At 72.4% G+C, this 57532-nt stretch carries 50 protein-coding genes, 1 tRNA gene and 1 other RNA gene (2 of these 52 cut by a window edge); 15 read left to right on the top strand and 37 right to left on the bottom strand.

Annotated features, from left to right (window positions below; translation table 11 throughout):
* Positions 1-1118, bottom strand: partial view of an immune inhibitor A domain-containing protein gene (locus EES41_RS14505; RefSeq protein WP_123082459.1) — the 5' end (the start) only. 1240 nt of this gene lie to the left of the window's left edge; the window shows 1118 of its 2358 coding nt (coding positions 1-1118); its start codon is at positions 1116-1118; its stop codon lies off the left edge, out of view.
* A 441-nt stretch (positions 1119-1559) separates the two neighbouring features.
* Between EES41_RS14505 and EES41_RS14510 the strand changes: the two genes are divergently transcribed.
* The gene (locus EES41_RS14510; protein ID WP_123078626.1) at positions 1560-1859 is read left to right on the top strand and encodes a hypothetical protein; all 300 of its coding nucleotides are present in this window, start codon (positions 1560-1562) and stop codon (positions 1857-1859) included.
* Between the two features lie 82 nt (positions 1860-1941).
* On the opposite strand, the gene EES41_RS14515 is transcribed toward EES41_RS14510, so the two are convergent.
* A complete protein-coding gene (locus tag EES41_RS14515) occupies positions 1942-2697 on the bottom strand; it encodes an RDD family protein (protein WP_123078628.1) in 756 nt (251 codons plus the stop codon).
* 227 nt (positions 2698-2924) lie between these two features.
* Positions 2925-4565, bottom strand: a complete 1641-nt coding sequence (locus tag EES41_RS14520; protein WP_164495835.1) for an RDD family protein — start codon at positions 4563-4565, stop codon at positions 2925-2927.
* Between the two features lie 275 nt (positions 4566-4840).
* Between EES41_RS14520 and EES41_RS14525 the strand changes: the two genes are divergently transcribed.
* Complete coding sequence (locus EES41_RS14525; protein WP_073778368.1) at positions 4841-5320, top strand: SsgA family sporulation/cell division regulator; 480 nt, start codon at positions 4841-4843, stop codon at positions 5318-5320.
* 29 nt (positions 5321-5349) lie between these two features.
* Here EES41_RS14525 and EES41_RS14530 read toward each other — a convergent pair whose 3' ends face one another.
* A complete protein-coding gene (locus EES41_RS14530) occupies positions 5350-6822 on the bottom strand; it encodes an FAD-binding oxidoreductase (protein WP_254211443.1) in 1473 nt (490 codons plus the stop codon).
* Between the two features lie 96 nt (positions 6823-6918).
* On the opposite strand from EES41_RS14530, the gene EES41_RS14535 reads away from it, so the two are divergent.
* A complete protein-coding gene (locus EES41_RS14535) occupies positions 6919-8475 on the top strand; it encodes a tetratricopeptide repeat protein (RefSeq protein ID WP_254211444.1) in 1557 nt (518 codons plus the stop codon).
* 98 nt (positions 8476-8573) lie between these two features.
* On the opposite strand, the gene hppD is transcribed toward EES41_RS14535, so the two are convergent.
* Entirely contained in the window at positions 8574-9728 is a 1155-nt protein-coding gene (gene hppD / locus EES41_RS14540; protein ID WP_037794236.1) for a 4-hydroxyphenylpyruvate dioxygenase, read from the bottom strand.
* A 135-nt stretch (positions 9729-9863) separates the two neighbouring features.
* On the opposite strand from hppD, the gene EES41_RS14545 reads away from it, so the two are divergent.
* The 4 genes from EES41_RS14545 to EES41_RS14560 all read left to right on the top strand — a co-directional run bounded on the left by EES41_RS14545 (position 9864) and on the right by EES41_RS14560 (position 12687).
* Positions 9864-10334, top strand: a complete 471-nt coding sequence (locus EES41_RS14545) for an Lrp/AsnC family transcriptional regulator (RefSeq protein ID WP_008742622.1) — start codon at positions 9864-9866, stop codon at positions 10332-10334.
* Positions 10335-10440: 106 nt separating this feature from the next.
* On the top strand, positions 10441-11046 hold the full coding sequence (locus EES41_RS14550; protein ID WP_123078632.1) for a transcriptional regulator: 606 nt from the start codon (positions 10441-10443) through the stop codon (positions 11044-11046).
* 67 nt (positions 11047-11113) lie between these two features.
* Entirely contained in the window at positions 11114-11368 is a 255-nt protein-coding gene (locus tag EES41_RS14555) for a hypothetical protein (RefSeq protein ID WP_123078634.1), read from the top strand.
* Positions 11365-12687, top strand: coding sequence for an MFS transporter (locus EES41_RS14560; RefSeq protein WP_123078636.1), 1323 nt, complete (start codon positions 11365-11367; stop codon positions 12685-12687). The genes EES41_RS14555 and EES41_RS14560 overlap by 4 nt, the downstream gene beginning before the upstream one ends.
* Here the strand turns inward: EES41_RS14560 and EES41_RS14565 are convergent.
* The 4 genes from EES41_RS14565 to EES41_RS14585 form a co-directional block, all read right to left on the bottom strand.
* Positions 12617-13414 (bottom strand): S16 family serine protease, encoded by a 798-nt coding sequence (locus EES41_RS14565; RefSeq protein ID WP_123078638.1) that lies wholly within the window; start codon positions 13412-13414, stop codon positions 12617-12619. The two genes, EES41_RS14560 and EES41_RS14565, sit on opposite strands and share 71 nt — an antisense overlap.
* 137 nt (positions 13415-13551) lie before the next feature.
* The gene (locus EES41_RS14570) at positions 13552-14193 is read right to left on the bottom strand and encodes an IclR family transcriptional regulator (protein ID WP_008742627.1); all 642 of its coding nucleotides are present in this window, start codon (positions 14191-14193) and stop codon (positions 13552-13554) included.
* A gap of 335 nt (positions 14194-14528) precedes the next feature.
* Positions 14529-16313 (bottom strand): DEAD/DEAH box helicase, encoded by a 1785-nt coding sequence (locus EES41_RS14575; RefSeq protein WP_073778378.1) that lies wholly within the window; start codon positions 16311-16313, stop codon positions 14529-14531.
* Between the two features lie 643 nt (positions 16314-16956).
* Entirely contained in the window at positions 16957-18429 is a 1473-nt protein-coding gene (locus EES41_RS14585) for an MFS transporter (RefSeq protein WP_123078640.1), read from the bottom strand.
* A 168-nt stretch (positions 18430-18597) separates the two neighbouring features.
* On the opposite strand from EES41_RS14585, the gene EES41_RS14590 reads away from it, so the two are divergent.
* Positions 18598-18669: transfer RNA gene (locus tag EES41_RS14590), tRNA-Cys, on the top strand.
* 50 nt (positions 18670-18719) lie between these two features.
* Here the strand turns inward: EES41_RS14590 and EES41_RS42965 are convergent.
* The 12 genes from EES41_RS42965 to EES41_RS14650 form a co-directional block, all read right to left on the bottom strand.
* Positions 18720-19292, bottom strand: coding sequence for a S8 family serine peptidase (locus tag EES41_RS42965; RefSeq protein WP_123078642.1), 573 nt, complete (start codon positions 19290-19292; stop codon positions 18720-18722).
* Positions 19202-20010 (bottom strand): IS5 family transposase gene (locus EES41_RS14600; RefSeq protein WP_254211240.1). Its coding sequence is split into 2 segments (ribosomal slippage): positions 19202-19690 and positions 19693-20010, totalling 807 coding nucleotides; the frame shifts between segments, so codons are not numbered across the junction. Before EES41_RS14600 ends, EES41_RS42965 begins: the two co-directional genes overlap by 91 nt.
* Positions 20011-20041: 31 nt before the next feature.
* Positions 20042-20677 (bottom strand): S8 family serine peptidase, encoded by a 636-nt coding sequence (locus tag EES41_RS14605; protein WP_254211445.1) that lies wholly within the window; start codon positions 20675-20677, stop codon positions 20042-20044.
* 116 nt (positions 20678-20793) lie between these two features.
* Positions 20794-21960 carry a type VII secretion-associated serine protease mycosin gene (gene mycP, locus EES41_RS14610; RefSeq protein ID WP_164495836.1) on the bottom strand — a complete coding sequence of 389 codons (1167 nt, stop codon included), beginning with the start codon at positions 21958-21960 and terminating at the stop codon, positions 20794-20796.
* Between the two features lie 22 nt (positions 21961-21982).
* Positions 21983-23461: a hypothetical protein gene (locus EES41_RS14615; RefSeq protein WP_123078646.1), complete on the bottom strand. Its 1479-nt coding sequence runs from the start codon at positions 23459-23461 to the stop codon at positions 21983-21985.
* Positions 23461-23922, bottom strand: coding sequence for a hypothetical protein (locus EES41_RS14620; protein WP_123078648.1), 462 nt, complete (start codon positions 23920-23922; stop codon positions 23461-23463). The genes EES41_RS14615 and EES41_RS14620 overlap by 1 nt, the downstream gene beginning before the upstream one ends.
* A 190-nt stretch (positions 23923-24112) precedes the next feature.
* Positions 24113-26416, bottom strand: coding sequence for a xanthine dehydrogenase family protein molybdopterin-binding subunit (locus tag EES41_RS14625; RefSeq protein ID WP_123082462.1), 2304 nt, complete (start codon positions 26414-26416; stop codon positions 24113-24115).
* 65 nt (positions 26417-26481) lie between these two features.
* Entirely contained in the window at positions 26482-28683 is a 2202-nt protein-coding gene (locus EES41_RS42975; protein ID WP_254211446.1) for a (2Fe-2S)-binding protein, read from the bottom strand.
* Positions 28680-29621 carry a xanthine dehydrogenase family protein subunit M gene (locus EES41_RS14635; protein ID WP_174261810.1) on the bottom strand — a complete coding sequence of 314 codons (942 nt, stop codon included), beginning with the start codon at positions 29619-29621 and terminating at the stop codon, positions 28680-28682. The genes EES41_RS42975 and EES41_RS14635 overlap by 4 nt, the downstream gene beginning before the upstream one ends.
* Before the next feature lie 266 nt (positions 29622-29887).
* The gene (locus EES41_RS14640; protein WP_123082463.1) at positions 29888-31531 is read right to left on the bottom strand and encodes a beta-N-acetylhexosaminidase; all 1644 of its coding nucleotides are present in this window, start codon (positions 31529-31531) and stop codon (positions 29888-29890) included.
* A 182-nt stretch (positions 31532-31713) separates the two neighbouring features.
* Positions 31714-31998 (bottom strand): DUF3039 domain-containing protein, encoded by a 285-nt coding sequence (locus EES41_RS14645; RefSeq protein ID WP_037797664.1) that lies wholly within the window; start codon positions 31996-31998, stop codon positions 31714-31716.
* A gap of 29 nt (positions 31999-32027) precedes the next feature.
* Positions 32028-32588, bottom strand: a complete 561-nt coding sequence (locus tag EES41_RS14650) for a YqgE/AlgH family protein (protein ID WP_123078652.1) — start codon at positions 32586-32588, stop codon at positions 32028-32030.
* A gap of 288 nt (positions 32589-32876) precedes the next feature.
* Between EES41_RS14650 and murA the strand changes: the two genes are divergently transcribed.
* Entirely contained in the window at positions 32877-34223 is a 1347-nt protein-coding gene (gene murA / locus EES41_RS14655) for a UDP-N-acetylglucosamine 1-carboxyvinyltransferase (RefSeq protein WP_123078654.1), read from the top strand.
* A 106-nt stretch (positions 34224-34329) separates the two neighbouring features.
* Here the strand turns inward: murA and EES41_RS14660 are convergent, their stop codons facing one another.
* The 8 genes from EES41_RS14660 to EES41_RS14695 form a co-directional block, all read right to left on the bottom strand.
* A complete protein-coding gene (locus EES41_RS14660) occupies positions 34330-34611 on the bottom strand; it encodes an HU family DNA-binding protein (RefSeq protein ID WP_008743457.1) in 282 nt (93 codons plus the stop codon).
* A gap of 396 nt (positions 34612-35007) precedes the next feature.
* The gene (locus tag EES41_RS14665) at positions 35008-36411 is read right to left on the bottom strand and encodes an NAD-dependent malic enzyme (protein WP_008743456.1); all 1404 of its coding nucleotides are present in this window, start codon (positions 36409-36411) and stop codon (positions 35008-35010) included.
* 459 nt (positions 36412-36870) lie between these two features.
* On the bottom strand, positions 36871-39189 hold the full coding sequence (locus EES41_RS14670) for a UvrD-helicase domain-containing protein (protein WP_123078656.1): 2319 nt from the start codon (positions 39187-39189) through the stop codon (positions 36871-36873).
* A gap of 142 nt (positions 39190-39331) precedes the next feature.
* A complete protein-coding gene (locus EES41_RS14675) occupies positions 39332-39892 on the bottom strand; it encodes an ABATE domain-containing protein (protein ID WP_123078658.1) in 561 nt (186 codons plus the stop codon).
* 109 nt (positions 39893-40001) lie between these two features.
* The gene (locus EES41_RS14680; protein ID WP_123078660.1) at positions 40002-40550 is read right to left on the bottom strand and encodes a GNAT family N-acetyltransferase; all 549 of its coding nucleotides are present in this window, start codon (positions 40548-40550) and stop codon (positions 40002-40004) included.
* A 123-nt stretch (positions 40551-40673) separates the two neighbouring features.
* The gene (locus EES41_RS14685) at positions 40674-41870 is read right to left on the bottom strand and encodes a uroporphyrinogen-III synthase (RefSeq protein WP_123078662.1); all 1197 of its coding nucleotides are present in this window, start codon (positions 41868-41870) and stop codon (positions 40674-40676) included.
* Positions 41871-41976: 106 nt separating this feature from the next.
* Positions 41977-43347 carry a nitrate/nitrite transporter gene (locus EES41_RS14690; RefSeq protein ID WP_123078664.1) on the bottom strand — a complete coding sequence of 457 codons (1371 nt, stop codon included), beginning with the start codon at positions 43345-43347 and terminating at the stop codon, positions 41977-41979.
* A 97-nt stretch (positions 43348-43444) separates the two neighbouring features.
* Positions 43445-44407: a LysR family transcriptional regulator gene (locus EES41_RS14695; RefSeq protein ID WP_123078666.1), complete on the bottom strand. Its 963-nt coding sequence runs from the start codon at positions 44405-44407 to the stop codon at positions 43445-43447.
* An 87-nt stretch (positions 44408-44494) separates the two neighbouring features.
* Between EES41_RS14695 and EES41_RS14700 the strand changes: the two genes are divergently transcribed.
* From EES41_RS14700 to EES41_RS14710, 3 genes are read left to right on the top strand one after another with little or no spacing between them, the layout of a single operon-like run.
* Complete coding sequence (locus tag EES41_RS14700) at positions 44495-45787, top strand: MFS transporter (protein WP_254211447.1); 1293 nt, start codon at positions 44495-44497, stop codon at positions 45785-45787.
* A gap of 28 nt (positions 45788-45815) precedes the next feature.
* A complete protein-coding gene (locus EES41_RS14705; protein ID WP_123078668.1) occupies positions 45816-46091 on the top strand; it encodes a type II toxin-antitoxin system Phd/YefM family antitoxin in 276 nt (91 codons plus the stop codon).
* Positions 46088-46345, top strand: coding sequence for a Txe/YoeB family addiction module toxin (locus tag EES41_RS14710; RefSeq protein ID WP_008743447.1), 258 nt, complete (start codon positions 46088-46090; stop codon positions 46343-46345). The genes EES41_RS14705 and EES41_RS14710 overlap by 4 nt, the downstream gene beginning before the upstream one ends.
* Before the next feature lie 65 nt (positions 46346-46410).
* Here the strand turns inward: EES41_RS14710 and ssrA are convergent.
* The 5 genes from ssrA to ftsE form a co-directional block, all read right to left on the bottom strand.
* Positions 46411-46799, bottom strand: a transfer-messenger RNA (tmRNA) gene (gene ssrA, locus EES41_RS14715).
* Between the two features lie 82 nt (positions 46800-46881).
* Complete coding sequence (gene smpB, locus EES41_RS14720; protein WP_008743446.1) at positions 46882-47367, bottom strand: SsrA-binding protein SmpB; 486 nt, start codon at positions 47365-47367, stop codon at positions 46882-46884.
* Between the two features lie 18 nt (positions 47368-47385).
* A complete protein-coding gene (locus tag EES41_RS14725; RefSeq protein WP_123078670.1) occupies positions 47386-48591 on the bottom strand; it encodes a S41 family peptidase in 1206 nt (401 codons plus the stop codon).
* Positions 48592-48658: 67 nt separating this feature from the next.
* Entirely contained in the window at positions 48659-49624 is a 966-nt protein-coding gene (ftsX, locus tag EES41_RS14730; RefSeq protein ID WP_123078672.1) for a permease-like cell division protein FtsX, read from the bottom strand.
* A gap of 16 nt (positions 49625-49640) precedes the next feature.
* Positions 49641-50330, bottom strand: a complete 690-nt coding sequence (gene ftsE, locus EES41_RS14735) for a cell division ATP-binding protein FtsE (RefSeq protein WP_008743441.1) — start codon at positions 50328-50330, stop codon at positions 49641-49643.
* 229 nt (positions 50331-50559) lie between these two features.
* Here ftsE and EES41_RS14740 point away from each other — a divergent pair, with 229 nt between their 5' ends.
* Positions 50560-50751 (top strand): hypothetical protein, encoded by a 192-nt coding sequence (locus tag EES41_RS14740; protein ID WP_123078674.1) that lies wholly within the window; start codon positions 50560-50562, stop codon positions 50749-50751.
* A 99-nt stretch (positions 50752-50850) separates the two neighbouring features.
* Here the strand turns inward: EES41_RS14740 and prfB are convergent, their stop codons facing one another.
* Positions 50851-51960 carry a peptide chain release factor 2 gene (gene prfB / locus EES41_RS14745; protein WP_123078676.1) on the bottom strand — a complete coding sequence of 370 codons (1110 nt, stop codon included), beginning with the start codon at positions 51958-51960 and terminating at the stop codon, positions 50851-50853.
* A gap of 322 nt (positions 51961-52282) precedes the next feature.
* Here prfB and EES41_RS14750 point away from each other — a divergent pair, with 322 nt between their 5' ends.
* On the top strand, positions 52283-53284 hold the full coding sequence (locus EES41_RS14750) for an isopenicillin N synthase family oxygenase (RefSeq protein ID WP_123078678.1): 1002 nt from the start codon (positions 52283-52285) through the stop codon (positions 53282-53284).
* 40 nt (positions 53285-53324) lie between these two features.
* Here EES41_RS14750 and EES41_RS14755 read toward each other — a convergent pair whose 3' ends face one another.
* Positions 53325-54578: a serine/threonine-protein kinase gene (locus EES41_RS14755; protein WP_123078680.1), complete on the bottom strand. Its 1254-nt coding sequence runs from the start codon at positions 54576-54578 to the stop codon at positions 53325-53327.
* Positions 54579-54744: 166 nt separating this feature from the next.
* The gene (locus tag EES41_RS14760; RefSeq protein WP_123078682.1) at positions 54745-56493 is read right to left on the bottom strand and encodes a serine/threonine-protein kinase; all 1749 of its coding nucleotides are present in this window, start codon (positions 56491-56493) and stop codon (positions 54745-54747) included.
* A 421-nt stretch (positions 56494-56914) separates the two neighbouring features.
* On the opposite strand from EES41_RS14760, the gene EES41_RS14765 reads away from it, so the two are divergent.
* Positions 56915-57532, top strand: the start of a protein-coding gene (locus EES41_RS14765; RefSeq protein ID WP_123078684.1) for an FtsK/SpoIIIE domain-containing protein. It continues 2592 nt past the right edge of the window; only the first 618 of its 3210 coding nucleotides appear in the window; the start codon lies at positions 56915-56917; its stop codon lies beyond the right edge, outside the window.

A 57532-nucleotide genomic window follows, 5' to 3' on the forward strand; every position in this document is an offset into this window, starting at 1 on the left:
CAGAAGCCGACGCTGTTGTCGCCGCCGCCGGAGGTGTCGTAGAGGTCCGGCAGACCGAGGTCGTGGCCGTACTCGTGCGCGAAGACGCCGAGGCCGCCGTTCTCCGGCTGCATCGTGTAGTCGCCGACCCAGATGCCGGTGTCACCGATCTGCGTGCCGCCGGCCTTGTTGTTCTCCGGGCCGGTCTTGCCCGCCTGGGTGCCGTACGCGTACCAGCGGTGCGCCCACAGCGCGCTGGTGCCCTGCACGCCGCCGCCGGCCGACTCGTCCTCGCCCGCGTGGACGATCTGGAAGTGGTCGATGTAGCCGTCGGGCTCGTTGAAGTTGCCGTCGCCGTCGTAGTCGTAGCGGTCCCACTGGTCGTACTGGGCCAGCTGCGCCTTGATCTGGGCGTCGGTCTTGCCCGCCTTCTTCTGGCCTTCGGCCCAGGCGGTCACGCCGTCCTTGACGGTGTCCCAGACGTTGGAGCAGTTGGTCTGGCCGCAGTAGTTCGAGCCGTAACGACCCTCGTTGTACGGGATCTTGACCCAGTCGGCGACGTCGCCTTCGACCGAGTAACGACCCGAGGAGGTCTTCTCGTAGTAGGTCTTCAGCGAGTTCTTGCCCTTGCCGGTACCGAAGTACAGGTCCTGGAAGTAGTCGCGGCTGAAGTCCTTGCGCCAGGCGGTGCTGTTGTTCTGGGTGCGGTCCGGCTGCGCGATGGTGTTGTGCAGCGGACCGGGGGTGCCGCCGTACTTCGGGACCGGCGGCTTGGGGCCGTCCGGACCGTCCGGGTCGAACATGGTCGAGTTGTCGACCTGGTCGCCGAACTCGACGAGGATCGTGAAGATCTTGTCGGTCTTCTCGCGGCCGAGCTCGACGTACTTCTTGTCGTCGAGCTTGACGACCTTCGAGGCACCGCGCTGCTCGACGCCCTTCTTGCCGGCCAGCACCTGCTGCAGGGCAGCTTCGCGCTGCTGGTCCTGCACCTTGCTGAACGGGCCTTCGAGGTCGTGCTTGACCTGCTCCTTGGCGGGAGCGGTCGGGTCCTCGCGGTGGGCGGCGGGCGCGGTCGACTGGGAGTCGGCCTGCGCTGCGGTCGTGAAGACGGCGAAGCCGGACGCGGCGGTGGCGGCCATGGTCACGGCCACGGCCGCCGCGCGCAGCGAACGCCTTCTGGCGGAGTTGCTGGTCACTTGATGTCGTTCCCCTCCCGCGGCCGCGACGTAGGTCGGAACATCTCCATGGGGGCGGGGGGTTCCGCGCGGCGCGCGTCTCAAGTGACGACATTTGACCGGAGAGTCTAAAGAAAAGACAGACCTTGACTTGTTCCTTACAACTGCACTATGCGGTCGAGCAGTTCCGCTATTCGGACGTTCCGCAGCCATACGGGACGAAGGCCGCTTCACCACCCCCGTGTGGCACGGGGATGTGACCCCGTGCGCCCCCCGTGCTCCGGCACCGTTGGTGAGGTCACGCTTACCGCCCGTTCCGCTCGGGCATCTCCCGTCGTAGAGTCTCTTGACGCGCGACCCAGTTGAGCCGACTCCCCCTCCCCGCCTTCGAGGACGGATATCGCCATGCCGCGTCCGACTGCCGCACAGCTCGCCTACGGTTCCGCCACCGTCCTGGTCTCGACGATCGCCATGCTGCTGCTCTCGCAGACGAGCACCGGGGCCGGGGTCGCGGTCATCTGTGCCGCCGCGCTCGCCCTCGGCCTGCTCGTCGCGCTCACCGTGCCCGCGCCGAGCCGCCGCGGCCGGCACGCGGCCACCCGGGCCAAGGCTCCCGGCTCCGCGGCCGGGCCCGCGGACACGACTGCGGCCGCCCGGGTGTCCGCTCCCCGGACGGCCGCTGCCGAACACCCCGTGCACCACTGAGCGGGACCGGCGCCGCGGCATGCCGGACGGGCGGCCTCCCCTGGGGGAGACCGCCCGCGAGCGCCGGTGGGAGGACGGGACGTCAGGTCGACTTGACCACCACGGTCTTGGCGACCTTGTCGTGCAGCGCCTGCTTGTAGGGTTTGTCGACGAGCATCGAGACGATCAGCGCGAGCGGCCACAGGCAGAAGCAGCACACCAGCGTCGGCACCCACAGCACGGCGGCGCGGCTGAGCGCGGCACTGGAGCCGGGCACGCTGCCGTCGTTGAGCATCGCGACGCGCAGGCCCAGCCAGCGCTTGCCGGGGGTCCGGCCGTCCCGCTTCGTGAAAAACCAGTCGTAGCCGACGTACGCGATGATCCCGATCAGCGTCCAGAGCAGACCGCTGCCGCCGTACGAATTGGTGATGACCTCGGTGACGTCCTCGCCCTTGTCGGTGTCGACCATGTACCGCTTGTTGTTGAAGGGCAGCTGGATCAGGAACAGCGGGATCGTGACGATGAGCACGTCGACGATGCGGGCGCCGAGGCGCCGGCCGAAGTCCGCGAGCGGGGGCATGCCGGCGAGCGGGTCGGGCATGCCGCCGCCGCTGCCGCTGCCGTACGGGTCTCCGCCGCCGTAGGGGGGCGGCGGGGGCGGGAACCCGCCGGGCCCTCCGGCGCCGGGTCCTCCGGGGGTTCCGGGTCCTCCGGGGGTTCCAGGGTTTCCCGGGGGCGGGGGCGGGGGTGGCGGCGATCCGTACGGCGAACCGCCCGACGGAGGCGTCGGTTCCTGGGGCTTCTTGAGGAACGGGTCGTCCTCGGGCGGCTGGCCCGGCGGCGGCTGGTCGGTGCTCATGGCCCGAGTCGAACCCGCCGCGGCGGGCCCCGCAACGGGACCGCGTCCGTCCGGGCGACGGGTCCGGGCCCTGTCGTCAAGGTGGCGCCGGTCAGGCCCGCGGCGTCCGGCGCCGTGCATCGCAAGGCGGAGGGACGCCCGTGTACCGGACGTACTCGGGCGCCCGGACAACGCGGCGAGGCGCGGTGCCGGGCGTCGCGGGCCCGGCGCCACTTTGACGACAGGGCCTAGCGCGCCACGTACGTGCCTGCGGCGCGGTCGTGCCAGGCGCGGCGCCGCGGGCGGTCCCCGAGGCACCAGAGGCCGCCCAGGAGCCCGAAGAGGGCGTACGCCAGCCAGCGGCGCAGGGCCGCGCCGAACCCCGGCGGGCGGAGGGTGGCGGTGGCCAGCACGCGGACGCCGAACAGCTTCTTCCCCGGGGTGCGGCCCCAGCGGGCGGTGGGCAGCGCCTCGTAGAAGACCCCGAAGAGGAGGACCGCGGCCAGCACGATGCCGAGGTAGCCGACGATGGTGGCGTCGAGCAGCCACACGGTGGTGGTCCGGCCGGTGCCCCGGGCGGCGTCCACCTTGGCCTCGATGTGCGCGGTGGCGGCGGGGACGAGGGGCCGGGCGGCGGCCGCCGCGACGGCGGCGAACACGAGGGAGTCCACCGCGCGGGCGAGGCCCCGGCGGACCAGGCCCGCGGGACGGACGGCCCGCTCCGCCATGCGCTCGAACACGGCCCGGGCGTCGGACCGCTGCCCGGCCGCGGCCCCACCGGACTCCGCCCTGCGCGCGCCCTCCGAAGCCGCCGCCGTCTGCCTGCGGCCGGCGTCGTCCCCCCGCTCCCCACCACCGGCACCGGCACCGGCCTGGGCCTGCCCCTGGGCGGGCGCGGCGGCCTGGCCGGGGATCGGGGCACCCGCCTGGGCCGGGGCGGCGCCCTGGCCCAGGGACGGGGCATCCGCGCGGGCCGGAGCGGCGCCCTGGCCCGGGAGGGGGCCGTCGACCCGGGCGGCGGCGCGAGGCTGGGCCCGGGCGGGGTCCGTGCCCGGGAACGGGGCGTCCTCCGCTGCCGGGGCCGGCGCGGAGCTCTGGCCCGGGAGCGGGGAGGAGACGTGGACATGGGCCTGCGCTTGCGCCTGGGCGTAGGCCTGGGGGTCGGGCTGGACCCGGGTGGGAGCCGGCGCCGGGCGGGACTTCGGGGTCGCCTCCGGCCAGGAAGAGGTGAGCCCGGACCCGGCACGCCCCCCGTCACCCGCGTCGGGCCACGCGGGCGCGGGGACGGCTGCCCGGGCCGCGGCGGGCGCCGGAGCGGCCTCGGACGATCGAACGGAAGCGGGAGCGGGCGCCGCGGCGGCCTCGGACGACCAGGCGTGCCCGGGAGCGGGAGCGGGCACCGCGGCGGACTCGGGCGACCGGTCCGACGCGGGGCCGGGGGCCGGGGCCGGCGCGGAACCGGGTGTCGGGGACCCGGCCGGGGACGGGGACGGGGCCGCCGTGCGGGCCAGTGAGACCCCTGCGCCCCGTACGGCCCCCGGCGGCTCCTCCCGGCTGCCCCAGGACACCCGGGCGTCCCTGGGGCCCCCGAAGCCGTGCTGGTGCGCGGGATCGGCCTGCCACATCACCGGCTCGGCGGCGGGATCCGGCTCCGGCGACGGCACGGGCAACGGCACGGGCGACCGCCCGGGCGACGGCTCCGGCAGCGCCTCGGTCGCCGAGGTCTCGTCCAGGAACACCGGACCCGTCTCGTCCACGGGCGGCGCGGGGCGGCTCGTACCCGGCACCCAGGACAGTCCGTTCCAGTACCGGACGAACCCGGGGATGGACGGATCGGGGTAGTAGCCCTCGCGGGCCGCGTGCTCGCCGTCTCCAGGGGAGGCCGTCAATGTCCCCAACTCCGTTCGTGGCTTGAGGCTTGTGCAAGGCAGGACCATAGCCAAGAACCTCGGCCCGCCAGGTCCGGTAACGGGAGAATCCAAGCCTTCGAGCGAACACTTCTTCTCCCGATGGCTTTCGGTCAGCCGACAGGATTCGGCCAACCTGCGATTCCTGCCGGAAGTCGCGTCATACCCGGGCCGTCCGGCGCTCTCTGCGGGTGTGGGGCCCGAGCCAGGCCCCCGCACCGCCCCGCACACACCGCAGAGCACGAAGTGAGGCCGCCATGCACCACCCCGTCATCGAGCGCGAGCTGGAACTCAAGCTGGTCCTGTCCCCCGAACGCAGCGTCCCCGTCCCCGCCCGGCTGCTCTACCTCACCGACGACCCGTACGCCGTCCACATCGTCTTCCACACCGGCTCCAGCGTGCCGGTCCACTGGACCTTCGCCCGCGAGCTGCTCGTCGAGGGGGTGTTCCGGCCGAGCGGCCACGGCGACGTCCGGATCTGGCCCACGAAGATCGACAACAAGGCCGTGCTGTGCATGGCGCTGAGCTCCCCCGACGGGGACGCCCTGCTGGAGGCCCCGGCCGGCTCGGTGTCGGCCTGGCTGGAGCGCACCCTGCGCGCGGTGCCGCCGGGCACGGAGGCGGACCGGCTCGGCCTGGAAGCCGCGCTGGCCGAGCTGCTCACCCCGACCCCGGCGGACGACCTGTGGCTGCGCGACCCGTGGCCCTCGGACGAGTCCGCGGACGGGGACGCGTGATGGGCACCCGCACCCCGCCCGCGGCGGCCTCAGAAGAGCTTGCCGGGGTTGAGCAGGCCCAGCGGGTCGAAGGCCTGCTTGACGGCGCGCTGCATCTCCATCCCCACCGGCCCCAGTTCCCGCGCCAGCCACTCCTTCTTCAGGACGCCGACCCCGTGTTCGCCGGTGATGGTGCCGCCCAGCGCCAGCCCGAGGGCCATGATCTCGTCGAAGGACTCCCGGGCGCGCCGCGCCTCGTCCGCGTCGGCGGGGTCGAAGCAGACCACGGGGTGGGTGTTGCCGTCGCCGGCGTGCGCGCAGACGCCGATGAGCAGGTCGTGGGTACGCGCGATGGCGGCCGTTCCGTCCAGCATTTCGGCCAGCCGCGACCTCGGTACGCACACGTCGTCGATCATCGTGGCGGGCCGCAGCTCCTCCAGCGCGGTCAGCGACATCCGCCGGGCCTGGAGCAGCAGTTCCGACTCCGCCTCGTCGTCGGCGGGTACGACGGCGGTGGCCCCGGCGGCGGTGCACAGCTCCCCCACGGCGGCGAGGCGGGCGGGCGCGTCCGGGGTGTCGAAGGCGGCCAGCAGCAGTGCCTCGGTGGTCTCGGGGAGCCCCATCTTGCCGAGGGCGTTGACGGCGCGGACGGTCGTACGGTCCATCAGCTCCAGCAGCGAGGGGGTGTACCCGGCCTCCATGACGGCGCAGACGGCCTCGCAGGCGGCCGCCGCGGAGGGGAACTCGGCGGCCAGCGCGAGCTGCCGGGGCGGCGCGGGGCGCAGCGCGAGGACGGCCCGGACGACGACGCCGAGGCTGCCCTCGGAGCCGACGAACAGCCGGGTGAGGTCATATCCGGCCACGCCCTTGGCGGTGCGGCGGCCGGTGCGCAGCAGCCGCCCGTCGGCCAGGACGACGTCGAGGCCGAGGACGTACTCGGCGGTGACCCCGTACTTGACGCAGCACAGGCCGCCGGAGGCGGTGCCGATGTTGCCGCCGATGGTGCACTGTTCCCAGCTGGAGGGGTCGGGCGGGTAGTAGAGGCTCTGTTCGGCGACGGCGCGGGAGAGCACGGCGTTGACCACGCCGGGCTCGACGACGGCGATCCGGTCGATGCTGTTGATCTCCAGGATCCGGTCCATTTTGACGAGGGAGAGCACGATGCAGCCGTCGGAGGCGTTTGCGGCGCCGGAGAGGCCGGTACGGGCGCCCTGGGGGACCACGGGGACCCGTAGGGCGGTGGCGGTGCGCAGGACGTGCTGGACCTGTTCGACGGTGCGGGGCAGGACGACGGCGGCCGGGGTGCCGGCGGCGCAGAAGCTGGCCATGTCGGTGGCGTAGGCGGCGGTGACCTGAGGGTCGGTCAGCAGTGCCTCGGCCGGGAGCCCTTCGAGCAGGCGCGCGCGGAGCCGGTCGTGGGACGGGGCGTCGGTGGCGTCAGGGGCGTCGATGGCGCCGGTGGCATCGCGGATGCCGTGGACGTCGTGGATGTCGGGGAGCGGCGTTGAGGGGTCGTCAGCCATGGGGTCAGCGTGGCAGCCGGGGCCATCGGTGTGAACACGCCCGCGACCCTCTTCGGACACCCCGGCGAGCTAGTCATATTGACGCACAGTGACCCCATGCACCGTTTCGACCGTATCGACGAGGAATCGCAGTCGGCTCCGCCGGTGACCTTCACCGGCCGCAAGACGCTCGTGGCGGCCGCCGTCGCGGTGGTCCTGATCGCGGGAGCACTGGTGATCCGGCCGGTCCGCGCGGGCGACGACGCGCGCCCTCCGGCGCCCAGCGAACGGGCCGCGGCTGCGGTCGGGATGGGCGCGCCGGCGGCCGCGGTGGATCTGACGGCACTGGTCGCGGACCGGGAGAAGTGGGTCGCGGCGCATCCGGACGACGGGGCGTCGTGGGCCGTGCTGGGGTCCGCGTACTTGGAACAGGCGCGCCGGACGGCCGATTCCCGGTGGTTCCCGAAGGCGGAGAAGGCCCTGAAACGGTCGTTGGACGCCCTGCCCGCGGAGAAGGGCAATTTCGACGCGATGACGGGCATGGGCACGCTGGCCAACGCCCGGGGGGACTTCGGGACCGCGAAGAAGTGGGGCGAGCTGGTACGGGCGCAGGCGCCGCGGCGCTGGACGGCGTACCCGGTGCTGGTGGACGCGTACTCGGGGCTCGGCGACTACAAGGCCGCGCAGAAGGCGCTGGAGCGGCTGGAGCAGCTGCACTCGGGGCTGGCGGCGCGGATCAGGGCCTCGCAGGTCTACCGGGACCGGGGCTGGCGCGAGGACGCGGTGCTGGCGATGGAGCACGCGGGCGGCGCGGCGAAGAGTCCGACGGAGAAGGCGTACGTCCTGTTCCGGCTCGGGGAGCTGTCCTGGGAGCGCGGCGAGACCGCCGAGGCGCTGGGTCTGTACGAGGGCGCGCTGCGGACGGATCCGGGCCGGCCGGAGGCGCTGGGCGGCCGGGCGCGGGCGCTGGCGGCGCTGGGGCGCGGCGGGGAGGCCGTACGGGACTACCGGATGGCGCTGGGACGGGCGCCGGTGCCGCGGCTGGAGCTGGAGCTGGGCGAGCTGCTGGAGTCGCTGGGGCGGGCGGACGAGGCGCGCGCGCCGTACGACGTGCTCAGGACGCTGGCGGCGCGGGGCGCGGCGGACGGGGTCAACGAGGAGGTGGTGCTCGGGCTGTTCGAGGCGGACCACGCGGACCCGGCGGCCGCGGTGCGGCGGCTGTCGACGGAGTGGGCGCGGCACAAGAACGTGCAGGTCGCGGATGCGCTGGGGTGGGCGCTGCACCGCAACGGCGATAACGCGTCGGCGCTGGAGTACGCGAAGAAGGCGACGGACGCGGGGATGCGGAACGCGGAGTTCTCGTACCACCGGGCGATCATCGAGCGGGGCCTGGGCGACGAGGCGGGGGCGCGGCGGCACCTCCAGGAGGCGATGCGGACGAATCCGGTGTTCTCGCCGGTGCGGGCGCCGTTGGCGAAGGAGGCCCTGGCGGCGGTCGGCCGGCCGGCGCCGGGCGGCCCGGAGAACATGCAGCCGCGCACTCCGTGGGTCGAACCGGAACTCCCGAAGCCGAACCCGAAACCGAAGCCGGGCGAGAAGGCGGAGACGGGAGAAAAGGCGGAGACGGGCGAGAAGGCGGAGCCGTCCCCGTCCCCGTCCCCGTCGGCGGACTGACCGGCCCGTAGCCCTGCGCGGACCGGAGGGCAGGAGGGCCGGGGCCGCCGGGGCCGGTCCCCGGCGGCGGCGCGCCGACGGGGACCGGGAGCCGGAACCTAGAGGTTGCCCCGCTTCTCCTGCTCGCGCTCGATGGCCTCGAACAGGGCCTTGAAGTTGCCCTTGCCGAAGCCCATCGAGCCGTGCCGCTCGATCATCTCGAAGAAGACCGTCGGCTTGTCCTGCACCGGCTTCGTGAAGATCTGCAGCAGGTAGCCGTCCTCGTCGCGGTCGGCGAGGATCTTCAGCTCGCGCAGCGTCTCGACCGGCACGCGCGTGTCGCCGACCCACTCGCCGAGCGTGTCGTAGTACGAGTCCGGGGTGTCCAGGAACTTCACGCCCGCCGCCCGCATCGCCCGTACCGTGGCCACGATGTCGTTGGTCGCGAGCGCGATGTGCTGGACGCCGGCGCCGCCGTAGAACTCCAGGTACTCGTCGATCTGCGACTTCTTCTTCGCGATCGCCGGCTCGTTGATCGGGAACTTCACCTTCAGGGTGCCGTCCGCGACCACCTTCGACATCAGCGCCGAGTACTCGGTCGCGATGTCGTCGCCCACGAACTCCTTCATGTTCGTGAAGCCCATGACCTTGTTGTAGAACGCGACCCACTCGTTCATCCGGCCCAGCTCGACGTTGCCCACGCAGTGGTCGATGGCCTGGAACGTCCGCTTGGCCGGCGGCTCGACGATCGGGGCGGCGGCGACGTAGCCCGGCAGGTACGGCCCGGTGTAGTCGACGCGCTCGACGAGCGTGTGGCGGGTCTGGCCGTAGGTCGCGATGGCGGCCAGTACGACGGTGCCGTGCTCGTCCTTCACCTCGTGCGGCTCTTCCAGCCCGCGCGCGCCCTGCTCGACGGCGTAGGCGTACGCCGCCCGCGCGTCCGGGACCTCGATGGCGAGGTCGATGACGCCGTCACCGTGATCGGCGACGTGCTCGGCGAGGAAGCGGCCGTGGTCCGTCGTCGGCTTGATCACCGAGGTGAGGACGAAGCGCGCGGCGCCGTTGGTCAGGACGTAGCTGGCCGTCTCGCGGACGCCGTTCTCCGGTCCGGAGTAGGCGACGAGCTTCATGCCGAAGGCGGTGGAGTAGTAGTGCGCGGCCTGCTTGGCGTTGCCCACGGCGAAGACGACCGCGTCCATGCCCTTCACCGGGAAGGGGTCTGCCTCACGCGCGGTGTGCGGGGTGGTCTCGATGTTCACCAAAGACTCAGTCATGAGCGCAGAGTCCCGCCGATCCACAAGCTGCGCAATAGTTTCCTCTTTGCCTGTACAAAATGCCCAGTCAGCCCGGAGGATTACTGAAGCATCTGTGCAGTATGACCACCCGTCGCACCCCCCTCGGAGGAATCAATGGGCATCGACGAACTCGACGGGCGGCTCATCGTCCTGCTGGCCCGCGAGCCCCGGATCGGGGTCCTGGAGGCGTCGCGCCGGCTCGGCGTGGCCCGCGGCACCGTCCAGGCGCGCCTGGACCGGCTCCAGGCCACGGGGGTGATCCGCGGCTTCGGCCCGCAGGTGGACCCGACGGCGCTCGGGTACCCGGTCACCGCGTTCGCCACGCTGGAGATCAAGCAGGGGCAGGGCGCGGACGTACGGGCGCACCTGGACGGCGTACCGGAGGTGCTGGAGCTGCACACCACCACGGGGCACGGGGACATGCTGTGCCGGCTGGTGGCGCGCTCCAACGCCGATCTCCAGCGGGTGATCGACAAGGTGGTCGGCTTCGAGGGCATCGTGCGGGCGTCCACGGCGATCGTGATGGAGAACCCGGTACCGCTGCGGATCATCCCGCTGGTGGAACAGGCGGCGGAGGACGACTGACCCGCGGGGTGCGCGAGGCTCCACACGCTTCCCAAAGAAGACGTTCCAAAGAAGACGTTGCAAAGAAACTCTTGCACAGGAGTCTTTGCAACTCTAGGGTTGAGGCATGCCCGAAGAGCCGGAAGCCCCGGAAACCCCGGTCGAAGCGGAACTCCAGGTCCGCACGCTCGACGCCCACTCCCTGCGCGGCCTCGCCCACCCGCTGCGCATCCGCATGCTGGCCGCCCTGCGCCATGACGGCCCCGCCACGGCCTCGCGGCTTGCCGAGCAGTTCGGGGAGTCCAGCGGGGCGACCAGCTACCACCTGCGCCAGCTCGCCGCGCACGGGTTCGTCGAGGACGCGCCCGGGCATGGCAAGGGCCGCGAGCGGTGGTGGAAGGCCGCCCACGACGGCACGCAGTTCGACGAGTCCCTGATATACGCCACCGACCCGGAGACGCGCGGCGCCGCCGAGGCCTTCCTGCACGAGATCATGACGATCCACGGGCAGGAGATGAACACCTGGCTCGGCAACGCCCACACCTGGCCCCAGGAATGGCGCGCCGCCTCGGACCTCAGCGACTTCACCCTGCGCCTGACCCCCACCCAGACCCACGAACTCGTCCACAAGATGCACGAGTTGGTCAACAGCTACCGCGACCTGCCCGCGGGCGAGGGCGCGGAGACGGTCCGCATCCACACGCACTCCTTCCCGCGCCACAGCGGGGACTGACCGCCGCCCCCACTCGCCCCGTTCCCGCGTTTCCCCTTCACCGCTCGCCAGAAGGAGTCGTCCTGCCATGAACGCCTTCGCCCACGCCGAGATCCACGCCTCGACCCACGCCGCCCGCAACGCCGAGCTGACCGCCGAGGCGGCCGCCTGGCGCCTCGCCCGGGGCGCCGCCACCCCGACCACCCCCGCGCCGCCCGCACTGCCCGTACGGGCCGCGCTGCCCGTGCTGGCCGCCCTGCGCAACCGGCTCGGCGAGGCACTCGTCAGCGCCGGGATACGGCTGATGCGGCCCGCCCACAGCGGCGTCCACCGCCCCGCATGAGCGGCCGCCGGCCCTTCGCGGCCGTGCTGGCCGCCAACACCGTCTCCATAGCGGGTAGTTCGCTCACCCTGATCGGCGTCCCGTGGTTCGTGCTCCAGACCACGGGCAGCGCCGGCCGGGCCGGGATCGTCGCCTTCTGCGCCACCCTGCCCGTCGTCGTCGCCGCGCTCGTCGGCGGCCCCGTCATCGACCGGATCGGCCGCCGCCGGGTCTCCGCCGTCTCCGACCTCGTCTGCGCCGTGTCGGTCGGCGCGATCCCGCTGCTGCACTACGCGGGCCTGCTGGAGTTCTGGATGCTGTGCGCGCTGATGGCCGTCGGTGGCCTCGTGCACACCCCGGGACTGACCGCCCGCTACGTCCTGCTGCCCAGCCTCGCCGAACACGCCGGCACCACCGTCACCCGGGCGGCGAGCCTCTACGACGCGGTCTCGCGCGGGGCCCGGATGCTCGGGGCCGCGGTGGCCGGCGTACTGATCGCGGCGTTCGGGGCCGAGACCGTCCTGCTGCTCGACGCGGCCACCTTCGCGGTGTCGGCGCTGCTGGTCACCGCGTTCCTGCGCGGCATACCGGCCGCCGAGCCGCAACGCGCCTCCGGGAAGGTCACGTTGGCGGGCTACCGGGCCGAACTGGCCGAGGGCTGGGCCTTCCTGACCCGCTCGCGGCTGCTGATGGGCATCACCCTGATGGTGATGATGACCAACGGCCTCGACCAGGGCTGGTCCTCGGTGCTGCTGCCCGTGCACGGCCGCGAGGCCCTCGGCGGGGCCACCGCGCTCGGCCTGCTGGTCTCCCTGTTCGGCGGCTTCGCGCTGCTCGGCGCGCTGCTGTACGGGGCGTGGGGCGAGCGGTTCCCCCGTAGAGCGGTGTTCGCGGCGGCCTTCCTCGCCTCCGGGTCCACCCGCTACGTGGTCGCCGCCCTCACCGACACCACCCTGCCGCTCGCCGTGACCATGGCCCTGGCGGGCCTGGGCGCGGGCATGCTCAACCCGATCCTGACCACGCTGATGTACGAGAAGGTGCCGGAGGAGCTGCGCAGCCGCGTCTCGGGGGTGACCACGGCGGGGTGCGAGCTGACGATGCCGCTCGGCGGTCTCGCCGCCGGGCTGCTGGTCGACGGGTTCGGGACGGCCCGGGCGCTGCTGCTGTTCGGCGGCGCCTACCTGCTGACCACGCTCGCCCCGGTGGTGTTCCCGGCCTGGCGCGACCTGACCCCGTCGACAGGCAGCCCGCCGGAGCCTGCCGCGACGTTCAGCAGGAGGGAACCTTCTCCCCCCGGTTCAGCGCCCGCAGCGCGTCCACGGCATCCGTCAGCGAAGTGACGGGGACCAGTTGGAGGCCCTCGGGGAGCTCGGAGAGGGCGTCCGAGCACTCGGCCTTCGGTACGAGGAACACGCGGGCCCCGTCGCGCCGCGCGGCCTGCGTCTTCAGGGCCACGCCGCCGACCGCGCCGACCTCGCCGTCGGCGTTGATGGTCCCCGTACCGGCGATGCTGCGGCCGCCGGTGAGCTCGCCGCCGCTGCCGTCGCCGTCGAGCTTGTCGACGATGCCGAGGGAGAAGAGGAGCCCGGCGCTCGGACCGCCGACGTCGGCGAGGTTGAGGTCGACCTTCACGTCCTTGGGGTCCTTGTGGAGGTACCCGAGGGCGGCCTGGGCGGCATCCGACTGGGACGCCGCCATTTCCTCCAGGTTGTGCTCCTCGATCTCCTTGTCGCTTCCGCCCGAGGGGTAGACGGCCTCCCGGGGCATGACCGCCCGGGTGGTGTCGAACCAGTGGTCGAGGAGTTCGGGCAGCGTCACCGTGGTGGACGGGCCGGTCGCCTGGATGGTGGTCATCCGCAGCTCGCCCTTGGTCGCCCGGGTGGGGGCGCCGGTGACGGTGATGACGGGCTTGCCGTCGCGGGAGCCCAGGACGTCGGCCGTGAGCCCTGGCTGGGCGATCACGAACGGCAGCGGCGCGAAGGCGACCGCGACGAACAGCCCGACGGCCGGCAGGGCGCAGAGGGCCAGGGCGGCGGGACGCGGCAGACGTGTGAGGCGAGAGAGCACCCGGCCAATCTATCGGGCCGGGGTTCGCGCCTTCCGCGCGCACGGCCGAACCGGGTGGTGGACCGCCCACCACCCGCGTCCGCGGCTTCGACACGACGCCGGCGCAGGCCGCCGGCGCATGTCGTCAGCGCATGTCGTCAGCGCAGGGCGTCGGCCACCTCGCGGGCGGCGTCGACGACCCGGGGGCCGACCCGCTCCGGCACGGCGTCGGCCAGCATGACCACGCCGACGCTGCCCTCCAGCCCGGTGATGCCCACCAGGGGGGCCGCGGCGCCGCTGGCGCCCGCTTCCAGCTCCCCGTGGGTCAGCGTGTACCCGGGTTCGATCAGGGTGCCCTGACGGGCCGCCAGGATGGCCCGGCCGGCCGCCCCGCGGTCGAGCGGGTGGCGGAACCCTGCCCGGTAGGCCACGTGGTAGTCGGTCCAGGTCGGCTCGACCACGGCTACGGCGAGGGCCTCGGTGCCGTCGACGAGGGTCAGGTGGGCGGTGGCCCCTATGTCCTCGGCGAGCGACCGCAGCGCGGGCAGGGCCGCCTCGCGCACCAGCGGGTGGACCTGGCGGCCCAGTCGCAGCACGCCGAGGCCGACGCGCGCCCGGCCGCCGAGGTCGCGGCGGACCAGGGCGTGCTGTTCCAGCGTGGCGAGGAGGCGGTAGACCACCGTGCGGTTCACACCGAGGCGGTTGGAGAGCTCTGTGACGGTCAGACCGTGGTCGGTGTCGGCGAGCAGCTTGAGGACTCTCAGCCCTCTGTCGAGAGTCTGGGAGGTTTCCGCGGTCACGACGCCTCTCCCTCTTTTCGGTGGGCGGCGGTGACTCTCACGGGGTGGAGCGTCGCCGGTCCGTCGGCAACGCACGGAGAGGCCGCCGGTAGCGGCCATGGCACCGGCTGCGCTCCCGCGGCGGCGCTGCCACGGAGCGTTCGATGCGGGGACATTAGCGAGCGGGTCCGCTCAGCGGAAGAGCTCGTCCAGAATCCGGGCGCGTACTGGCGGTTTATGCCGTTTTTCCTTCGGAAGCGGCGTCAATTCGTGACCTCCGATTCCGCGGACATGACGGCGGGGTCCGTGCGAACCTCCGCACGGACCCCGCCGTCATACCTGTATAAAACGGAGCGTCACCGCATTCGCGTGGCCCACTCCTGCACCTTCTTGATGCGCTCCCGAAGCTGCCCGGCCGTCGCCTCCGCGCTCGGTGGCCCGCCGCACACGCGGCGCAGCTCGGTGTGGATGACGCCGTGCGGCTTGCCGCTCTGGTGGACGTACGCGCCCACCATGGTGTTCAGCGACTTCCGCAGCTCCAGCAGCTCCTTGTGCGAAACCACCGGCCGCCGGTCGGCCGGCAGCTCCAGCAGGTCCGCCTGCTCGTCCGGCTTGCGGCGGCTGTGCGCGATCTGCCGCGACTGCCGCTTCTGGAGCAGCATCTGCACCTGGTCCGGCTCCAGCAGCCCGGGAATGCCGAGGTAGTCCTGCTCCTCCTCGCTGCCGGGGTGCGCCTGCATGCCGAACTCGGCGCCGTCGTAGAGCACCCGGTCGAAGACGGCGTCGGACTCCAGCGCCTCGAAGGACATCTGCTCGTCCTCGCCGGTGTCCTCGTCCTCCTGCTTGTTCGCCTCGTCCATTTCCTTCTCGGACTCGGCGTACGGGTCTTCCTCGCCCTGCTTCTTCGGCTTGTCGAGGACGTGGTCGCGCTCGACTTCCATCTCATTGGCGAAACCGAGGAGATACGGAATGGTCGGAAGAAACACCGATGCCGTCTCGCCGCGCCTGCGGGAACGCACAAATCGCCCGACAGCCTGCGCAAAGAACAAAGGCGTGGAAATGGTGGTGGCATAAACGCCCACCGCGAGCCGCGGGACGTCGACGCCCTCGGACACCATGCGGACCGCGACCATCCAGCGGTCGTCGTTCGCGCTGAAGGTGTCGATGTTCTTCGAGGCCCCGGTGTCGTCGGAGAGCACCAGGGTCGGCTTCGTCCCGGTGATCTCCCTGATCAGCTTCGCGTACGCGCGCGCCGAGTCCTGGTCGGAGGCGATGACGAGCCCGCCCGCGTCCGGGATGCCCTTGCGGACCTCGGTCAGCCGCTGGTCGGCGGCGCGCAGCACGTTCGGCATCCAGTCGCCGCGCGCGTCGAGCGCCGTGCGCCAGGCCTGCGAGATGGCGTCCTTGGTCATGGGCTCGCCGAGCCGGGCGGCGATCTCGTCGCCCGCCTTGGTGCGCCAGCGCATGTTGCCGCTGTAGGACAGGAAGATCACGGGCCGGACGACGCCGTCGCCGAGGGCGTTCCCGTACCCGTAGGTGTAGTCGGCGGAGGACCGCCGGATCCCGTCGTTCCCCTCCTCGTACGCGACGAAGGGGATGGGGTTGGTGTCGGACCGGAAGGGCGTACCGGTCAGCGCGAGGCGGCGGGTGGCCGGGTCGAAGGCCTCCAGGCAGGCCTCGCCCCAGGACTTCGAGTCACCGGCGTGGTGGATCTCGTCGAGGATGACCAGGGTCTTGCGCTGCTCGCAGCGGTTGCGGTGCAGCATCGGCCGCACGCCCACGCCGGCGTAGGTGACGGCGACCCCGTGGTACTCCTTGCTCAGCGGACCGGCGGAGTACTCCGGGTCCAGCCGGATGCCTATCCGGGCGGCGGCTTCCGCCCACTGCTTCTTGAGGTGCTCGGTCGGCGCGACGACCGTCACCTGCTGGACGACGTGGTGGTGCAGCAGCCAGGACGCGAGGGTGAGCGCGAAGGTGGTCTTCCCGGCTCCGGGCGTCGCGACGGCGAGGAAATCGCGCGGCTGGGTCTCCAGGTACCGGTCCAGCGCACCCTGCTGCCAGGCACGGAGCTTGCTGGCGGTACCCCAGGGCGCGCGGCCGGGGAAGGCGGGTGAGAGGTGGTGGGAGGCGGTAGTAGTCACGGTCTCCGGTTCGGGCTCTCGGCGGCGGTCGTACGTAGGACAACCGGGCCACCTTACCGGTGCGGGCCGGCCCCTCGCGGAGGGACAGGCCCGTGACCTCGGCGGGTGCGGCGAGGGTCACATCCGCCGCAACCGCGCGGCGATCCGCGCGACGTCCCCCTCGGCTCCGGACGCCACGTCGATGACCAGCTCGTACGCCGCCGCCTGATCAACTCCCCCGAGATCCACGCCGTTCACGGCGAGCCAGGCGGTGCGCTTGTCGCCCTCGACGAGGGGAAGGTCCGTGGCGCTCCCGTGCGCCGACGTCCCGAACTCCCCCGGGCCCGCCGGCTACAGCCCGGGGGCCGACCCGGCCCAAGCAACGCACTGGACGACTCCAGCCCCGCTCCCAGCCCTACCCGGCGCAATCCCGGCCCCGCCCACTACAACCCGGGAGCCGACCCCGCCCGGCGGCAACCTCAGCCCCGCCGGCGTTTGAGGCGCGGGGGTCCGGGGGCTGGCCCCCGGCAACGGCGCCGCACCGGGCGACCCAGCACCCGGCCCATCCCCTCCCGGCCCGGCTGGCGCTCAAGGCGCGGGACCAAGGCCGGCGAGGCCAAGGGCGGAACCCAGAGCCAGACGGCAGCCCCGCGGCGACTCCCCCTCAGCCCTCCGACTCCCCGTGCAGCCGCGTCGCCACCCACGCCCCCACCAACGCCACGCAGGCCATCGGCAGGAACACCACCACGAACGCCCCGGGGTGCGAAGCCCCGCCCCCGCCGTCGAAGGCGTGCGCCGCACCCACCGCCCCGCCCCCCAACGCCGCGAACGCCGCTCCGCCCCCCGCCAGCAGCACCACATTGGCCAGCGCGTCCGAAATCTGCAGCGCGGCGGAATTGGCCCCCGCCTCCTCCGGCGCGGACAACTGCATCAGCAGCACGCTCGTGGACCCGATCACCAGGCCCATCCCCAGGCACCCGACCCCCCAGGCCAGCGCCAGCGTCCACACCGGCACCGATTCGATCAGTACCGCCGGCGCCCCCGCGATCGCCGCCGCGACCATGAGCATGCCCAGCACCATCAGCCGCCCGCGGTACGGCTCCATCCGCCCCTTGGACTGGATCCACGACCCCAGCGCCCACGTCACCCCGCCCAGCGCCAGCGAGAACCCCGCCAGCGTCGGGCTCAGCCCCCGCTGGGTGACCAGCATCAGCGGTACGAAACTCTCCGCCGCGATGAACGACCCCGCCGCGACCCCCCTCAGCAGCACCACCGACGGCAGCCCGCGCCGCGCCCGGTACGTCCCGCGCGGCAGCAGCCCCAGCGCGGCGGGCACCAGCAGCGCCGCGCCCACGACACCCGGCAGCAGGGACAGCCACCGCAGGTCCTGCGCCGCGTACTGGAGCAGCCCCGCGCCGACCGAGATCGCGAGCGCCAGCCGGATCCGCCGCCGGTCGAACGCCTCGGCCGGGGCGTCCGGATCGACCGGCCCGGACGCGCTCCGCCGTATCGCCGGCAACGCCACCACCACCGGCACCACCACGAGCGCGGGAATCCCGAGGAACACCCACCGCCAGCCGAGGTGCTCGGTGACCGTCCCGGAGGCCAGCGGCCCCACGATCGAGGGGACGACCCAGCCCGCGGCGAAGGCCGCCATGATCGCGGGGCGCAGCCGCTCCTCGTAGGCCCGGCTCACGACGACGTACAGGGCGACGATGACGAGCCCGCCGCCGAACCCCTGCACGGCCCGGCCGAGCACGAACACCCACATGACGCCGGCGGTCCCGGAACACACCAGTCCGGCGGCGAAGGCCCCGATCCCGACGGTCAACGGCCGCAGCGGCCCCTGCCTGTCGGCCCACTGGCCCGACAGGACCATGCCGAACAGGCTCGTCGTGAAGTAGGCGGAGAAGGCGAAGGCGTAGAGCCCGATCCCCTCCAGCTCCCGCGCGGCGACGGGCATGGCGGTACCCACGGCCGTGGCCTCGAAGGCGATCAGGAAGACGACGGAGATGATCCCGATGCTGAGCGTCCGGTACGCGGCTCCCAGCACCCCGCCCCCGGACGGGGCGTCGGCCGGAGCCGGAACGGGCTCCGCTGCGGTTCTCTGGGGCACGCGCGGCTCAAGGGCACTCATCGCCCCAGCGTAAGGTGCGTACCCCGCGCGTGACCCTGTCATTTAGGCGGATCCGGACTCGGCCCTCAGCCCTAGGTCTGTGAACGCCGCATGGCAGTCGCATTGCGGGGCCCGCGCCCCTCTTCCCCACCCGCACGGCCCCTCGTACGGTCTTACACATCACCACACAGCCGTGTGCCCGAGTGGTTGAGGGACTCGCCTGCAAAGCGAGTTACGCCGGTTCGATTCCGGTCACGGCTTCGCGGCGGGCCGCTCAGGGGAGGCGCTACCCCTGGGCGGCCTTCGCCTTGTCACGCACCCCGCCGCCGCCGAACGACCGTACCAACGGCCCCGCCCACCACCACACAGACCCCAAGCCCCAAGGCAACCCAAAAGAGCCGGCCGCCCACACCCTCCTCGGCCTCCTCGGCCTGAGGCACGGCAACGGGCTTCCCGGACTCCGGAGCCTTTACGTCGGCCGCTGCCGACGCCTCGACGGCCGTCAGATCCGGAAGCGGAAACTCATTCGCCGGCCCGGGATCCCCAGGGTTCGGCACCGCGACCCGAGGCCGCACGACGCCGTAGCCGATGTAATCGTTCCGCTTCGCGCCGTCCTTGGGCTTGCCAGCCGTGTTCAACAGCACCCGCAGCACCTGATTGTTGGTCCAGTCAGGATGAGCCGACCACAGCAGGGCCGCCGAGGCGGAGGCAAGCGCACTAGCAGAACTGGTGCCATGGGTATTGCAAAGCGTCGATCCACCGATACAAGAGGTCATAAGAGCTCGTAACACGATCATGATTCGGGCTTGTTGAGGCGTCGCCAGCAGATAAGGCTGCAGGCAAGGGAGACGAACGCGTCGTGGAGCTCGGTGCGGCGTTCCCATCGGACGGCGATTCGTTTGAACTGGTGGAGCAGGGCGAAGGTCTGCTCCACGACGTAGCGGAGCTTGCCCATGCCCTTGATGTTCGGGGATCCCTTGCGGGAGATGACCGGCAGAATCCGGCGTTTGAGCAGCTCATCGCGGTTGGGGTTGGAGTCGTAGCCCTTGTCCCCGAGCAAAGCCTCGGGACGTCGGCGGGGCCGGCCTGGCCGGCCCGCCACCGGTGGGATGCCGTCGACCAGGGCGAGGGTCTGGGTGACGTCGTTGACGTTCGCCGCGGTCGTGATGACTTTGAGCGGGGTACCGCGTCCGTCGCAGATCAGATGGTGTTTGCTGCCTGTCTTCCGCCGGTCGACCGGCGACGGGCCGGTGTCGGCGCCCCCTTTTTCGCCCGGATGTGGGAGCCGTCCACGCAGGCCCTGGACCAGTCGAGGCGGCCGGCCGCGTTCAGTTCGGCGAGCAGGATTCGGTGCAGCTGGTCGAAGACCCCTGCCTGCTGCCAACGCTCCAGTCTCCGCCAGCAGGTCTGTCCGGACCCGAACCCCAGCTCAGGGGGCAGGAGTTGCCACGCGATGTCGTTGCAGAGGACGTACAGGATGCCTTGCAGGCACAGCCGGTCAGCTACCGGTCGCGGCCCTGGTGACTTCGTCGGCCAGGGTGGCAGCAGCGGCTCGATCAGTGCCCACAAGTCGTCGTCCACGATCCACGGCCGAGTACTCACACCACCACGAACGGCCGAATCGTCACACCGGTCACGGCTGACCAGAACATTCCATCAAGATCCTGTTACGAGCTCTAATGTCGACACCTGGTGCTATATCCACATGCGAGCCATGCTGAGATTCGTCCGTCGCACCACCGCTGGGGTTGACGGCTGAAACGCCGACGACGCCGGGCGACCCAGAGGGGTATATAACCTCGTTGGCTCCTGCGCCGTCATTGCCGACCGAGTAGAAGATCAGATTCCCCTTACTCAATGCATAGCTAACCGCCTCGTCCAGCTCAGCACTCCCGCCTGGGCCGCCGAACGAGATGTTCATGATCTTTGCGTCAGAGTCCGCCGCAAACCGAATCGCTTCACTGATTGACTGCATGTGGCGCAAGCCCCCGCCGCCTTCGGAAAGACGAAGGGGAAGGATTTTGGATCCCGGAGCCAGTCCAAATGACCCGTCACCCGACGGATGCTTCCCACTAGCCGCGATCATCGCTGCGATGCCAGTGCCGTGCTTCTTGTAGTCAGTACGCTCGTCGCCCTCGTACCCATGGGAGAAGTCCCTACCCTGGACGACTTGCCCTTCGAGCTCAGGAATGCGGCTGACGCCGGTGTCGATCACCGCGACCGTCACACCTTTGCCCGTACTGATCTTCCAGATGTCGTCGGCCTTCATGGCGTTGAGATGCCATTACTGCTCCCGAATCGTCTCCGCGTAAGCCGGGGTCGCGGCGACCCCGGCCAGCAACAGACCCACCAGAGCCGCAGTCGTACTGCGCATCGACTGATGCCTCAGCGGTTCCGACGACGAACGACGACTGTAGCCACGGCTCCGCTGATGATCACGCAGGCGCCAATGCCCAAAGCGATCCAAGGCAGATCCCCGCCCTTCTCCTCCTCAGCCTGAGGCGCAGGGGCGGGCTTCCCGGACTCCGGTGCCTCTGCGTCGGCAGACGGGGAGGGCGACGCCGACACCCCGGCAGCCGCCAAATCCGGAAGCGGGAACTCGTTCGCAGGCCCGGGGTCACCGGGAGTGGGCAACGCGATCCGGGGCCGGACAACGCCATAGCCGATGTAATCGTTTCGCTCCGCGCCGCCCTTCGGCTTACCGGCCGTGTTCAGCAGCACTCGCAGCACCTGGTTGTTGGTCCAGTCAGGATGAGCCGACCACAGCAGCGCGGCGGACGCTGAAGCGAGCGCGCTGGCATCGCTGGTGCCGTGACTCGTGCAGAGCCCCGTTTTCCCCGCACAAGCCGTAACAATGTCAATTCCAGGTGCGGACATGTCGACTTGCAGTCCACGCTGAGATTCATCAGTCACGGCTCCGTCGGCGTTGACGGCGCCTACCCCCACCACGCCAGGCGTCGCAGCGGGATAGTTGACCTGATTGGTCGAATCTCCAGAGTTTCCGACAGCGGCAAAAATCAACTTGCCCTTGGAAAGGGCATACTCCACTGCTTCAGGCCGCCCCGGGTCCTCTGTGGACGAGCCCATGGAGATGTTGATGACTCTGGCATCCGAGTCTGCCGCGTACCGGATCGCCTCGGTCCACGACGTACCCCTGCCACCCTCGTGGGGCACGCGGATCGGCAGAATCTTGGCACCGGGCGCCAACCCGAACGAACCATCACCACTCGGATGTTTACCAGAGCCAGCAATCACTGCGGCCATGGTCGTTCCGTGTTTGTCATAGTCGGTGCGTTCATCACCTTCGTACCCGCTCGTAGCAAAGTCCTTACCGGGAAGGACCTGGCCCTCCAGTTCGGGAATGCGATCCACTCCGCTGTCGATGACTGCGACGGTCACACCTTTACCCGTACTGATCTTCCAGATGTCGTCGGCCTTCATGGCGTTGAGATGCCATTGCTGCTCCCGAATCGTCTCTGCGTGAGCCGGGGTCGCGGCGACCCCGGCCAGCAGCAGACCCACCAGGGCTGAGGTCGCCTTACGCATGCGCATCCCGTGCAACGTCCGTTCCCGCTCAGTCGATCACAGGCGGCACAACACGACGGTTGGCCTGCCACGTCTCTTCGTCCTCGGACAGGTAGTCGGGGCGTTCGCCGCCCTGCTCGTCACGGCGCCTGCCGGCACTGCGGGCGCCCCCGCCCCCGTGCCCCATCGCACCGCCGACCGGACCGGCACCCGACCCGTTGCGCACGAGACCCGAGCCGCCCTGCGTGAACGGCTGACCGCCCGTGGTCGAGCGGCCGCCGACACCGGGCTGACGCCCGCCGACGACACCGCCCTGTTCCATGGCCAGCCGACGGCCCGCCATCGAACCGCCGGGGACACCGTGGGAGCCGCCGAGGCCGCCACCGCCCATGCCGCCGCCCATGCCGCCGCCCATCATTCCGCGGCCGCCGCCCTGCATGCCTTCGCCGATGACCGTGCCGCGCGGGATGCTGCCGCTGGGTCCGCTGACCGGCACCTGGCGGCCACCGACGATGCCGGCGTCGCGAGGCAGCACCGGTGCGAGGCCACCGATCTTCCCGCCGACCTTGCCGCCTGGGGCGATACCCGGAGGCAGGCTTCCGGGACCGATGCCGGGCAGGCCTGGGCCACCGCCGCCGATCATCGGCGGGAGCGTCAGCGGCGGCAGAGTCCCACCGGCGTTGGGGCCCCCAGCGACCGGGCCAGGACCGGGAAGGGGCGTCGTCGGAGGGAGACTCGTCGCTGGCAACGTCGCAACGTGGTCAAGGTCGACGTCCACAGCGTGGTCTGGCAGCACAGGCACGGGGGTCGACCCCGGCACGCTCGTCGGGGGCAGGGCACTGTCGTGCCTCGGCTGATTACTAGTCACCCCGCCGGGTTGATGTGTGGGTGACCAACCCGAACTCGTCGAGGCGTAGGAACTGCCCGTTCCGCCACCACCACCGGAACCCTCAGAACGAGCCCGATCCCCATCACCCGAATAGCCAGTGGGTACAAAGTCACCCGGCGGCGGCGGAAACGTCGGCACCTCCGCCGAGCCCATCTCCTTCGCCGACTCCTCGTACCGCTGCGCCAGCTTCGTCAGCGCGTCAATGGCCCGCTGATGGTTGCCAGTCAGTGTGGAGTAAGACTGCTGGCCGATCTTCAGTGCGTCCGGGTCGTTGTGGAACTCTTTGGCCGCATCCAGGTTGGCCTGAAGCTTGGCTGTCGCACCGGCGTCATATTCCGCGTCGCGCTTGGCCTCGATCATGACCTGGGCAGCCAGGGTCATGTACTCGCCGCCCACCTTGCTGTAGTCGCTGAGGCGCAGCGTCGCACTGCCAGCCCGGCTCACCCAGTTCTGGAACGCCAGGGCCGCATCGCCTTCCCAGCCAGTCACCTTGTGGTTCTTGAGCGCTTCCCCGATCTCCGCGATCGTGGTCGCCGCCGTGGTCAGAGATGTTGCCCTGCTCTTCACCGCTTCAGGATTGATGGCGGAGACCATCGCCCAGAGCTGCTCATGGGAGTAGCCCTCAAAGTGCGTCACCATCAGACCTCGCCCTCCATCGTTGCGGCGCCAGCCGGGCCCTGCGACCGTGCTTCACTCTGCTTCTGGCTGATGCCGTAGTGCTGCGCGAGCGGATCCCGTTCCGGGACGTACTCCTTCTCCGCCCTCTTGGCGATCGCGGCCATCCGCCGCTTCGTCTCCTCGTCCACGCCGCCGTAGCCCTTGCCCGCCGTCAGTACGGCGATTCCCAGGGCCTCGATCTGCATCGCCAGTCCCTCGGACAGGCTTTGCAGCTGCGCGTGGACGGTGTTGTACGTCGCGAACAGCGTCTCCGCCTCCGGGAAGCCCGTGCCCAGGGTGCCCTTCGGGAGCGTTCCGTGCGCGAGTTTTTTGCCGTCGGCCTCGGAACCGTCCAGCTTGTCGAGGAGTTCGTCGACCAGCTTCTTGTAGCCCGTCATCGACTCGTACTCGACCTCAAGCGCCCGCACCAAGTTGAAAACCACGTTGGCCTCCCCGACTCCCCGACTCCCCGTTGGTCGCGGGCATCAGCGTTAGCGCCAGCCCCTCGACCCGTCCCCGTTCGCACGCGTTCGCACCCGTGCGCACGCGCACGGGAACTCACTCCGTATCACTCTAACGATCGGGACCGACACCCCCAACCCCGGGGTTGCACGTGCAATGCGGGTCACACGGTCACGAGTTGGGCGCGGCCACCGCCGCCGATGGCCTGATCGGGAGCCTGTTGACCGGGCGGCCCGTTGCCGCGCGGACCGCCGAGGCGACCGCCGCCGGGGTGGTGACCACCGGGATCGCGCTGGCCGCCTTCGCGCCGAACGGGGCCACCACGTCGCGTTCCTCGATCAGTTTGACGATGCGGACCGCCGGCGTGTCGAGCGAGGTCGGCAGGGCGTACCCGGTCAGGTCCGGGTGGCGGACCAGGCCCGCGACCGAGCGGAGGTTTTCGGTCAGGGCCGCGCCCACGCCCTGCGTGACGCCCGCTTCGATACGGGCCTCCAGCTGACGGGGGTTCAGGATCCGGCCCACGTCCTGGGCCACGGCGAGTTCGACCACCCGCACCGAGCCCAGTTCGATGTCCACGTCCACCACCGCGCGGATCGCGCAGAAGGCGAGGCCCACGAAGGCGTCACCCTGGCCGTCCCCGTCCAGGGGTTCCGTCGGGTGCGGGCGGCACTGGGCCGTCGCCCAGAGTTCCTTGCCCGCCATGGCCTCCGGGACCGTCGTGGAGAAGGCCCCGTCGTACGACGTGATCCGGCCGTCCTGGATCTGGAGGAGTTCCGTCGACATGCCCAGCTTGTGGGCCATCGGCTGGAGGAGCTGGGTCCGGACCATTTTGGCCGCGCGCTCCACCGCGCCGCCCGACACCCACGTGTGCCGGCCGTGCGCCGCCGGGCCCGCCGGCGGCTGGTCGGTGTCGACCGGGGCCGTCACCACCTCGTCCACGCCCAGGATCTCCTGGACGATCTGGCGGGCGAGCGTCGAGAAGCCCTGCCCGGTGTCGACCGCCGCGCAGATGACCGTCGCGGCTCCGTCGACCACCTTCACCGTGGCGGTCGCCACCTCGTCCGTGCCTTCGGCGCCGAGCATGTGGACCATGCCCACCCCGTACCCGACCCCGCGCCGCACCGCTCCCGGCTCCCCCGCGCCCTCCGGGCCGCCGGGCAGGAGCCACTCGTCCTCCGGGGTGTCCTTGGGGAGGGAGGGCAGCGGGTAGTCGCGTACCGAACGCAGCAGTTCGGCGACCGGCGCCGGGCAGGTGACCGTCTGGCCGGTCGGGAGCAGGTCGCCGGTGGCCAGTACGTTGCGCAGGCGCAGTTCGGCGCCGTCGATGCCGAGGGCGGCCGCGAGCTTGTCCATCTGGCCCTCGTACGCCGCGCAGACCTGCATCGCGCCCTCGCCGCGGACGTGGCCCGACGGCGGGTTGTTCGTACGGACCGCCCAGCCCTCGACGAAGGCGTGCGGGACCACGTACGGGCCGCAGGCGAAGGCCACGGCCGCCGCGAGCGACTCGGACGAGGCGTCGGCGTACGCGCCGCCGTCCATCAGGATCTGGGCCTCCACCTTGACCAGCCGGCCGTCCGCGTCCGCGTGGTGGCGGTAGCGCAGCAGCGTCGGGTGGCGGTGGGCGTGGCCGAGGAAGGACTCCTCGCGGGTGGCGGCCAGTTTGACCGGGCAGCCGGTGCGCAGCGCGAGCAGGCCCAGCGGCAGCTGGAACGCGGCGTCCTCGCGGTCGGAGGTGGCGCCCGGGACGCCGGTGACGACGACGCGGACCCGGTCCGGTTCGAGGCCGAAGCAGGCGGCCGCGAGGTCGCGGTCGGTGTGCGGGTCGGTGGAGGCGGTGTAGATCTCCACGCCGCCGTCGGGCCGCGGCACGGCCAGTCCGGCCTCGGCGCCGATGGGCGCGGGGTCCTGGCGGCCGATCCGGTACAGGCCCTCGACGACGACCTCGCCGGTCGCCTCCGGGTCGCCGTAGCGGAGCGGGATGTGCCGGATCAGGTTGCCGTCGGGGTGGATGGGGGCGGCGCCGAAGGACTGCTCGGGGTCGCTGACGACGTCCAGCAGCTCGTACTCGACCGCGATGGCGGCCGCGGCGAGCCGGGCCGTGTCGGGGTGGTCGGCGGCGACGGCGGCGATGGGCTCGCCGTGGTGGCGGACCACGTCGTGCGCGAACACCGGCCGGTCGGCGATGCGGCGGCCGTGCGTGGTGGCGCCGGGGACGTCGGCGTGGGTGACGACGGCGCGGACGCCGGGCATCTCGGCGGCGGCGGAGGTGTCGATGGACAGGATCCGGGCGTGGGCGTGCGGGGAGCGCAGCACGGCGGCCCAGAGCAGGCCCTCGGCCCACAGGTCGGCGGCGTAGGGGAAAGTGCCCTCGGCCTTGGCGCGGGCGTCGACGGAGGGCACGGAGGCCCCGATTCCGCGCGGCGGGCCCTGCTGCTCCTCGGTGTCGCCGGCCGGAGCGGCCCCGGAGGCCGTCACCCCTGAGGTCGCCGTCGCCGTGCCGGCGGCCGTGCCCGTCGTCGCCGTGGCCGCGTCCTGCCCGCTCACGCCATGCCTCCGTTGTGGTGGGGCCCGTGGGTCCCGTGGGTCCCGTGGTCGCCCTGGTCGCCGTGGGGCCCGTGGTCGCCCTGGTGACCGTGGTTGCCCTGGTGACCGTGGTCGCCGTGGATGCCGCCCTCGCCGGGCGGTGCCTGGTGCGGGATGCGCGGCTCGGCGCCCGAGGCCGCGGCTTCCGCCTCGGCGGCCGTCGCCTCGCGCTCGGCGACGACCTCGCGGACGGCGTCGATGACCCCCGTGTAGCCGGAGCAGCGGCACAGGTTGCCGCAGAGCGCCTGGCGGGTCTCCAGCTCGCTGGGGGCGTGGTTGCCCTCCAGCAGGTCATGGATGGTCATGGCCATGCCGGGGACGCAGAATCCGCACTGCACCGCGCCCGACCTGCACAACGCCTGCTGCACGTCCGAGAGTTCCCCGTCGGTCGCGAGTCCCTCGACGGTCCGGACCTCGCTCCCGGCGGCGGTCGCGGCCGGCACCAGGCAGGAGGCGACGAGCCGGCCGTCGACCTGCACGGCGCACGCCCCGCATTCGCCCTGCGAGCAGCCGTCCTTGGCGCCGGCGAGGCCGAGGCGCTCGCGCAGCACGTAGAGCAGCGACTCGCCGATCCAGGCGCCCGTGACGGGGCGGTCGGCGCCGTTGACGCGCAGGACGTAGGACGCCGACGGATGTTCGTGATGGGCGGCGGGCACCGCGACGTCTTCTTCGTCGTACGTCGTGTCCCGGGCCGGGAAACCTCCGGCGCTGTCCGCGTCCGGGGTCGCCCCGGCAGTGTCGGTGACGCCCTCGGCCGGGACGGGCGACTCCCCCTCTTCGGCGAGGGCGAGGCCGGCTCGCGTGAAGCCGTGCTCATCGTGCTCGGCGGCCCCCGCGGGCCCACCCGGCGCCGCGGCCCCGGTCCCGAACCCGTCGGCCTCGACCCCGTGGGGCTCGACACCGTCGGCCTCGGCTCCGTCCGGCTCGAACCCATCGGCCTCGGCCCCGTCCGGCCCGGCCCCGGCGGCCTCGAACCCCGTCGGCTCGAACCCCTCGGGCTCGTACGCGGCGGCCTCGGCCGGCTCCGGCTCGGGCCCCCGCTCCGGCTCGGGCTGCTGCTGTCGCTGCCGCTGCCGCTGCTCCGCGTCGTGCGCGTGCCCGGCCTCCACGTACCCGTACCCGTCGCCCGCGTGCCCGGCCTCGGCGCCCGGATGCGGTCGCTGCGCGGCCGCCGGCGCCGCCGCCGCGCCGTGGGCGGCCTCGATGTCGTGCGGAGCCGGGTGCGCCGGCTCGCCCTCGGGCAGCGTGCCCACGCCCGGGCCGCCCAGCACGCGCGGGCCCCGGCTCGGGGCGCCCGCCCCGTGGCCGCCGAACCCGCGCGCGGCCTCGGCGAGCCCCGGCAGCACGCCGGAGGTCAGCGACAGGTCGCCCTCCGAGGTGCCCGGCTGCTCCGGCGCGTACCCGCGCGCGTCCTCGTACCCGGAGTACCCGGCGTATCCGGACTGCCCGGACTGCCCGGGCTGCCCCGGGTGCCCTGCGTGTTCGAAGTTCCCGGAGTGGTCGAAGTGTCCGGAGTTCCCCGGGTGACCCGAGTGGGTCGCCCACGGGGCCGCCGCACCGCCCGGCAGCGTCGCCGGGGCCTGGCTCCAGTCGGCGTCCAGGGCGCCGGTTCCGGTCACCGAGGCCGGCATCGCCCACTGCCCCGTGCCGTGCCCCTGCCCCTGCCCGTCGGGCTGAGGCTGCTCCTGCTGCCCCTGCCCCTGCTCCCGCTCCCGCTCGCCCTGCGGGAAGCGCCACTCGGCGGTCGCGCCCGGGTCGTGCTCCGCCTCGCCGCCCTGGGAGGCCGCGAACGCCTCCGCCACCGACGGCGGCAGCGGGATCGACGCCGGGATCGGCCCGCCCACCGGCGCGGGCGCGGGCGCCGGCTCGGCCCCCGCCTCCGGCCACTGCACCGGCAACGCCCAGGTCCCGGTCGCCGACGGGTCCGTGGTGGCGGAGCCGAGCGGCACGATCATCGGCGGCGGCACGTACCCGTGCCCGGGGGCCGCCAGCGGCTCCCCGGTGCCGAGCGCGTTCAGCATGTCCTCCGGAAGCTTCACGAAGGCCGTCGCGTCGGAGTCGTACTCGCCGCCGTGCGGCACCGGCTCCCAGCCCCAGACGGGTTCGGCCTGCCCCGGCCCGCTGCCACCGCTCATGTTCCCGATCTCGTTCTCACTCATGAGGTCAGCGCCCTCCCCAGGGCCCTCCGTGCCAGCACGGCGACCGTGCGCCGCAGATGCAGTACGCCGGGGGGTACCGGCTCTCCCTGGTCGGGTACGCAGGCTGCCGCGACGTACTCCCCGAAGGCGTCCAGCGCCTCGGGGGCCAGGCTCCGGCCCCCGTCCCAGTCGATCAACGAGGCGACCCACTGCTCGGCTTCCAGCGGCCGCAGCGGCATCGGGGCGACCGCGCCGATCGCGCAGCGCACACCCCGGCGCGCGGGGTCCAGTACGAGCCCCACGGACGCCACCGCGCGCCCCGGTCCCGTACGCCCCGTGGCCTTCAGGAACACCTGCGGCGCGTGCAGCAGCGGCACCCGTACGAAGCCGATCAGCTCGCCCGGCCGCAGCATGTCGCGCCCCGCCAGCAGGTGCGACACCGGGATCTCCCGGGTCGACGTGCCCGCGGACCCGACGGACCCCGAGGTGCCCGGTTCGCCCGGCCCGACGATGACGAGCATCGCCTCCAGCGCCGCCAGCACCGGCAGCGCGTCACCGGTCGGCGCCGCCGTGGCGATGTTCCCGCCGAGCGTGCCCGCGTTGCGGATCTGCGGCGGGCCCGCGGCCCGCGCGGCCGCCGCGAGGGCGGGGATCAGAGCGGCGAAATCCGGCCGCCCCATCCGTGCGTGGGTGAGCCCGGCACCGAGCAGCGCGTGGCCGTCCTGGTACTGCCAGCCCCGGATCTCGTTGATCCGGCCCAGACCGACCAGGGCGGCGGGCCGCAGCAGTCCCGCGTTGACGGCGGCCATGAGGTCGGTGCCGCCCGCGACGGGCACGGCGGCGGGCATGGCGGTGAGCGCCGCCACGGCCTCGTCGAGCGAGACCGGGAGCGTCACGGACTGCGCCGCGTGCGAGGCCTGAGGGCCCTGGGGCCCCTGAGGCGAATCCGGTGCGTGCAATGCATGCGGTGCGTGCGTGGTCAACCCAGCTGCCCCTTCCCGATGTCCCGGTCCCGGCGCTCACGCCTGTCCGCCGTACGGTACGTGCTCACCGCCGGGACGTGGCAACTCTGGCACATCTTCCGCACCGCCCGGCGCGAGGGTCTGCCGGTCGACCCCGAAGGGTCACCCCCGGCCCACCTCGGCACATCGCGCCCGATTTCCCACGTATCAACCGAAATCGAGAAAGAGTTCCAAAGACTGGCGAAGAGTTCCGGTTGCCGGAGTCACACGATCGGGGGCTCCCCCTCGATCGGGCGTCCGAGCACCCCGGGCCGGCGCTGCCACGGCAACGGACCGCCGGGCGGGCGGTGGTCGACCCCGAGCGCGTCCAGGCGTGCGCGGTGCCCAGCCATCCGCTCCTCGAAGCCGTGCCAGTCCCGCTCGGCGGATTCCGGAAGCCGTGACCACACCACCTCGGCGAAGGCGGCCAGCCGCGGGAACACCTGGTAGTCCACCCGGCTCTGGTTCTCCGTCACCTCGGTCCACACATTGGCCTGCGCGCCCAGGACGTGGACGGCGGCCTCCGGCGACAGCTCCGGCGGCACCGGCTCGAAGCGGTACACGTCCTCCAACGAGCGCACGTACCCGATGGGCACCGGCTCGTCGGGGCCGTCCGCCTGACGGTGGTCCAGGTACACCTGCTGCTGGGGGCACATCACCACGTCGTGGCCCGCCCCGGCGGCCGCGATGCCGCCCGCGTACCCGCGCCAGGACGACACGGCCGCGCCCGGGGCCAGGCCGCCCTCCAGGATCTCGTCCCAGCCGATCAGCCGGCGCCCGCGCGCCGCCAGCCAGGTGTCGAAGTGCCGGATGAACCAGGACTGCAGCCCGTCCTCGCCGGCCACCCCCAGCTCCCGGATCCGCCGCTGCGCCGTCGCCGAGGCGCGCCACTGCGCCTTGGGGCACTCGTCCCCGCCCACGTGCACGAACGGCGAGACCTCGGCGGGGAACAGTTCCAGCAGCTCCTCGAACACTCCCTCGTAGAACCGCAGTACGTCCTCGGTCGGCGCGAGCACGTTCTCGCTGACGCCCCAGTCGTCCCACACCCCGAGCGCGGCGGTGTCCACGACATCGGTGTTCCCGAGCTCGGGATACGCGGCGATCGCGGCTTGCGAATGCCCCGGTACGTCGATCTCCGGGACCACCCGGACGTGCCGCTCGGCGGCGTACGCGACGATCTCGCGGATGTCGTCCTGGGTGTAGAAGCCGCCGTGCGGGGTCTCGTTCCACAGCGGTGAGGCCCGGTGGCCCCACCGGCTGCGCGGCCGCCACGCGCCGACCTCGGTGAGCCTCGGGTGGCGCTTGATCTCGACCCGCCAGCCCTGGTCGTCCGTCAGGTGGAGGTGCAGCACGTTGAGCTTGTGCGCGGCGAGCAGGTCGATGTGGCGCAGCACGCCGTCCTTGGGCGTGAAGTGCCGCGCGACGTCGAGCATCATGCCGCGCCATCCGAACCGGGGGCCGTCCGCGACCGAGCCGTGCGGCAGGCTCCACACCCGTCCGGGCAGCGGCGCCTTGCGGTGGGCGTCGGCGCCGAGCAGCTGACGCAGCGTCTGCGCGGCCCAGAACAGCCCGGCGGCGCTCGCGCCGGCCAGTTCCGCGCCGCTCCCGTCGATACCGATCCGGTACCCCTCGGGCCCGAGGTCCGCCCCGAGCCGCGGATCGAGGCGCAGCCGTATGTCCGCGTCGCCGGCCGCGTCCGGCCCGGCCTGCGGCAGCCCCCACCCGGTGGCCGCCCCGAGCTCGCGGCGCAGCCAGCGCGCGGTTCCCCCGGTGCCGGGCCCGGCGTCGAGCACCGGCTCGGGGCCGAACACGTAGGGCGCGGCGTCCTCGCGCAGCGCGGCGTTCCGGGGCAGGGGGATGAGGTCCATGCGGCAGCCCTTCACGACGGCGTGTTGCACCCTGCGCAACAGACGTTCCACAGAGCGCTCGTTGCCGCCGACCCTAGTGCGCACAAGGCCCCGGGGCCCCGGGTACGCACAAGGCCCCCGGGGCGCGCCGATGCGCGCCCCGGGGGCCTTGGTGGTCCCGCGGAGCCGGGCCGGAGGACCGGCTACTGGTCCTTGCCGCCCTTGTCCTTGTCGCCGCCGGCGCCCATGGATTCGTAGATCTCCTTGCACATGGGGCAGACCGGGTACTTCTTCGGGTCCCGGCCCGGGACCCACACCTTGCCGCAGAGCGCGACGACGGGGGTGCCCCCGAGCGCGCTCTCCATGATCTTGTCCTTCTGGACGTAGTGGGCGAAGCGCTCGTGGTCGCCGTCGCCGTGGGACACCTGCGGCGTCGGCTCGACGAGGGTCCCCGTACCAGTCCCGCGCTCGGGCTCAAGAGTGCTCATAAAACCCAGGGTACCGACCCCCGCCGGGGTCAGTTCAGCGACGGGTCGTCCGGATAGGTCGCGACCATCGCGAGCTCGCTGCGCTGGCGGCGCAGGACCGCCCGCCAGAGGCGTTCGGGATCGGGGAAGGAGATGTCCCCGGGCTCCGACTCCACCACGTACCAGGCGCCGTCGCCGACCTCGTCCTCCAGCTGGCCGGGGCCCCATCCGGAGTAGCCGGCGAAGATCCGCAGCGAGCCCAGGGCCGCCGCCAGGAGTTCCGGCGGGGCCTCCAGGTCGACGAGGCCGATCGCGCCGTGCACCCGGCGCCAGCCGAGCGGGCCCTCCTCGCCCGGGATGACGGCGATGCCGAGGGCCGAGTCCAGGGCCACCGGGCCGCCCTGGAAGACCACGCCCGGATCACCGGCCAGCGCGGCCCACGGCAGCAGGACGTCGCCGACGCCCACGGGGGTCGGCCTGTTGAGGACCACGCCGAGGGAGCCCTGCTCGTCGTGGTCGAGCAGGAGCACCACCGCGCGGTCGAAATTCGGGTCCGCGAGGGCGGGGGTGGCCACGAGCAGCCGCCCTGTGAGGGAGGACACCTCGGTCATGCCGACATGATCTCGCACATTCGCCCGTGAGGGGGAGCGGGCGACGAGATCCAATCGTCCGCAGCTCAGGGCGCACGGCAGCAGACGGGAGCGCGCGCCCGAGAGCCGAGCGGAACGCGACGCTCCGCCACCTGGCGGGCACTCAGGGTGTTGTGTCTCATTCATGACATTCATACGGGCGCGTTGGCCTTACGGATAGGGGGGTTGCGCCCCTTACCCTTTTCCCTGGCCCCCTGCCCACCCTCCTCTGGCTTCGCCGGGGGAGCCCCTCTCCGGAACGCGAGATTCATGACCGGCACAGACAGAGACGACGTACTGCTTGTCCATGGCGGTACCCCGCTTGAGGGCGAGATCCGTGTCCGCGGTGCGAAGAACCTCGTGCCGAAGGCCATGGTCGCCGCTCTGCTCGGCAGCGGACCCAGCCGGCTGCGCAACGTTCCCGACATCCGCGACGTGCGGGTCGTGCGCGGTCTGCTCCAGCTGCACGGCGTCACCGTGCGCCCCGGCGAGGAGCCGGGCGAGCTGGTGCTCGACCCGACCCACGTCGAGAGCGCGAACGTCGCCGACATCGACGCCCACGCGGGTTCCTCCCGGATTCCGATCCTGTTCTGCGGCCCGCTGCTGCACCGCCTCGGCCACGCCTTCATCCCGGGCCTCGGCGGCTGCGACATCGGCGGCCGGCCGATCGACTTCCACTTCGACGTGCTCCGCCAGTTCGGCGCGACCATCGAGAAGCGCGAGGGCGGTCAGTACCTGGAGGCACCGCAGCGGCTGCGCGGCTGCAAGATCCGCCTGCCGTACCCGTCCGTCGGCTCGACCGAGCAGGTGCTCCTGACGGCCGTCCTGGCCGAGGGCGTGACCGAGCTCAGCAACGCCGCGGTGGAGCCGGAGATCGAGGACCTCATCTGCGTACTGCAGAAGATGGGCGCCATCATCTCCATGGACACCGACCGGACCATCCGGATCACCGGTGTGGACCGTCTCGGCGGGTACAACCACAAGGCGCTCCCGGACCGTCTGGAGGCCGCGTCCTGGGCTTCCGCGGCGCTGGCGACCGGCGGCAACATCTACGTGCGCGGCGCGCAGCAGCGCTCGATGATGACCTTCCTGAACACGTACCGCCGCGTCGGCGGCGCGTTCGAGATCGACGACGAGGGCATCCGCTTCTGGCACCCGGGCGGCGCGCTCAACGCGATCGCCCTGGAGACGGACGTGCACCCCGGTTTCCAGACCGACTGGCAGCAGCCGCTGGTCGTGGCCCTGACGCAGGCCACGGGCCTGTCGATCGTCCACGAGACGGTCTACGAGTCGCGGCTCGGCTTCACCTCGGCGCTGGGCCAGATGGGTGCGCACATCCAGCTGTACCGGGAGTGCCTGGGCGGCTCGGCGTGCCGGTTCGGCCAGCGCAACTTCCTGCACTCGGCGGTCGTCTCCGGCCCGACGAAGCTGCAGGGCGCCGACCTGGTCATCCCCGACCTGCGCGGCGGGTTCTCGTACCTGATCGCGGCGCTGGCGGCCGAGGGCACCTCGCGCGTCCACGGCATCGACCTGATCAACCGCGGCTACGAGAACTTCATGGAGAAGCTCGTGGAGCTGGGCGCGAAGGTCGAGCTGCCCAACGGCGACCTCGTCTGACCCCGCGTGCCCCGGGGCCCCCACCAGGGGCCCCGGGGACGCCAGAAGGGCGGCCACCCCACCGGGTGGCCGCCCTTGCTGTTTCGCTGCGTGTTACGCGGCGGGACTACTTGCCCTTGGCGGCTTCCTTGAGCTTGGAGCCCGCGGAGACCTTCACGCTGAAGCCGGCCGGGATCTGGATGGGGTCGCCGGTCTGCGGGTTGCGCGCGGTGCGAGCGGCACGGTGGGTGCGCTCGAAGGTCAGGAAGCCGGGGATGGTGACCTTCTCGTCGCCCTTGGCGACGACCTCACCGATGGTCTCGGCGAGGGCGGCCAGAACGGCGTCGGCGTCCTTGCGGGTCACCTCGGCGCGCTCGGACAGAGCGGCCACCAGCTCACTGCGGTTCATGTTGTACTCCCGTGTTCAACTTGCCTTAGAGGCGTGAGATCGAAGCCGATGCTGCCAGGGCCCTCGGACAGTCCCCGGACCCGGGTCTGACGTCAGACCCTCTCGCCCGGTTACGCATCCTGCCCCCACCAGCGGCGGGAAAGCCAATCCGGCACCCGCCAGGGTCACACGAAAAGCGCCACAGTCACGCCGCGGTGACGCTCCGTCCGCACCAAGGGTTCCGGTGGATGCGGACCGCGGGCCACGCGGGCATCCCCGCAACCCTAGAGGGGGCTTGGGGGGCCCGCATCTCGCGACGCGCCGGAGAAGGTACGTGGGGGCCGTCACAGTCGCCGTCGCGGCGGCCGTGACGGCCCTGATCGTCACACGTCGTCACGGCCGCCCGGCCCGCGGGCCCTAGGCGGAGGTGGCGGCCTTGCGGACGGCCCCGGCGACGGCGCCCGCGACCTTGTCGTTGAAGACGGACGGGATGATGTAGTTCGCGTTGAGCTCGTCCTCGCCGACGACGTCCGCGAGCGCGCTGGCGGCGGCCAGCATCATCTCGGTGTTCACGGTGCGGGACTGGGCGTCCAGCAGGCCGCGGAAGACACCCGGGAAGACCAGCACGTTGTTGATCTGGTTCGGGAAGTCGGAGCGGCCGGTGGCCACGACGGCGGCGGTCTGACGGGCGACGGCCGGGTCCACCTCGGGGTCCGGGTTCGCGAGCGCGAACACGATCGCGCCCTCCGCCATGGCGGCGACGTCCTCGCCGGACAGCACGTTGGGGGCCGAGACGCCGATGAACACGTCGGCGCCGACCACGGCCTCCTTCAAGGTCCCCGTGTAGCCCTCGGGGTTGGTGTTGTCGGCGATCCAGCGCAGCGGGGAGTCGGCGGCCGCGTCGACGAGGTCGGGGCGGCCGGCGTGCACGACGCCGTGGATGTCGGCGCTGACGGCGTTCTTCACGCCGGCCGCGAGGAGCAGCTTCAGGATGGCGGTACCGGCCGCGCCGGCGCCCGACATCACGACCTTGACGTCCTCAACTGCCTTGCCCACGACGCGCAGTGCGTTGGTGAGGGCGGCGAGGACGACGATGGCGGTGCCGTGCTGGTCGTCGTGGAAGACGGGGATGTCGAGGGCCTCGCGCAGGCGTGCCTCGATCTCGAAGCAGCGCGGGGCGGAGATGTCCTCCAGGTTGATGCCGGCGAAGCCCGGCGCGATCGCCTTGACGATCTCGACGATGGCGTCGGTGTCCTGGGTGTCGAGGCAGATCGGCCACGCGTCGATGCCGGCGAAGCGCTTGAAGAGGGCCGCCTTGCCCTCCATGACGGGCAGCGCGGCCATCGGGCCGATGTTGCCGAGGCCGAGCACGGCGGAGCCGTCCGTCACGACTGCGACGGAGTTGCGCTTGATGGTGAGGCGCCGGGCGTCCTCGGGGTTCTCGGCGATCGCCATGCACACGCGGGCCACGCCCGGGGTGTAGATCATCGAGAGGTCGTCGCGGTTGCGGATGGGGTGCTTGGACGCCATCTCGATCTTGCCGCCGAGGTGCATCAGGAAGGTTCGGTCGGAGACCTTGCCGAGGCTGACGCCCTCGATGCCGCGCAGCTTCTCGACGATCTCGTCCGCGTGCGCCGTGGAGGTGGCCGCGATCGTGACGTCGATGCGGAGCTTTTCGTGGCCGGAGGCGGTCACGTCGAGGCCGGTGACCGACCCGCCGGAGGACTCCACGGCGGTGGTGAGCTGGGAGACCGCGGTTCCGCTCGCGGGCACTTCCAGGCGGACCGTCATCGAGTACGAGACGCTGGGCGCCGTTGCCATGGCCGTGTTCCTCTTCTGTCCCTGGTTTTTCTGTACATACAGGGACCTGTCACACCGTGGGCGTGGCAGGGCCTGTTGTCCGATCGTCCCACCTACCAGCCAGTACAAGGTAACCAGCTACAAATTTCGGAAAGACATTTCCACCATACGAGATTTGAGCGGGTGGTGGAAGCCCTCCCCCACCACATTCGGCCACGCAAAACAGGTCTGCCCCCTCTGTCGGAACAGAGGGGACAGACCTGTTGCTACGCCTAATGACACCGACCCGCCATGCTCGCCTCGCGGCAAGTGGTCGCTCTAAGCGACGAAGGTTGGGCCCGGGGGCTTGGATCGAGCCGGTGCCTCACCCAGGCTAACAAAGGATCGCCGGAAGCGATCCCCCTCCGGACAGTTGACCTCGTCTCACCACACCCCCGGCCGCGGGCCATCCGGCGGTACGCCCGCGGCCCGGCCGGATCCCTACGGCCTGAGCAGCGCCGGCACGCCGTCCGGGTCGGGGGTGTCGGCGGCGGTGGAGACGACCGTCAGCTGCTGCGTCGCGCGCGTGAGGGCCACGTACAGGACCCGCAGGCCGGCCGGGGACTCGTCCGCGATCTCGGCCGGGGAGACCACCACGGTGGCGTCGTACTCCAGCCCCTTCGCCTCCAGGCTGCCCAGCGCCACCGCCCGCTCCCCCAGGTCCGCCAGCCAGCCCGCGGCCTCCGCGCGCCGGTCCATGGCCACGACCACGCCCACCGTGCCGTCCACCTGCGCCAGCAGCCGCCGGGTCTCCTCCCGGACGGTGTCCCGCAGGTCCCGCGCCACCGCCGTGAAGCGCGGCAGCAGCCCCGTGGAGCGCACCGCCGTCGGCGGCTCCATCCCCGGCATCGCCAGCTTCAGCACCCGGGAGGCGACCTCCGCGACCTCCGCCGGGTTGCGGTAGTTCACCGTGAGGGTGAACCGGCGCCGCGGCCGCGTCCCCAGGGCCTCGTCACGCGCCGCCGCCGCCTCGCCCGGATCCGTCCACGAGGACTGCGCCGGGTCGCCGACCACCGTCCAGGTGCCCATCCGGCCCCGGCGGCCGACCATCCGCCACTGCATCGGCGTCAGGTCCTGCGCCTCGTCCACGATGACGTGCGCGTACTCGGTGCGCTCCGCCGCGATCCGCTCGGCCCGCTCCCACTGGGTCTCCTCGCGGGTCGGCATCAGCTCCTCCAGCCCGCTGAGCTGCTCCAGCGGGTCCAGGTCCCGCTTGCGCTTCGGCCGCGCCGGCGCGCCCAGCAGCTGCTGGAGCTCGTCCAGCAGCGCCACGTCGTGCACCGACAGGGGGCCCTTGCCGTCCGCGCCCACCCGGCGCAGCGAGCGCGCCAGCTGCCGCGTCTCGCGCGGGTTCAGGTCCCGGCGCGACCAGCGGCCGAGCTTGCGCTCGTCGGCCATCGCGGCCAGCACCGCGCGCGGGGTGAGCTCCGGCCACCAGGCGTTCAGGAACCCGATGAAGGCGTCCTCGGTGGAGATGTCCTCGTCGAACGCGGAGCGCAGCTCTGCGGCCAGCTCCGGGTCGCTGTGCCGCCCGGACTGCCCCGACTTGGCGTACAGGGCGTCGAGCAGCAGCTTGCGGGCGCGCGGCCGCAGCAGGTTCACCGGCGCGGTGCCGCCGAGCACGTTCTGCCGGATCCGGTTCAGCTCGTCGGCCTCCAGCTCCTGGCGCCGCCCGAAGGCGACCACGCGCAGCCGGTCCGGGGCGGGGCCGGCGGCGTTGCCGAGCTCCAGGGCGCCCCGTACGGCCTTGCGGAGCACCTTCAGCATCCGCGAGGAGCCCTTGATCCGGGCCACGGCCGGATCGTCGTACGTGGTCGCCTCGGCTCCGTCGACCAGCGAGCCGAGCGCCCGGATGGCGACCTGGCCCTCCTCGCCGAGGGAGGGCAGGACGCCCTCGGTGTACGCGACGAGCAGCGGCGTCGGGGAGACGATCAGGATGCCGCCGGAGTAGCGGCGGCGGTCCTGGTAGAGCAGGTAGGCGGCGCGGTGCAGGGCGACGGCGGTCTTGCCGGTGCCGGGCCCGCCCGCGACCTCGGCGACGGAGGCGGCGGGCGCCCGGATGACCAGGTCCTGCTCGGCCTGGATGGAGGAGACGATGTCCCGCATGGAGTGCGTACGGGCCCGCCCGAGCGCGGCCATCAGGGCGCCGTCGCCGATGGCGGGCAGTTCCCGGCCGTCCAGCGTGGCGGTGACCTCGGGGCGCATCAGGTCGTCCTCGACGCCGAGGACCTTGCGGCCCTTGGAGCGGATGACGCGGCGGCGCACGACGCGGCCGGGGTCCTTGGGCGTCGAGCGGTAGAACGGCGCGGCGGCCGGGGCGCGCCAGTCGATGACGAGCGGCGCGTAGTCGGTGTCGAGCACGCCGATGCGCCCGATGTGCAGGGTTTCGGCGATGTCGGCGGTGAGGTCGGGGCGGATCGCGTCGTCGGCGGGCTCGACGGAGGTGTGGGCGCCGTCGGGGCCGCGTTCCCCGTCCTTGCCGCGGACGAGGTCGATCCGGCCGAAGAGGAAGTCCTCGAACTCGTTGTTGAGCCGGTTCAGGTGGATTCCGGCGCGGAAGACCTGCGCGTCGCGTTCGGCGAGCGCGCCGGGCGTGCCGACCTGGCCGCGTTTGGCGGCGTCGTTCATCAGGAACTCGGCCTCGTGGATCTTCTCCTCAAGGCGGCGGTACACCTGGTCCAGGTGCGTCTGCTCGACCGCGATCTCCCGATCGCGGACGGAATCCGCCGTGCTGTCGACAGCGGCATTCTGCGCGGCCACCAAGGCCCCCTTCTGACGTGCGTGGGCGACCGTCAACCGTACGCGAAGGCGGGCCCTGCCGCACGCCCGTTCCGCGACCGTCCCACGCGTCGATCATGCCGGGTCCCCGGACGGACCGCCGCGACACCCCCCACGCCGGCCCCTACGCCCGCCCCGCCGCCAGCAGCCGGCGCCGGTGGCGGGCCACCCGCTCGCGGTTTCCGCACAGCTCGCTGGAGCACCAGCGGCGCCGGTGCCCGCGCGAGGTGTCCAGGTAGACGCGGGCGCAGCCGTCGCCCTCGCAGGCCCGCAGCAGCGCCCGGTCGCCGGGATCGGTGAGCAGTTCGACGGCGTCCCGGGCGACGGCCGCGAGCAGCCCGGCGCATTCCACTCCGCCGCACAATTCCCGTACGAGGTGTCCCTGTTGGTCCCGTACGGCGCACAGCCCCGGGGGTGGTGCGGCGGCCGGGGCGTTGACCCGGGCCAGGGTTTCCTCGTCGGCGTCGCGGCCGGCGATTTCCGCCCGTACGAGGGTCTCCACGTCGTCGCGCAGGGCCCGGAAGGCCTCCACCCAGTCGGGTCCGAGCCGGGCCAGCGGCGTCCGGTCGGGCACCAGCCCGGCGCCGGTGAGCCACAGCCGCAGCTCGTCGGTGTCCCGGATCCCCTCGTGGGGAGCGGAGGTGGCCACCAGGTCCAGACAGACCCGCCCGGCGTCGAACCACATGCCCGTCACCGCCTCGGTTGGCTAGGGGGTGCCCTCAGAGTGCCTGGCGGCCGGGCGTTGCGGAACCCCCCGCGCGGGGTCCTGGCAGGCGCCGCTTCGACGACGGGGCCTACCGGGGCGGGGGGTCGTCGTGGAGCAGCCGCTGGAAGAGGCGGTGGTCGCGCCAGGCGCCGTTGATGTGGAGGAAGCGGGGCGCGAGCCCGTACTCGCTGAAGCCGGCCTTGGCCAGGACGCGCTGCGAGGCGGTGTTGTCGACGAGGGTCCCGGCCTCGACGCGGTGCAGGCCGAGCTCGTCGCGGGCGATCCGGCAGACCTCCTCCAGGGCGGCGGTCGCGAGCCCCTTGCCGGTCCACTCCCGGTCCACCCAGTAGCCGACGCCGCCGCTGCGGAGCGGCCCGAGGGCGATGCTCCCGAGGTTGATCGTCCCGACCGGGTCCCCGGTCGCCGCCTCGACGAGGACGAACGGCAGGAGCCGCCCGCCGTCCCGCTCGGCGAACTGCTCCTCCAGCCGGGCGCGCTGGCCCGCCCCGGTGTAGAACTCCTCGGAGCGGTACGGCTCGTAGGGCGCCATGTACGCCCGGTTGCGCAGCAGTACGTCGGCCAGCCCGGCGGCGTCGTCGAAGGTGACGCCGCGCATCTCCACCCCATCGATGATCATCCGAGCACGCTAACGGCCCCGCCGCGCCCGGGCAATGTCCAGCCCCGTCGGCGTTCGAGGCGCGGGGGTCCGGGGGCGGGGCCCCAAGTCCTCAGGGCCTCCGGGGTCCCGGCAGGGCCGCGGCTACCGGGTGGCGGCGCAGTCGCCCGCGTCCAGCGACAGCCGGTAGCCCCGCTTGACCACCGTCTGGATCAGCTTCGGCGTCCCCAGCGCCACCCGCAGCCGGGCCATCGCCGTCTCCACGGCGTGTTCGTCCCGCCCCGCCCCCGGCAGCGCCCGCAGCAGGTCGGCCCGGCCCACCACCCAGCCCGGCCGCCGGGCCAGCGCCCGCAGCAGGGCCATCCCGGCGGGCGGCACCGGCCGCAGCTCGCTGTCGACGAGCACGGCGTGCCCGCGGATCTCCAGCCGCCGCCCGGCCACCGGCAGCACCCGGGCCCGTCCCGGCAGCTCCTGGCAGAGCAGCTGCACCAGCGGGCCCAGCCGGAACCGTTCGGGGTGGACGGTGGCGACCCCGTGCCCCTGGAGCGGCAGCGCGGTGACCGGCCCGACGCAGGCGCTGAGCACGTCGCCCCGCAGCGAGGCCAGCACGGCCTCCCGTACGCCCCGCGCCTCGGCCCGCGCCAGCAGCGAGGCCGCGGCCGGGGCGGAGGTGAAGCTGACGGCGTCCACCGCGCCGGCGGCGACCGCGTCGAGCAGCCGGTCCAGCGGCCCGAGGTCCTCCGGCGGCATCCACCGGTACACGGGGACGACGACCACCTCGGCGCCGCCCTCGCGCAGCGCCTCCACGAACCCGGGCAGCGGTTCGCCGTGCAGCTGGAGCGCGATGCGCCGCCCGGCGACCCCGGCGGAGAGCAGCCGGTCCAGTACCTCGCCCAGCGACTCCGACTGCGGGGACCAGTCCTCGACGAGCCCCGCGGCCCGTACGGCCCCCTTCACCTTCGGCCCGCGCACCAGCAGTTCGGCCTTCCGCAGCCGGCCGAGCAGTTCCTCCCCGAGCCCCCACCCGTCGGCGGCCTCGATCCATCCCCGGAACCCGATGGCGGTGGTGGCGACGACCGCGCAGGGCGGGCTGTCGATGAGTTCCTTGGTCGCGGCGAGGAGCTCGGTGTCGTCGGCCAGCGGCACGATCCGCAGGGCGGGCGCGTGCAGCACCTGGGCGCCGCGCCGGCGCAGCAGGGCGATCAGGTCGTCGGCGCGGCGGGCGGCGGTGACCCCGACGGTGAACCCCGCCAGCGGTCCGGTCCCGTTCCCGGCGCCGGCATTCGGGCCGGCCGGGACCGCGGGCCGGGGCCGGGGGCCGGTGTGCGTGTGGTCGTCCATCGTGACCTGCCTTGCCAGTGGGTCGGTGTCGCGGGTGGCGGAACCGAGCCTGCCAGCAGGCCGTGTCGGCCTCGGTTCCGTCGCATTTCGGCGCCGTTAACCCCCGTTACACGGAGGTGAGCTGCGGTTTCGCCGCCGCCCCGGAAGCCTGGGCGATCACCGCGGCGGGCCGGCGAAGGTATACCGCCCAGGTCACCGCGCAGCACGCCCCGTAGAAGCCGAGGAAGGTCACGAAGGCGGCCGTCCCGGTCCCGGAGCTCAGGAACGCCTCGCGGAACACCAGGTTGATGCCGAGTCCGCCGAGCGCCCCGACGGCGCCGATCAGCCCCATCGCGGCCCCGGACAGCCGGCGCCCGTAGGCGGCCGCGGCCTCGCCGTCCATGCCCCGGGCGAGCGCCTTGGCCTGGAAGATGCCGGGGATCATCTTGTACGTGGAGCCGTTGCCGAGCCCGCTCAGCGCGAACAGGGCCACGAACCCGACGAGGAACACCGGCAGGGATTCCCGTACGGAGGCCAGGACGACCACCCCGGTGGCCGCGGCCATCGCCACGAACGTCGCGAGGGTGATCCGCGCCCCGCCGAACCGGTCGGCGAGCGCCCCGCCCACCGGCCGGATCAGCGAGCCGAGCAGCGGCCCGATGAAGGTCAGCGAGGCGGCCTGGAGGGGGGTGCGCCCGAACTGGGTCTGGAGGACCAGCCCGAAGGCGAAGCTGTAGCCGATGAAGGACCCGAAGGTGCCGATGTACAGGAAGGCCATGATCCAGGTGTGCGCGTCGCGCACGGCGTCGCGGACGGCGCCGGTGTCGTTGCGTACGGGCGCCAGGTTGTCCATGCGGGCGAGGGCCAGCGCCGCCGCGAGCACGATCAGCGGGAGGTAGGCGGCCAGCAGCAGCCGCGGGTGTCCGGCGCCGGCGGTCCCGATGACCAGCAGCGCGGCGAGCTGCACCACGGGCACGCCGATGTTCCCGCCGCCCGCGTTGAGGCCGAGCGCCCAGCCCTTCTTGCGCAGCGGGAAGAAGGCGTTGATGTTCGTCATGGAGGAGGCGAAGTTGCCGCCGCCCACGCCGGTCAGCGCGGCCACCGCCAGGAAGGTGGCGTACGAGGTGCCGGGCTCCATGACCAGCAGCGCGGCCGTGGTCGGCGCGAGCAGCAGCAGGGCGCTGACGACGGTCCAGTTGCGGCCGCCGAACCGGGCGACGGCGAAGGTGTAGGGGACCCGCACCAGGGCGCCGACGAGGGTGGCGGTGGCGATGAGGAAGAACTTCCCGGCGGGGTCGATGCCGTACCCGGGGCCCATGAAGAGCACCATCACCGACCAGAGCGACCAGATCGAGAACCCGATGTGCTCGGAGAGCACGGAGTACAGGAGGTTGCGGCGGGCCGTGCGCTCGCCCGACTCCCTCCAGAACACCGGGTCCTCGGGATCCCACCGCTCGATCCAGCGGGCCCCCTTGCGCGGTGCGGTCGTACCGGTCATCACACGCCTCCACTGCTGTCGCGTTCGTGATGACGATCCTAGGAACGGCGCGTTTCGGCCCCGGTCCCCACCCGGTGACCGGCGGGAAACCTTGGACTCACCCCCGGTCGGCGACGGGTGTGAGCGCGGCCGGCAACCAGCTCCCGGGGGGTGTTTCCAGCCAGCCCCGCTCGGCCGCGAGCCCGGCGGCGGCCTCGGCGAGCGCGTCCAGACCGGGATGGGTGAACCCCTTGCGCCACACCATCGCCAGGGGTGACAGCGGTACGGGCGCGACCAGCGGTCTTTTGACGCTGCCCGGCATGTCGGGAAAGTCCACGGTCACCAGCACCGGATTGCGGGTTTTGGCCATCACCCGGCGGAACTCCTCCTTGCCCACGGCCACGGGCGCGGGCGGCGCCGTCGCGATGCCCCGCCCGGCGAACAGTTCGCGGGCCAGCCCCGTCCACTCCACGGTCCTCGGGTTCCCCGCCCCGGCGTACACGGTCTCCCCCGCGAGCGCGTCCAGCGGTACCTCCTCCAGCCCGGCCAGCGGATGTCCGGCGGGCAGCAGCACCGCGAGCGGTTCGTACCGTACGGGCGCGAACGCGAGCCGGGCCCGCAGCCCCGGGTCCAGCCCGGCGGCGTACCCGAAGGACACGTCGAGGCGCCCGGCGGCGATCTCCCGGGCGGCGTGGGTGAGCCCGCTCTCGAACCGGGCCATCAGCTCGCACCCGGGGGCGAGCTCGCGGGCCCGCTCCAGCACGGTGCGGCCACTGCTGGGGCCGTCGGTGTTCAGGTCGACGAGCAGCACCCGGGGGCCGCAGAAGGCCGCGGCGAGCTCCTCGTGGGCCCCCAGCACCCGCCGGGCCGGCGGCAGCAGCCGCTCCCCGTCGGCGGTCAGCTCGACGGCCCGGGTGGTGCGTACGAACAGCACCGCGCCCAGGATCTGTTCGAGGCGCCGGACATCCCTGCTGAGCGCCTGCTGGGCGACGTACAGCCGGGCGGCGGCCCGGGTGAAGTGCAGTTCCTCCGCCACGGCCACGAAGGAGCGCAGCAGCCGGGGTTCCACGTCTCGGGACATCACGCCCGGAGACTAACAACAGGAGGCGGTCAATCGGCAAGGAACAGGTGTTGGACGCCGGTGCGGGCCCGGCCGGAACCTTGATCCATGCCCGCGACACCCACACCCCCCGCCCCCTCCCTCATGACGGTCACCGGCTCCACCCTCGTCCTCGCCGCCCCGCGGCGCCCGGCGCGCCCGCCGCGCCGCTCCCCCAAGGGCCCGTACCGGCGCCTGTTCACCCTCCCCGGCACCCGCGCCTTCACCGCCGGGAACCTCATCGCCCGCCTCCCCATGGGCATGTTCGGGATCAGCGCGGTCATGATGATCGCCGGGCAGCGCGGCTCCTACGCCCTCGCCGGCGCCGTCACCGCCACCGGCCTGGCCGCCACCGCGGTCGTCGCGCCGTTGACGGCCCGGCTCATCGACCGCCACGGGCAGGCCCGGATCGCCGTCCCCGCCACCCTGATCGCGGTCCTCGGCTCGCTCTCGCTCGTCGTGTGCGTCGCCCTGGACGCCCCCGCGTGGACCCTGTTCGCCTCGTACGCGGCGACCGCGACGACCCCCAACATCGGCGGCATGTCCCGGGCCCGCTGGACCCTGCTGCTGCGCGGCTCCCCCGGCGCGCACCACACCGCGATGTCCTTCGAGCAGGCCGCCGACGAGTTCTGCTACATGGCCGGCCCGGTCCTCGCGGCGTTCCTGTGCACCGCCGTCTTCCCGGAGGCGGGCACCCTGACCGCCGCGCTGCTGCTCCTGACCGGGATGCTGGTCTTCACCGCGCAGCGCGGCACGGAGCCGCCGCCCTCGGGCGCCCCGTCGGCCCGGCAGCCGTCCCCGCTGCGCCCGCTGCTGCCCCTGCTGGCCCTCTTCCTCTGCCTGGGCGCGGTGTTCGGCTCGATGGAGGTCACCTCGATCGCCCACCTCGACGCGCGGGGCCTGGGGGCCGCCTCCGGGCCGGTACTGGCCCTACAGGCCGCCGGATCCTGCGCGGCGGGCCTGCTCTACGGCACCCTGCGCCCGCGCGGCCTGCGGAGCTGCCTGCTCGCCATGGCGGCGGCGATGACGCTGCCGTGGGCGGCCGCGTCCACCGGCTCGCTCCCGCTGCTGGCCGGCGCGCTGCTGCTGGCGGGCATGGCGACGGCCCCGACGATGGTCACCGCCATGTCCGAGGTCCACGCCCTGGCCCCCGAGGGCCGCCTCAACGAGTCCATGACCCTGGCCGTCACCGCCATCCTCACCGGCATAGCCGCCGGCTCCGCCACCGCCGGCGCCGCCGTCGACCACCTGGGCACCACGACCCCCTACGCCCTCCCCGCGACCGCGGCCCTGCTGGCCGCCGCGACCCTCGCCACCCGCACCTCTCCGGTACAACTTTCCCGTACGAGCCAGGTACCGTAAACTCGTACCACAACCGGAGGAGCGGACCATGTCGATAAGCGCCAGTGAAGCCAGGGCGACCCTGTTCCCCTTGATCGAACGCGTCAACACCGACCACGACCCGGTGCGCATCACCTCCAAGAACGGCGACGCCGTCCTGATGTCCGCCGACGACTACGACTCCTGGCAGGAGACGGTCTACCTGCTGCGCTCCCCCGCCAACGCCCAGAGGCTGATGGAGGCCGTCGCCCGCGATCGCGACGGCGCGCCCGCGGTCACCAAGTCCATGGACGAGCTGAGGCGGTTGGCCGGAGGGGAGGAGTGAGGAGCGTTCACTTCGACCCCGCCGCCTGGGAGGACTTCCTGTTCCGGCTCTCCTCCGACCGCAAGATGGCCCGTCGGATCACCCGCCTGATCGGCGAGATCCAGCGCGACCCGTTCACCGGGATCGGCAAGCCCGAGCCTCTGAAGGGCGAACTGACCGGTTACTGGTCCCGCCGGATCGACGACGAACACCGCCTCGTCTACCGGGCGGACGACAAGGAAGTGAAGGTGCTCAAGGCCCGGTATCACTACTGACGCCGCGGGCCGGGCATGACGAAGGCCCCGCAGCCTGGGGCTGCGGGGCCTTTGCCCACATGGGGTGGTGGAGATGGCGGGAATCGAACCCGCGTCCAACGGTGCAGAAGCAGGGCTTCTCCGAGCGCAGTCCGCTACGAGTTTCTCGGCCCCGGAGATCACACGGACAAGTCTCCGACGGGCTCAGTCACTGTTTGATTTCCCTCCAGCCCCCGTGACCGGGGTTAGAGGTTTAGATCCCTAGTTGACGCCAGGATCCGGACCGGGACCACTTCCGGGCTGACGCTCCTCACAGAGGCTTCAGCTCACTGTTATTAGGCAGCGAGGGTGAAGCGGGAGTTATCGCTCTTGGAGTTGGCGATTATTTTTTGCGACATGTGGTTAGCGAGATCATTGCCGCTTCCTCGGCTCGCTTCCCCTGCATCGACATCCGCTGTCGAAACCGATCATCCCCATGTTGTTTTTTCAAAGTGCACCACCCGGGGGCGGTGCGCTGACGCCATGGTACGCGAAGTGGACCACGGGATGCCAGGTGATTACAGCTGACCGCGCTCCTTGCGCTTCACGGCCGAGATCACCCGGTTCGTCTCGCGCGTGTCCTGCTTCTCGCGCAGGGCCTGGCGCTTGTCGTACTCCTTCTTGCCCTTCGCCAGCGCGATCTCGACCTTCGCCCGGCCGTCCTTGAAGTACAGCGCGAGCGGCACGATCGTGTTGCCCGTCTCGCCGGTCTTCGAATCCAGCTTGTCGATCTCCTCGCGGTGCAGGAGGAGCTTGCGCTTGCGGCGGGCGCTGTGGTTGGTCCAGGTGCCCTGGCTGTACTCCGGCACGTGCACGTTGTAGAGCCAGGCCTCGCCGCTCTCCACCGACACGAAGCCGTCCACCAGCGAGGCACGTCCCTGGCGCAGGGACTTGACCTCGGTGCCCGTGAGCACGAGACCGCACTCGTAGGTGTCGATGATCGTGTAGTCGTGCCGCGCCTTCTTGTTCTGGGCGATCAGCTTGCGCCCTTTTTCCTTAGCCATAGTGCGGTCATTTTCGCACTACGGACCCACCCCGAGGCCACCCAATACCGTGCGGGCCCGTTCCTCGGCCTCCTCGCCGGCCGCCACGTCGGGGGTGATGCCGGCGCCGTCCAGGCTGCGGCCCCCCGGCGTGCGGTACGTACCCACCGTCAGCTCCGCCACCGAGCCGTCCGGCAGCCGCGTCGGCATCTGCACCGAGCCCTTGCCGAAGGTGCGGGTCCCGACGGCCACCGCCCGGCCGCGGTCCTGGAGGGCGCCCGTCAGCAGCTCGGCCGCGCTCATGGTGCCGCCGTCGACCAGCGCCACCAGGGGCCGCGCGGTGTCCCCGCCGCGGGCCGCGTACAGGGCCCGCTGGGTGCCCCGTACGTCGTACGTCGCCACGAGCCCGCCGTCGAGGAACGCGGAGGCGGCGGTGACCGCCTCGGTGACCAGCCCGCCCGGGTTGCCGCGCAGGTCCAGCATCAGGCGGGCGCCGGCCGGGGCCGCGCGCACGGCCGCCCGCACGCGCTCGCCGGAGCCCCGGGTGAAGGAGGCGACCTTGATGACGGTGATCCCGCCCGGGAGCTCCCGTACGGTCACGGGCTCGGCGCGCAGCTGTTCGCGCCGCAGGGTCTCGGTGAAGTCGGCGCCGTCCCGGCTGAGGGAGAGCACGGCCGGGGTGCCGGCCGCCCCGCGCAGCAGGGCCACCACGTCGGCGACGGCGAGGCCGGTCACCGCGTGCCCGTCGACGCTCAGCAGCCGGTCGCCGGCGCGCAGCCCGGCCCGGGCGGCGGGCCCGCCGGGCTGGACCCGCTCGACCTCGACGCGGCCGCCCCGGCCGCGCCCGGCCCACAGCCCGACGCCGGTCCAGCGGCCGTCGAGGTCGTCGGCGAAGGCGGCGTACTCGCCCTGGTCGTAGACGGCGCCCCAGCGGTCCCCGCTGCGGCTGACCACCTCCTGGGCGGCCTTCTTGCCGGACTTGCCCTCAGCGACGGCCTCGGCGGCGGCGCGGGCGACGGCTTCCCGGTCGGCGGTGCCGGCCGGGCGGGACGCCTCCGGCGCGGGAGCGCTCGTACGGACGGAAGGTAAGGCGGCGGCGCTGTCGGTGGCGGTGGCGGCGACACCGGTGCGGTCCCAGCATCCGGTGCTCGCCGCGGCGCCGACGGCCATGAGGAACACCCACGTCAAAACGGCCCCGCGACGCAGGTCGCGGGGCCGGGGACATCGGGCGGGCAGACCGGGCATGGCGCCGAGTCTAGGACAAGCCCCGTGCCGGTAAGGAAGGTTGACCGGACCGCGCACGGGGCGCTTGTCACACCTTCAGGTACTTGCGCAACGCGATGAAGGCCGCGAGCGAGGGCATCAGCACGCCGATGGCGAGCACCAGCGGCAGCTTGGTGAGGACGGAGTCCCAGCCGATGAAGTTGATCAGCTCCATCTTCGCGCGGAGCGCGACACCGTGGTCGATCACGAAGTACTGGCCGACGCCGAGCATGCCGCAGGCGACGACCGCGCCGATGAGGCCGGCGAACGCGGCCTCCATGATGAACGGGACCTGGATGTAGAAGCTGGAGGCACCCACGAGCCTCATGATCCCGGTCTCGCGGCGCCGGCTGAACGCCGAGACGCGCACCGTGTTGACGATCAGCAGCAGCGCGACCACCAGCATGATCAGCATGATGCCGAGGGCGGCCCAGTTGAGCGCGCTGAGCATCCCGAAGAGGTTGTCCAGCTGGTTGTGCTGGTCCTCGACCGACTGGACGCCGTCACGGCCGGCGAAGGAGCTGGTGATGACCTTGTACTTCTCGGGCTGCTTGAGCTTCACCCGGAAGGAGTCCGGCATCTGGTCCGGGGTGATCACCGAGGCCAGGGCGGTGTGGCCGAAGCGCTCCTTGTAGTGCTTGTAGGCCTCGTCGGAGGACTCGTAGTGGACCGAGTCGACGAGGTCCATCGCCTTGAGGTCGGTCTCGATGGACTTCTTCTGCTCGGCGGTCACCGCGCCCTTGGAACAGACCGCGCCCCCGCCCCCGCCGGCGGCGCCGGCCTGGCCGCTCTTGGCGTCGGCGCTGTCCTTGGCGTCGGCCTCGTTGCAGAGGTAGATCGAGACGTTGACCTTGTCGTACCAGTACCCCTTCATCGCGCTCACCTGGTCGCGCATGAGCAGGGAGCCACCGAACAGGGCCAGCGACAGGGCGACGGAGATGATGACCGCGAAGGTCATCGTGAGATTGCGACGGAGGCCGACGCCGATCTCCGACATGACGAACTGGGCGCGCATCGCGTCTCAGGGCCTTTCAGTGCTGGTAGCCGTAGACGCCGCGCGACTGGTCGCGGACGAGACGGCCCTGTTCGAGTTCGATGACGCGCTTGCGCATCTGGTCCACGATCTGCTGGTCGTGCGTGGCCATGATCACGGTGGTGCCGGTCCGGTTGATCCGGTCCAGCAGCTTCATGATCCCGACGGAGGTCTGCGGGTCGAGGTTTCCGGTGGGCTCGTCCGCGATCAGCAGGGCGGGGCGGTTGACGAAGGCGCGGGCGATGGCCACGCGCTGCTGCTCACCGCCGGAGAGCTCGCCGGGCATCCGCCCTTCCTTGCCGCCGAGGCCGACCAGCTCCAGGACCTGGGGGACGGCCTTGCGGATCTCGCCCCTCGGCTTGCCGATGACCTCCTGCGCGAAGGCGACGTTCTCGGCCACCGTCTTGTTGGGGAGGAGGCGGAAGTCCTGGAACACGGTCCCCAGCTGGCGCCGCATGTGCGGGACCTTCCAGTTGGAGAGCTTGGCGAGGTCCTTCCCCAGCACGTGCACCTGGCCGTGGCTCGCCCGCTCCTCGCGCAGCACGAGCCGCAGGAAGGTGGACTTGCCGGAGCCGGAGGAGCCGACCAGGAAGACGAACTCGCCCTTCGCGATGTCCAGGGAGACATCTCTGAGTGCGGGACGGTTCTGCTTCGGGTAGGACTTGGAGACGCTGTCGAATCGGATCACGGGTGCACCACGGTCGCCGGGAGTAGGTGTGCGTGACCCTACGCGAACGGGCGGGCAGTGGGGACCCGGCGGCCGGAGTTGCCCGATATATCCCCCGGTACCGGAGGGGCCGGACCGCGATTGCCCGGACGGGCCGCGCCGAATGTCGCGGGAGCTGGCACAGTGGTAGGGGAACGGCCTCGCTCCCCAAGCCGTTGTGTGGTGTACGAGGGGACGAGAGGAGGAGCGCATGACGTATGACCGGCTCGTGTGCGCGAACTGCGCCGCACCCGTCAGCCAGGGCCGCTGCCCGGTGTGCCGGGCGAACAGGGAGCGCCTCCAGCAGGAGGACCCCTTCACCGGCCTGAACCCCATGGCGCTCATCGTGCTTCTGGTGGTGCTGGTCGCGGCGCTGGCGCTGGTGGCCCAGCAGACCGCCTAGCGGTAGCCCGTACCCGTACGTTCCAGCTACCCGTACCCGTACGCGACAGGGCCCGGACACCCCACGGTGTCCGGGCCCTGTCGCGTACGTTCGTCCGCGTTACGCGGTCTGCTCCTGCTGCTTGCGCCAGCGGATGCCGGCTTCGAGGAAGCCGTCGATCTCGCCGTCGAGCACCGCCTGCGGGTTGCCGACCTCGAACTCCGTCCGCAGGTCCTTGACCATCTGGTACGGGTGCAGGACGTAGGAGCGCATCTGGTTGCCCCAGGAGCTGCCGCCGTCCTTGAGGGCGTCCATCCTGGCCTGCTCCTCCTGGCGGCGCCGCTCCAGCAGCTTGGCCTGGAGGACGTTCATGGCGCTGGCCTTGTTCTGGATCTGCGAGCGCTCGTTCTGGCAGGAGACCACGATGCCGGTCGGGAGGTGCGTGATGCGCACCGCCGAGTCGGTCGTGTTGACGCCCTGGCCGCCGGGGCCGGAAGCGCGGTACACGTCGATGCGCAGCTCGCCCTCGTCGATCTCGACGTGGTCGCTGGACTCGACGACCGGCAGCACCTCGACGCCCGCGAAAGAGGTCTGGCGGCGGCCCTGGTTGTCGAACGGCGAGATGCGCACGAGGCGGTGGGTGCCCTGCTCGACGGAGAGCGTGCCGTACGCGTACGGGGCCTTGACCACGAAGGTGGTCGACTTGATGCCGGCCTCTTCCGCGTACGAGGTCTCGTACACCTCGGTCGGGTAGCCGTGGCGCTCGGCCCAGCGCAGGTACATGCGCTGGAGGCGCTCGGCGAAGTCGGAGGCGTCGACGCCGCCGGCCTCGGCGCGGATGTTGACCAGGGCCTCGCGCTCGGCGTACTCGCCGGAGAGCAGGGTCCGGACCTCCATCTCGTCCAGCGCCTTGCGCACGGAGGTCAGCTCGTTCTCCGCCTCGGCGAGGGTGTCCGCGTCGTCCATCTCCTGGGCGAGCTCGAACAGCACCGCGAGGTCGTCGATGCGCCCGCGCAGGGTCTCGGTCTTGCGGACCTCGGCCTGGAGGTGCGAAAGCTTGCTCGTGATCTTCTGGGCGGCCTCCGGGTCGTCCCACAGGGACGGCGCGGCGGCCTGCTCCTCGAGCACGGCGATTTCTGCCCTCAGCTTGTCGAGGTCCAGGACGGCCTCGATCGACCCCATGGTCGAGGAGAGGGACTTCAGCTCTTCGGAAACATCGACGACTGCCACGGGTCCAGCGTAGCCGGTCGCCGGACGGCCCCGTCCGGCCCCGTCCGGCCAGGCCTGGCTCGGCCCGTTCTGACCACGGCGGGTACGGGCGTACCCTCACCGTATGACCGTTCTACTCGTGAAGCGCCGCCATGTGGACCACATGCGTGTCACCACGACGAGCTGTCTGCCGCCGGACCGAGCACGAGCCTGATCAACACCGATCCGACTTGGTCCTGTAGGCGGCCCCGCAGCCCCGGCACCACCCTTGCCGGCGGCCCTCTCCACCGCCGTCCCGACAACCCCGGGAACAGGACCCCGTGACATCCGAAACGGAGCCGTCATGCCGTCCGCGCACTCCCTCCCCGTTCTCGACCTCTCCCTGGCCGACGATCCCGCCGAGCGGACCGACTTCCTGAAGCAGCTGCACGCGGCCGCCCGGGACACCGGGTTCCTGCACCTCACCGGCCACGGGATAACCGCCGCCGAGAGCACCCGGATCCTGGAGCTGACCAAGACCTTCTTCGCGCTCCCGGAGGCCGACCGGCTGGCCGTGAGCAATCTCAACTCCCCGCACTTCCGCGGGTACACCCGGATCGGCCACGAGTTGACGGGCGGCGCCTCCGACTGGCGCGACCAGCTGGACGTGGGCGCGGAGCGGCCGGCGCCGGAGGTGGGGCCGGGCGACCCGCCGTACCTGTGGCTGGAGGGCCCGAACCAGTGGCCGCAGGCGCTGCCGGAGCTGCGGACGGTGGTACTGGAGTGGCAGTCCCGGCTGGCGGCGGTGGCGCACCGGCTGCTGCGGGAGCTGCTGACCTCGATCGGCGCGCCGGCGGACTTCTTCGACGACGCCTTCGCGGACCGGCCGCACCTGCACACGAAGCTGATCCGGTACCCGGGGTCGGCGCCGTCGGGCGCGGACCAGGGCGTGGGCGCGCACAAGGACTACGGGTTCCTCACGCTGCTGCTCCAGGACTCGGTGGGCGGGCTCCAGGTGGTCCGGGACGGGGCGTACGTGGACGTGCCGCCGCTGCCGGGGGCGTTCGTGGTGAACCTGGGCGAGCTGCTGGAGATCGCGACGGAGGGGTACCTGACGGCGACGGACCACCGCGTGGTGAGCCCGCCGGGCGCGGTGGAGCGGTACTCGGTGCCGTTCTTCTACAACCCGCGGCTGGACGCGGTCGTGGAGACCGTCCCCGGGGAGTACCTGCGCTCGGCGCCGGGCGTCGCGCACGACGCGTCGAACCCGCTCCACGCGGAGTACGGCCGCAACGAACTCAAGGGCTGGGTCCGCGCCCACCCCGCCGTGGCCCGCCGCTGGCACCCGGAACTCGTCGAATCCTGACCGGGCGCCGACGGGGCCGGTCCGCCGGCCCCGCCCGCGCTTACGGCGCGGGTCTCGCCGGGGCGGAGTTCTCGCCGTCCTGGGCGGGCGGCGGGGCCGTGTCGCCGGAGGAGGCCAGCCAGCTGCCCACCCCCACCGCCGCGACCAGCGCCACGGCGGCGGCGGACAGCGCCAGCCTCCGCTTGCGCACCGTCTCCGCCCGGTGCCGCGCCGACCCCGGCCGGTGCCCGCCGGCGGGCCTGGGCACCCGCGCCGTCCCCAGCGCGCCGCCCGCCAGCTCGTCCGGCCCCGGCACCCGCATCGACGTGTGCGTGTCCCGGTTCGAGTCCGTCGCGGACCCCGGCACCAGCGGGACCACGCCCCGCCGCCGGACCGGGTCCGCAGCGGGTTCCTCCGGCAGCTCCGGCTGCTCCGGCTCGTCCGGCTCGTCCACGTCCAGCGGCGGTATCCCCGCCAGCATCGGCAGCAGCTCCCGCAGCCGTACCGACAGCTCCGAGGCCCGCAGCCGCGAGGCCGGGGCCTTCGCCAGGCACTGCACCATCAGCTGCCACAGCTCTTCCGGGATCCCCGGCAGCGGAACGACCGTCTCCGTCACATGCCGCCGCAGCACCGCCCCCGGGTGTCCCCCGCCGAAGGGGGTGAACCCGGCGAGCAGCTCGTACAGCACCGTGGCCAGCGCGTAGATGTCCACCGCGGCCCGCGGCGGCAGCCCTTCGACGATCTCCGGCGCCAGATAGTCCGGCGTGCCGATGATCCGGGTCGTGGGCGCAGTGGTCCGCCCGCCGGAGGTCCGCCGCGGCGAGTCGATCAGCTTGGCGACGCCGAAGTCGGTCAGCAGCGCCGGGTGCGCGCCGCCGGGGCCGAGCGGGCCCTGCATGTCCAGCAGGACGTTCTCCGGCTTGACGTCCCGGTGCACCACACCGGCCGCGTGCGCGGCCGCCAGCGCGTCCGCGACGTCCGCGACGATCGCCACGGCCGCCTCGGGGGCGAGCCGCCGCTCGCGGTCGAGGCGCGTACGGAGGTCCGTACCGCGCACCAGGTCCATGACGAGGGCGAGGTCGTTGCCGTCCACGACGAGATCGCGGACGGAGACCACGTGCGGGTGTTCCAGCCCGAGCAGCGCGCTGCGCTCCTGGACGAACCGCCCCACCAGCTCCTGGTCGGACGCGAGGTCCTCGCGCAGGAGTTTGACGGCGACGGGGCCGTCAGGCCCCTCGCCCAGCCATACGGTCCCCGCGCTGCCGCGCCCCAGGATCTGGTGCGCGGTGTACCGGCTGCCGATCTTCCGTGCCACGACTGCTCCCTCAGCGGCTGGCGTACGGCACCAAAGCTACGCGGCCGAATGGGGGTTGTAGGCCAGCAGGGGCTCCGATTCGCGGCGACCTTCACTTCTGCGGGCGAAATCACGTCCCAGAAGTCGACAAATCCACGAACTCGGCGCTACGGGGTCCCCGCTCCGCTCAGGACTGGGGTCCGTCCGCGGAGTTTCCGACCGAGCTCACCCAGTCGTAGGCGTCGCTGACCCAGGTGCCCACCTGGTCCCACCAGCCCTTGCCGGTGCCGACCCACTCCTGGAGCGGGGTGAGCTCCCAGACCAGCCAGCCGGCCACGAAGAACACCAGGATCAGGACCAGGCAGCCCTTGAGGCAGCCGAGGCCCGGGATCCGCACCGGGTTGGCGCTGCGGCGGCGCGGTTCGCGCGGTTCGCGCGGCGGACGCTGCTGCGGCGGCGGAGCCTGCGGGGGCTGCTGCTGCGGCTGGCGGTACTGGGGTTGCTGGGGCTGCTGCGGCTGCTGGTACTGCTGGGGCTGGCGCTGCTGCTGGTAGTGCTGCGGAGGCGGCGGCGGGGCGTACTGCTGCTGCGGAGGCTGCTGGTACTGCGGGGGCTGCTGGGGCTGCTGCCGGTACTGCTGCTGAGGCGGGCCCTGGCGGTACTGCGGAGGCTGCTGGGGCTGCTGGGGTCGCTGCTGCGGCGGCGGGGGCGCCTGCCGCTGCGGGCGCCGGCGCAACGGGTCCTCGCTCGGGTCGAGGTACTGCATCTGGGTCTGCTCGTTGCGGTCGCGCGCGGCCCGCATCTGCGACTGCCACGGGTGCGCGGCGTCCGGCTGCCGCACGGGCGGCATCACCGAGGTCGGATCCGGCCCGGGCGCCCCGGTGCTGGGCAGCACGGTGGTGGCGTCGGCGCCGCCGACCGGCGGCAGCACGCTGGTCATCGCGTTCGGGTCGTACGCGTCCATCGGCCCGGCCGCCGCGGCGCCCGCCAGGGCGGCCCCCGGGGTCTGCGGGACGGGCGCGGGCGAGGGGTCGGGCGCGAGCAGCGCGCCGACGCCGAGCGCGGCCTCGACCTGCTCCGGCGAGGAGTGCACGCCGATGCCGGAGGCGACGACGCGCAGCCCGCGGGCCAGGTTCTCGGCGCTCGGGCGCTCGTTCGGCTCCTTGCGCAGGCAGCGCTCGATGACGGTCCACAGCGGCTCGGGCAGCGTGGACGGACGCTGCGGCTCCTCGCTGAGGTGGCGGTGGAGCACTTCGAGCGCGGTGCCGCCGGCGAACGGCGGGCGGCCGGTGACCAGCTCGTAGAGCAGGATGCCGGCGCCGTAGATGTCGACGGCGGAGGTCTGCGGACGGCCCTCGGCGGACTCGGGGGCGACGTAGGAGGGGGTGCCGACGAACTCGTGGGTGCGGGTCAGGCCCGGGGAGTCGGCGAGGCGCGCGATGCCGAAGTCGGTGAGCATCGGCTTCATCTGGCCGCCGCGCTCGTCGAGCAGGACGTTGGCGGGCTTCAGGTCGCGGTGGACCACGCCGTCGGCGTGGCTGGCGGCGAGCGCGTCCGCGATCTGGGCGGTCAGCAGCGCCGCGGCGACGGGGGTGAAGGGGCCGTTCTGCCGGATGTACTTGTGCAGGTCCGGGCCGTCGATCAGGTCCATGACCAGGGCCAGGAGGTCGCCCTCGACGACGAGGTCGCGCGTGCGCACGATGTTGGGGTGCGTCAGGCGCAGCAGGACGGAGCGCTCGCGCAGGAAGCGCATGACGATGTCCGCGTCCTGGGCCAGCTCCTCCTTGAGGACCTTGATGGCCACGGTCTCACCGGGCTGGCCGGCGACGGCCGCCTCCGCACCGGCGGTCTCACGCTGGCGGGCACGCCAGACGGTGCCCGTGGCGCCGCGTCCGAGCGGCTCCTCGAGCAGGTACTTGCTGCCGACTGGCCGCACGTCTCGCGCTCCCTGCTGTCGTCCTGCTGTGGTTCGTTTTTCCGGCCCACTCTAGGGGGTGTCCCAAGAGAAGACGCGGGGCACCAAAGGTTGGTTGCCGCACATATGTACGAAGGGTGATGTTTATGGCGTATGCCGGGGGCGATTTTCCTCGGCTTGCTGACTGAAATTGTGCGGGGAGTGGACGGGCCCGCGATCGATCAAGATCATTTCTTGTCGGGTGCCGGGCGTGTTGTCCGCGACAGGTGCGAGGATGCACCCGTACGGAACGGCCGGGACGGGAGCCCGCCTTCCGGGCAGACCTGACCGGACGAAGCGCCGTGCCGGGTGGGGGGTGATCGGGCGGCCACGCCCCTGTCGTCCCCCTGCCGGGCGCGCGCACCGCGCACCGAGCACCGCGCAGAAGGGACCGCTGACGGCGATGCAGATCCGGCTGACCGTCCTTGGGTCGCGCAGCGGCCACCAGACCGCGACCGCGCCGACGAGCTGCGACGTACTCGTCACCGCGCCCGCCGGGACCGCGCTCGCCGCGGTGGCCTCCGGGCTCGCGGCCACCGTCGGCGGGCCCGACACCGGGGGCACGGTCGTGCTGTACGCCGGGGCGGAGCGGCTCGACCCGCAGCGGCGGGTGCTGGGCGAGCCGCCGCTGGTGGACGGGGCGGTGCTGGCGCTGCACGGCCCGGTGCCGGATGTCCTGCCGGACGCGGAGGAGGGTCTGGGGACGCCCCAGCTGCACGTGGTGGCGGGGCCGGACGCGGGCGGGGTGCACCTGCTGCACCCGGGAGCGGTACGGATCGGGCGCTCCGCGGACGCGGACGTGCCGCTGGACGACCCGGACGTGTCGCGGACGCACTGCGCGGTGACGGTGATGCCGGACGGCCGGGTGGCCGTGGCGGACCTGAACTCCACGAACGGGACGACGCTGGACGGCGTGGCCGTGGGGGAACGGGCGGTGGCGCTCGCGCCGGGGGCCCTGCTCCGGGTCGGCGAATCCACCCTCCGGCTGACCGTCGGCGCGAGCATCCCGCTGCCGGTCACC

The sequence above is a fragment of the Streptomyces sp. ADI95-16 genome (assembly GCF_003721495.1).
Classification (GTDB): domain Bacteria; phylum Actinomycetota; class Actinomycetes; order Streptomycetales; family Streptomycetaceae; genus Streptomyces; species Streptomyces goshikiensis.

Excerpts from the sequence above, each read along its gene's own strand:
- EES41_RS14690 (WP_123078664.1), bottom strand. The coding sequence starts at position 43,347 with ATGACCGGTACGACCGCACCGCGCAAGGGGGCCCGCTGGATCGAGCGG.
- EES41_RS42965 (WP_123078642.1), bottom strand. The coding sequence starts at position 19,292 with ATGGGAACGCCGCACCGAGCTCCACGACGCGTTCGTCTCCCTTGCCTG.
- smpB (WP_008743446.1), bottom strand. The coding sequence starts at position 47,367 with ATGGCTAAGGAAAAAGGGCGCAAGCTGATCGCCCAGAACAAGAAGGCG.
- EES41_RS14510 (WP_123078626.1), top strand. The coding sequence starts at position 1,560 with ATGCCGCGTCCGACTGCCGCACAGCTCGCCTACGGTTCCGCCACCGTC.
- EES41_RS14615 (WP_123078646.1), bottom strand. The coding sequence starts at position 23,461 with ATGGTGACGCACTTTGAGGGCTACTCCCATGAGCAGCTCTGGGCGATG.
- EES41_RS14750 (WP_123078678.1), top strand. The coding sequence starts at position 52,283 with ATGCCGTCCGCGCACTCCCTCCCCGTTCTCGACCTCTCCCTGGCCGAC.
- EES41_RS42975 (WP_254211446.1), bottom strand. The coding sequence starts at position 28,683 with ATGAGTGAGAACGAGATCGGGAACATGAGCGGTGGCAGCGGGCCGGGG.
- EES41_RS14605 (WP_254211445.1), bottom strand. The coding sequence starts at position 20,677 with ATGAAGGCCGACGACATCTGGAAGATCAGTACGGGCAAAGGTGTGACG.
- EES41_RS14725 (WP_123078670.1), bottom strand. The coding sequence starts at position 48,591 with ATGCCCGGTCTGCCCGCCCGATGTCCCCGGCCCCGCGACCTGCGTCGC.
- ftsX (WP_123078672.1), bottom strand. The coding sequence starts at position 49,624 with ATGCGCGCCCAGTTCGTCATGTCGGAGATCGGCGTCGGCCTCCGTCGC.
- mycP (WP_164495836.1), bottom strand. The coding sequence starts at position 21,960 with ATGCGCATGCGTAAGGCGACCTCAGCCCTGGTGGGTCTGCTGCTGGCC.
- EES41_RS14550 (WP_123078632.1), top strand. The coding sequence starts at position 10,441 with ATGCCCGAAGAGCCGGAAGCCCCGGAAACCCCGGTCGAAGCGGAACTC.
- EES41_RS14660 (WP_008743457.1), bottom strand. The coding sequence starts at position 34,611 with ATGAACCGCAGTGAGCTGGTGGCCGCTCTGTCCGAGCGCGCCGAGGTG.
- EES41_RS14640 (WP_123082463.1), bottom strand. The coding sequence starts at position 31,531 with ATGGACCTCATCCCCCTGCCCCGGAACGCCGCGCTGCGCGAGGACGCC.
- EES41_RS14700 (WP_254211447.1), top strand. The coding sequence starts at position 44,495 with ATGCCCGCGACACCCACACCCCCCGCCCCCTCCCTCATGACGGTCACC.
- EES41_RS14705 (WP_123078668.1), top strand. The coding sequence starts at position 45,816 with ATGTCGATAAGCGCCAGTGAAGCCAGGGCGACCCTGTTCCCCTTGATC.
- EES41_RS14530 (WP_254211443.1), bottom strand. The coding sequence starts at position 6,822 with ATGGCTGACGACCCCTCAACGCCGCTCCCCGACATCCACGACGTCCAC.
- EES41_RS14680 (WP_123078660.1), bottom strand. The coding sequence starts at position 40,550 with ATGATCATCGATGGGGTGGAGATGCGCGGCGTCACCTTCGACGACGCC.
- EES41_RS14685 (WP_123078662.1), bottom strand. The coding sequence starts at position 41,870 with ATGGACGACCACACGCACACCGGCCCCCGGCCCCGGCCCGCGGTCCCG.
- EES41_RS14535 (WP_254211444.1), top strand. The coding sequence starts at position 6,919 with ATGCACCGTTTCGACCGTATCGACGAGGAATCGCAGTCGGCTCCGCCG.
- EES41_RS14585 (WP_123078640.1), bottom strand. The coding sequence starts at position 18,429 with ATGAGTGCCCTTGAGCCGCGCGTGCCCCAGAGAACCGCAGCGGAGCCC.
- EES41_RS14515 (WP_123078628.1), bottom strand. The coding sequence starts at position 2,697 with ATGAGCACCGACCAGCCGCCGCCGGGCCAGCCGCCCGAGGACGACCCG.
- EES41_RS14695 (WP_123078666.1), bottom strand. The coding sequence starts at position 44,407 with ATGTCCCGAGACGTGGAACCCCGGCTGCTGCGCTCCTTCGTGGCCGTG.
- EES41_RS14665 (WP_008743456.1), bottom strand. The coding sequence starts at position 36,411 with ATGGCAACGGCGCCCAGCGTCTCGTACTCGATGACGGTCCGCCTGGAA.
- EES41_RS14560 (WP_123078636.1), top strand. The coding sequence starts at position 11,365 with ATGAGCGGCCGCCGGCCCTTCGCGGCCGTGCTGGCCGCCAACACCGTC.
- murA (WP_123078654.1), top strand. The coding sequence starts at position 32,877 with ATGACCGGCACAGACAGAGACGACGTACTGCTTGTCCATGGCGGTACC.
- EES41_RS14545 (WP_008742622.1), top strand. The coding sequence starts at position 9,864 with ATGGGCATCGACGAACTCGACGGGCGGCTCATCGTCCTGCTGGCCCGC.
- EES41_RS14740 (WP_123078674.1), top strand. The coding sequence starts at position 50,560 with ATGACGTATGACCGGCTCGTGTGCGCGAACTGCGCCGCACCCGTCAGC.
- EES41_RS14675 (WP_123078658.1), bottom strand. The coding sequence starts at position 39,892 with ATGTGGTTCGACGCCGGGCGGGTCTGTCTGGACCTGGTGGCCACCTCC.
- EES41_RS14650 (WP_123078652.1), bottom strand. The coding sequence starts at position 32,588 with ATGACCGAGGTGTCCTCCCTCACAGGGCGGCTGCTCGTGGCCACCCCC.
- hppD (WP_037794236.1), bottom strand. The coding sequence starts at position 9,728 with ATGACTGAGTCTTTGGTGAACATCGAGACCACCCCGCACACCGCGCGT.
- EES41_RS14645 (WP_037797664.1), bottom strand. The coding sequence starts at position 31,998 with ATGAGCACTCTTGAGCCCGAGCGCGGGACTGGTACGGGGACCCTCGTC.
- EES41_RS14555 (WP_123078634.1), top strand. The coding sequence starts at position 11,114 with ATGAACGCCTTCGCCCACGCCGAGATCCACGCCTCGACCCACGCCGCC.
- EES41_RS14525 (WP_073778368.1), top strand. The coding sequence starts at position 4,841 with ATGCACCACCCCGTCATCGAGCGCGAGCTGGAACTCAAGCTGGTCCTG.